This is a genomic window from Variovorax sp. PAMC 28711 (assembly GCF_001577265.1).
Classification (GTDB): domain Bacteria; phylum Pseudomonadota; class Gammaproteobacteria; order Burkholderiales; family Burkholderiaceae_C; genus Variovorax.
Genome location: NZ_CP014517.1, coordinates 3,937,754 through 3,993,613, shown reverse-complemented (window position 1 = coordinate 3,993,613; position 55,860 = coordinate 3,937,754). Strand labels below are relative to the sequence as shown.

Here is a 55,860-nt window from a genome sequence, read left to right as displayed (position 1 = left end):
CGAAGCCCCTGCAGCTATCATCGATCGTCAACCCAACAGAAGCCGACCCCTCACCGGGCGCGACAACGCACAACACGCCATGAGTTCGCTGAAAGAATTGCAGGACCTGATCCAGGAAAAGTACGGCCTCGAAGCCGCCTCGCTGGACCCGGACGTTTCGATGCGTGAAAAGGGCTTTGACTCCTTGTCCATCGCCGAATTCGTCTTCGCCATCGAAGACCATTTCCACATCGTGTTGCCCGACGACAACCCGAACATCGACACGCTCGGCGAACTCGCCGCGCTGGTCGACAAGGTGCGGGCCGCGAAGACAGCGTGAGCCCGGTCGCCGTCACCGGCCTCGGGGTGATGGCACCCCACGGCGATCAGGTCGAAGCGCTTTTCGAGCGCTTGATGGCAGCGGAGTCCGCCGTGTCGCCGGTGTTTCCCGATCTTCCGAAGCCAGCCGCCGCTGCCACGGTCGCGTTCGATCCGCTGCGCTGGTTCACCAAACTTCAGCTCGCGGGCGTCGACCGCGTCAGCCAGTTGGCGGTGGCTGCGGCCGATCTCGCCATGACGAACGCCCGCGCCGCCGGTACCGCCGACCCCGAGCGCATCGGCGTGTATGCCGGTTGCGGCATGGGCGGCGCCGCAGCGCTGGAAGCGGCCTACCGCGGCAACGGCCGCGTCCCGCCGCTGACGATTCCTGCCTTCATGCCCAACGCACCCGCATCACACGTCGCGATGCGCCAGGGCGTGCACGGGCCGGTGCTCACCTACTCGGTGGCGTGCGCCTCGTCGTCGCTGGCGATCGCCGAAGCGGCCAAGGCGGTGCAGCGCGGCGATGTGGACATCGCGATCGCGGGCGGCAGCGAATCCCTGATCGTGCCTGGCGTCATGCTGGCCTGGCAGGCCATGCAAACGCTCGCCGGCTTCGAGCCCGGCGAGGCCGCCCGCGCCGTGCGGCCGTTCGCCAGCGATCGCAGCGGTTTCGCGCTGGGTGAAGGCGCTGCCTTCCTGATCCTCGAATCCGCGGACCGCGCTCGCGCCCGTGGTGCCCGCGTCCACGCCCTGCTGTCCGGCTGGGGCAGCAGCTGCGACGCCACCCACCTGACCAAGCCCGATGTCGCAGGCCAGGTCCGCGCGCTGCGCCAGGCGCTGCGCCACGCGGGGTTGAGCCCGCGCGATGTGGGCTACTGCAACGCACACGGCACCGCAACGCGCATCGGCGATGTCGTCGAGCGCGATGCATTGGCCGACGTCTGGGGTGCCGACATCGATCGCCTGCGCGTGAGTTCGACCAAGGCGCTCCACGGTCATCTGCTGGGTGCCGCGGGCGCGCTCGAGGCGGTGATCACGGTCATGGCGCTGTCGCAACGCCGCCTGCCGCCGAACGCGAACTGCGTGTCGGTCGACCCGGCCTGCGCGTTGAACCTGGTGCTGCAAGCGGGCGAAACAGCGCCTCAGCTGGAAGCGGCGATCAGCAGCTCTTTTGCGTTCGGCGGGACGAACTCGGCGTTGCTTTTTCAACGACCCTGAGTCCGGTCTTCAGATCATTCCGCCGTTGATCGAAATCACTTGCCCGGTGATGTAGGCCGCTTCGGCGCTCGCGAGAAAGCCGGCGAGCGACGCCACTTCTTCAGGCGTTCCGGCCCGCTTGGCCGGGACCATCTGGTGGATCATGGCCGGATCGAACACCGCATCGGCCATCGGCGACGCGATGATTCCCGGCGCGATGGCGTTGACCGTCACGCCGCGCGCCGCCACTTCGAGCGACAGCGCCTTCGTCGCGCTGTTGAGCGCGCCCTTCGCAGCGGCATAGTTGACCTGGCCCTTGTTGCCTGTGAGCGAAGCGACCGACGAAATGTTCAGGATGCGGCCCCAGCGGGTGCGCAGCATCGGGAGCAGCAGCGGCTGCGTCACCCGGAAAAAACCGTTGAGCGAAATGTCGATCACCTTGTGCCATTGCTCGGGGCGCATGCCCGGCAGCACGGCGTCGTCGTGCACGCCGGCGTTGTTCACGATGACCTGCACCGGGCCGGCTTCGAGCATGCGCGCGCACGCCGCGGCAGAAGCCTCGTCGCTGCGCAGATCGAACAGCACACACTCGGCGCGACCGCCCGCGGCGACGATCTCGGCGGCCAGCGCTTCGACCGACTCGGGCCGCGAATTCGCATGGAGCAGGACCGTCGCGCCGTCGCGCGCCAGCCGTCGGGCGATGGCGGCGCCCAGCGATCCGCTGGCGCCGGTGATCAATGCGCGTTTGCCTTCGAGCGTGGTCATGCGACAGGTTCCAGGGTCAAGGGGGTGTTGAGCACGACCACCGCGCGGCCTTCGGCCACCGGCTGGTCGCGCGCGTCGCGGAGCGCGAATTCGTAGAGGACCTGCGTGGCATCGCCCGACAAACGCCGCGCATGCACCTGCAGCGCGCCGTCGATGTCGTCGAGCCGCGCCACCGACAGGCGGACGTTGCGCGCGCTGGCCAGAAAGCCGGCCGATGGCGTGCTGCCCTCCGCCGCCAGCATGCCGCCGTGCAGCGCCATCGCCTGCGCCGCGTATTCGATGGCGTTCGGCGCGAGCAAGCCACCGGCGGTGCGCAGCGGGTTGTCCGGGTGGGTGTGCGTGCGGGTCGTGCAATGGATCGCGTCGGCGTCCCAGCTTTCGAGGCGGTCGAGCAGACACATGCTGCCGGTATGCGGAATGCGCCGCTCGATGCCGGCACGATCGAGGGTCTGCGGCGTCATGCGGCAGCGCCGAGATCGGCCACGAGCAGCACGTTGGCGAACGGCGTGCCTTCGCTCATCGGAATGCTTTCGACGCGAAACCCCATGCCTTGCAGCGTGGTGGTCCATTCGGCCAGCGTGCGCCCCCAGGTCGGCGACACTTTGTGGCCGCGGATGCGCGTCACGGTGCGGTCGACCCACTGGCTGATCGCGAAACCGCGCCGGCTCGATGCGTCGCCGACGCGCAACAGCAGCCGACCGTCGGGCTGCAGCGCATTGCGCACGCGGCGCAGCACGCCGTCTTGCGCCGCGATGTCGACGTAGTGCAGCACGTCGAGGATGACGACCAGGTCGCAAGGCGGCAACGCGGCGCTGCACATGTCGCCGCACACCATCTTCGGCGCGGGTTTCAGGTGGCCGATCGACGCCTCGGCGCGGGCGATGTCCTTGGGCATCAGTTCGATGCCGGTGTATTCGGCTGCCGTCGGCGTGGCACGCCATGCAGCGGGCCAGCGCCCGCCCTTCTGCATTGCGCTCATCGATGCGAGCAGGCTCGCGAAGAGACCCTGGCCGCAACCGATGTCGACCACACGGCAGTGCTGCGGGCCGATCAACCCGCGCTCGATGAGACCGCGAAAGACCGGGTCGCGCCCGAGCTTGCCCCGCGCGAAATGCCAGGCGAAGCTGCCGGCCTGCTTGTACGGCAGCGTGGCCGCATCGTGCAGTTCGCGCCAGGCAGCGTCGGGGGTCGTGAGAACGGCGCTCATGTCTCTTTCATTCCTTCGGGCAGGGTGACCGCGCGCAGCGTGTCGGCGCGCAGACGTTGAAGCAACAGCGGAAGCACCTCGACGATGACCGGCCGGCCGCTGGCGGTGCGTGCCGCGTGGCCGTCGTGCAGCAGGAGAATGTCGCGCGCCGCCAGGCCTTGCGTGAGCCGCGCCAGCACCTTGGCCGGATCGTTCTCGCGCGTGTCGAAACCGCGCCGCGTCCAGGTCACCAGCGACAGGCCAAGACGGCGCAGCACCGGTTCGAGGAACGGGTTGCGCAGGCCCGCGGGCGCACGGAAACAGGTCGGCCGCTCGCCGGTGATGTCGGTCAGCACCTCCTGCGCCTGCGAAATCTCGCGCAGGAACCCGCGCGGGCCGAGCAGGGAAAAGTTGTGCCGATGCCGCGCCGTGTGGTTCTGCACGCTGTGGCCGCGCGCCACGATCTCGCGCGCCAGCGCCGGATGCGCCCTCACCCGGTCGGCGATGCAGAAGAAGGTGGCGCGCTGGCCATGCGCATCGAGCACATCGAGCACCTGCGGCGTGACCTCCGGATCGGGGCCGTCGTCGATGGTGATGGCGATCTCGCGGCGGGCCGCGGCCGCGAGCGGCAGCCGCGTCATGTTGGGGCCGAGAACGCTGCTGCGTGGCGTCAGGCCGGCAGCGGCGATGGCGGCATGGTTCAGCACCACGGCGCCGATCGCCCAGGGCACCGCGCCAGGAATGAGCAGCCCCGCGCCGACCGCCGCGACATGCAGGCCGATGCTGGCTTGCACGACCGGCCACGGACGCGATTCGGTGTTCAGAACGGCAGAAGACATCCGCTGGATTTTCCCATCAGGTCCGTGTCGGCGGCGTGCCTTGCACACCCGAGGCGCCGCGCGCGAAGGCAGCGGCCAGAAGCATTGCGAGCAACGCGCCCGGTGCCACCACGCGGCCGATGGCCGAGAGCGCCGGGATGTCGGAAATCGCGATCAATCCGAACGACACCACGGTCGTCAGGTTGGCCAGCATGAGCGACGCCAGCGTGTCTTCGTCGGCACGCCCGGTCTCCTGCAACTGGTCGAAGAAGAGCGCGTAGTTGGAACCGACCGCCACCACCAGCAGCAGGCCGACCAGGTGCAGGATGCCCAGCGCGGCCTGCAGCAGCGCAAGACCGCCGAGCGTCAGCACGACGGCGAACACGAGCGGCTGGCACACGGCCAGCAAGCGACGGCCCGAGCGCAGGTAGATGGCGAGCAACACCACCACCGCGAGCGCGCCGAGCATTGCCTGCAAAAAGGCTTGTTGCAGATAGCGGTCGTAGAGCGATCCGAGTTCGCGGCCCACATCGACCACCTGCACATCGGGCACGCCGGCCATCGCAGCCTCGAGCTTCGCCGCGTCGAACGTTGCGCCGGGATGCAAGGCGATCAGCGCACCCCACCCGCCGCCGCTGCGCTGGTACATGAGCGCATTGATGACCGGCCCGAGCGGCCCGGCCGAGAGCTCGGCATGCCGCACGATGGGCTGGCTGCGCGCCTTGTCGACGTCGGCGATGAAAGGCTCGAGCCGGCTCGCCGGCAAGGGCGTGCCCGCCGTGGCTTCGGCCAGCCGGGCGCGCAGTGTCGCAGTGTCGGGCAGGCTCGCGAGACGCGCCTTCTGCGCGGCCTCGCTCGGCAGGAAGCGGGTGACCGTCTCGAACCCGGTGAGGTCGCCGCTGTCGACCAGCTTCTCGAGCCGCGCGCCGGCGGCTTCGGTGTTGCGCAGCACCGTCTCGATGTCGGGGCCCTGCACCACGACCAGCGTGCTCGCGTCGCTGGCACCGATGTCGGCGCGCAGTTGCTCGTCCATCAATTGCGCCGACTTCGGCACCGGGCTCATGGCGCTCAGGTTGGCGCGCCACAGGTGGGCGCCTTGCCATAGCACCAGGGCCAGCGCCGCCACGCCGAGCGCGAGCAGCGGCAGCCGCAGTCGCGGCAAGCCTCGCACGATGGCACCGGCGGCGCGCGCCATGTGGCGGCGCATGCCCGTCCCGGTGGCGCCATCGGGTGCCAGCACCGGCAACACGTAACGCGTGGCGAAGGCCGCCGACACCAGTCCGGCGATGGAGAACACGCCGAGCTGCGCCAGGCCCGGGAAGCCGGAGAACAGCAGCGCCGCGAAGCCGCAGACGGAGGTCAGCAGGCCGAGGCGAACCGTCGGCCAGTTGAGGTCGCGCCAGCGTTTCCAGCCCGTGCCGGGCACGGCGGCGCCGCGCGCCTGGATGAGGTAATAAATGGCGTAGTCGACCGTCTCGCCGATCAGCGTGCTGCCGAATCCGAGCGTGAGGCCGTGCACGCTGCCGAACGCCAGGCTGACGGCGGCCGTACCGCCCACCACGCCGGTCGCGACCGGCAGGAACGCCAGCACGAGGGCGCGCGGCGAGGCGAAGGCGAGCAGCAGCAAGCCGCCCATCACGAGGCCGCCGACGGCGGCGAGGTGCGTCGCCTCGCGCTTGATCTGGTCGCGGCTCTGCACCGAAAACACCGGCGAGCCGCTCATCAGCAATTTCGGTGCGCCGGCGCCCATGTCCCTGGTTGCCGTGTCGTATGCGCTCTGGATTCGAGCAATCGCAGAAGCCAGCGTGTCGAGGTCGCTGCCGGCCGACTTCGTGGTGGCGAGCAGCATGGCGCGCGGCGCGGTGCGCGACGCCCAGACGCCCTCTTCCGTGCGAGGCGCACTGGCCGGGATGAGCCCTTCGGCGATGTGCTGCGTCTCGCCGGTCGGATCGCGATCCAGCAAGGGCTTGACCAGATTGCCGGCCGGCGTGCCGAGCAGCGACAGCGTGTCGACGATGGCGTCGCGCAAGCCGTCGACGGTGAAGCGGTCGGGCCCGACGGCGGACGACAAGCCGTAGCGGTGCTCGAAGATCCAGGTGCCGGCGGCGGTCCAGTCGGCGGCATCGCCGTTCTGCACCTGCTCGAACATGCCGCTGCTGCGCATGGCGCCGGCCACGGCACGCGAGACGGTCGCGCGCTGCGCCGCATCCGCGCCGCCTTCGATGCCGATCAGGATGGTGCGCGACGCGACGCCGCTTTGCAGCTGGTCGATCAGCACGCGCTGGCGTGCGTCGGGGCTTTGCGGCAGAAAGGCCGACAGGTCGGCGCTGAATGGCGAGCGTGCGATCCACGCGATGCCGGCCGCCATCGCCAGCAGCCAGACCAGCATCACGACGAGGCGGCGCGAGCGGCCCAAGCCGGGGGCAGCGGGCGCGGCGGGCCGCATGCTCACGGCGCGGCCCGCGCCGGCGCGGCCGGCATGATTGTCATGACGGACCGGTCGCCGCCGATGAATTCCATCTCGATGCCGAGCACGTCGCTGGCGCGCCCGGTCATGCGCACGCTGCGCAGTTGCGCGGCGAGGCGGTCGTCGATCGGCAGCAGGTCGAGCGTCCACCGATCGGGCGTGCCCGACACGGTGCTGCGGAAATAGCGCTTGAGCGTGGCGGTGTCGCCGCTCAGCGTGCTGCGCATCGCTTCGACCAGGCCCACGAGCTCGGGCATGCTGTCGAGAGTGAGCGTGCGGGTCCGGCTGCCGCGGGTGAGCGTGAGGTTGTTGCCGTCGACGACCATGCTTTCGGGGCGCGGCGTGAGCGTGCGGCGGGTCAACTTGTCGGGGGCCGCGAAGCTCAGCGTGCCGCTCGAATCGAGTGGCCCTTCGAGGCCGCGCACGAAGCGCTGTTCGTTGAAGCGCGCCTCGCCGCTCTTTTGTTTGGCGAGCTGCGCCATCAGCTCGGGCAGGTCGAACGCCCAGGCGGACGAGGCCGTGCAGGCCAGTGCCACCAACAGCGCACGGCACCAGCGGTCAATGCGGATCTTCGAGCCAGAAATCATGAAAATTGAACCAGTTGTAGGGGAACTCGCGGCACAGCGCTTCGAGGCGCAGCACATAGGCTTCGACCGCGGCGCGGATGCGGCGTTCCCGCTCGGCCGGATCGGCAACCCGCTCGCTGAAATCGGCCAGCGGCTCGAAGCGGACATCGTAGCGAGCCCCTCCTTCGTAAAGCCCGGCCATGAAATAGACCTTGCGGCGCAGCAGCGAGGCCAGCCGGAAAGGCCCGTCGTTGAAGCGCGCAGGCTGGCCGAGAAACGGCAGGTCGATGTTGTTGCCGCGCTGTTGCGCAGGCTGCTCGTCGCTGCCCGGCAGCGTGCGGTCGGCCAGCAAACCGGCCACGCCGCCGTTGTCGAGCCAGTCGCGCAGCTCGAGCATCGAATGCGGCCGGCCCAGCGCGATCACGTGCGGGCGCGCTTCCGGCACGGCGATCGCGTTGAGGATCTCCGTGATGCGTTGCGCGTTGTCCGGGTACATGAGCATTGCCAGCCGCAGGTTGTGGCGGTCGGGACTCCGGTGCTTGCAGGCGCCGAGCACCTCGAAGCTCCCCAGATGGGCTCCCAGCAACAACGCACCACGTCCTTCGAACGCTTCGGTTTCGACCTGCGCATACCCTCGCACTTTCACGTCGAACAGGTCGAGCCGGCCGCGCATGAAATAGAGGCGGTCGAGCACCGTAGACGAAAAGGCATGCAGCAGTTTGTAGCCGTCGCCCCAACCGGCCCGGGGACCGACAGCACGTTCGAGGTAGCGGCGAATGTGGCGCCGCGGCGTCGGCGAAAACAGCAGGAAATACAGGCTGATCGGATGCAGCACCAGCCGCGCCACCGGCCGCCCGCAGGTCAGTGCGATCCAGCTGATGATGCGCAGCGCCAGCATGTTGCTGCGTTCCGGCGCCTTCGCCCAGTTGCCATGGCGCGCGGCGGCACGGTCGACGGCGCTGGTGTCCGCGTTGGTGTGCTTCATCGCCTGTTGTTTGCCGTCAGGCCGGCGTCCAGCGGCCGCTCACTGCCACGGTTTGTGCGCAGCAGACTTCAAAGCGTACGCCGCGAGCGGCGCCGGCTTCGGGCTCGAGCTTGATCGTCAACACATCGCCGGGGCGCACCGGCGCCAGGAACTTGGCCGCCGCCAGGGTCGGTTGCACGCCGAGTCGGGCCACGAACGCCGGTACACCCAGCACGGCTTCGAGCACCTCCGCGAGCAGCAGCGCCCCCGGCAGCAGCGGCTGCCCTGGAAAGTGCCCTGCGAAGGCCGGATGGTCGGGCGGCACCTCGTGCGTGAAGTGCAGCGCGGTCAGGTCGGTTGCCAGCTGTGCCAGCGCGAATTCGCGGAGCGCGCGCGTTGTCAGCTTGCCTGTGGCTTCGCGCGGCAGCGCCTTCACATGCACCACGCGGCGTGGCACGAACACCGGCTCGAGCCGCTGCCGCAGACCGGCGATCACTTCGGTCGCGTCAAGCGCCGGCGCCACGACGAAGACCATGGGGCGCACCACGCCGTCGCTCACCTCGTCGGGCAGCCAGAACGCACCGTCTTCGATGCCGGCCATGCTGTTCAAGTGGTAGTTGAGATGCCCGAGCGAACTGCGCCGGCCCGCCACGTGGACGAGGTCGTTGGCGCGGCCCAGCAGGCGAAAGTGCTTCGCGTCGAGCAGTTCGAGAATGTCGGCCATCGGCGTCGGCTCAGGAACGTAGTCGCCCTCGAACACGAAGCGCTCGGCACCATCGGGGGCGGCTTCGGCACGCACGCGAATCTCGCCGAAGGTCTCCCAGACCTCGGTTTGCGTCGGGCGGCGCGAGGCCACCTGGCCGGATTCGGTGCTGCCGTAGATTTCAAGCATCACGCCGCCCATCGCCTGTTCGGCCTGCGCGGCCAGTTGCGGCGACAACGGCGCCGTGGCCGACAGGATGAGGTCGACGGGCGGCAATGCGATGCCGGCAGCCAGCAGGTTCTTCAGGTGAAACGGGGTGGTGACGAGCGCACGCGGACGCGGCACCGAGGCCAGCGACCGAACCACGTCCGCCGGGAAAAACGGCCGGCTGCTGTCGAAGGCCGCACCGCCCAGCATCGCCAGCAGCACGGACGACTCCAGCCCGTAGCTGTGTTGGGGCGGCACCGTGGCCACCAGCGTCAGCCCGGCCAGCGACGGCCGGCCGATGGCTTCGGACAGGCGCGCGATGACCACCGCGATATCGCCGACCAGCGTCTGCCATTGCTTGGCGTGCGGCTGCGGCGCGCCGGTCGAGCCTGAGGTCAGCAGGCTGACCGCGTGCAGCGTCGCGTCGATCTGCGGGACGGCTTCGGCGCGCGTCGACGCCACGGACGCGGCCGGCAGGTCGACCACCACGCGCCGCATGCCGGCGGTGGGCAAATCAGGCACGTCGGCCATCGCGAAGGTATGGCCGCCGGTGCCGATGAGGCGCTCGAGCGTGTCGGGCCGTGCGTCCGGCGGCAGCAGGCTGGGCTGCCCGCGCACGAGGGCGGCACCGACCGCCACCGCGAAGGCGTAGCGGTCGTGGCAGAGGTTCACCGCGGGGCCTTCGGCCGGCAGTTGCGCCGCCTGGTGCATCACATCGGCCAGGAACGCATGGCCGCTGACCGGCTCGCCATGGCGCCAGGCCAAAGGCGCGTCGAGGTCGCGATCGCTCAGCAGCGGCAGGGTCGTCATCGTTCAACGGTCCGGTCGACCGGCGGGCTCGAAAACGCCCGCACCGCATCGACGATGCGCACGCGCTCGAACTCGGGATGCAGGCGATAGCGCACCACGTGTTCGCCGATGAAAAGGGCACCGACGGAGATCGGCCCGACCAGGTTCGACAGGAACGACCAGGTGGCGAAGGGCAGCGTGAGGTACACCGTCAGCGAGCCGATCGCCATGACCGCGAAGTAAGCCGTCCACACCGCCGTGACCTGCGCCGTGTAGACCCGCATGTCTGGCGTGAGTGCGTGGATGCGCTGCGCGACCTGCCCGATCAGCGAAAGTCCGTCGCCTCGCAGCGTCAGGCCGAACCAGCCGCACAACACGGCGTTGATGCCCACGTGCTGCATCACATAGAGACGGTCGGGGTCGCCCGCGTCACCGCGCAGGATGACGACGAAGAACGCGATGCCTGCGGCGGCGGTGGCCGCGAATCCCCACGCGCCGAAACGGCTGCTCCCCATGCCCAGGGCGGTGAGCCACAACGGCCCCAGCAACACCGCGATCGCCCAGGGCGCCGTCGCGTGGTACAGCATCATCCAGTGGGACAGCACCGCATAGCCGACCCCTGCGATCAACAGGAGCGCCAGGCGCGAACGAGACATGCGTCAGGCGGCGCTGCGGTGCTCTGCGACGTGGGCCGCAAGACTGCGCAACGATTCGAAGATTTGCTGGTTGCGCTCGTCGTCGGAGCGCAGCTGGAAACCGTACTTGCGCGACACCTCGAGGGCCACTTCGAGGATGTCGATGGAATCGAGGCCGAGGCCGTCGCCGTACAGCGGTGCCGCAGGAACGATGTCGGCGGGCGCCACTTCGAGGTTGAGCGATTCGACCAGCAACACGGCCAACTCGGCTTCGAGCGGCGTCTGCTCCGGGGCATCGCCAAGGGCGGGATTGGATGGTTGGACAGTCGAGGACACAAGAACTCCGGAACGATTCGGGAACACACGGGAAGGGGCGAATTATAGAAGGGCGGGTTCGCTAGACTGTGGCATCGACACGACCCGGAGTGCCCATGGCCGACCCGCTTCTGATTGCCCGCCACGACACCGTCGAGTGCGCCCTCCTCCCCGCGCTGGCCAACCGCCACGGCCTCATCACCGGGGCCACCGGCACCGGCAAGACCGTGACGTTGCAGACCATGGCCGAGAAGCTTTCGAGCATCGGCGTGCCGGTGTTCATGGCCGACGTGAAGGGCGACCTCACCGGCATCAGCCAGCCCGGCCACATCGGCGACAAGATGGCCGCCACGCTCGAGGAACGCGGCATCGAGGCGCCGACGCCGATGGCCTGCCCGGTCACGCTGTGGGACGTGTTCGGCGAACAGGGCCATCCGGTGCGCGCGACCGTTTCCGACATGGGCCCGCTGCTACTCGGCCGCATGCTCGACCTGAACGAAACGCAGGCCGGCGTGCTGAACATCGTGTTCAAGATCGCCGACGACAACGGCCTCCTGCTGCTCGACCTCAAAGACCTGCGCGCGATGCTGCAGCACGTCGGCGAGAACGCCAGCCAGTTCACCACCGAATACGGCAACATCAGCGCCGCCAGCGTGGGCGCGATCCAGCGCGGGCTGCTGCAGATCGAAACGCAGGGCGGCGACAAGTTCTTCGGCGAGCCGATGCTCAACATCGCCGACTTCATGCAGACCGTGGGCGGCAAGGGCGTGGTCAACATCCTGACCGCCGACAAGCTGATGAATTCGCCGCGGCTCTACGCGACCTTCCTGCTGTGGATGCTGTCGGAGTTGTTCGAGCAGCTCCCCGAAATCGGCGACCCCGACCAGCCGAAGCTGGCGTTCTTCTTCGACGAGGCGCACCTGCTGTTCAACGAAGCGCCCAAGGCGCTGGTCGAACGCATCGAACTCGTGGTGCGGCTCGTGCGCTCGAAGGGCGTCGGCGTTTATTTCGTGACGCAGAACCCGCTCGACATTCCCGATTCGGTGCTGGCCCAGCTCGGCAACCGCGTGCAGCACGCGCTGCGCGCCTTCACGCCGCGCGACCAGAAAGCCGTCAAGGCGACCGCGACCACGATGCGTCCGAAGCCGGGTCTGGACATCGAAGCCGCCATCACCGAACTCGCGGTCGGCGAGGCGCTGGTGAGCCTGCTCGATTCGAAAGGCCGGCCCAGCGTGACCGAACGCGTCTTCGTGCTGCCGCCCGCCAGCCAGCTCGGCCCGATCACGCCCGCCCAGCGGCAGGCGCTGCTCGCCAATTCGCTGGTGGCCGGCGTCTACGAAAAGACGGTCGATCGCGAATCCGCTTATGAAAAACTGAAAGGCCGCGCCGCCACCGCGCCCGATGCGCCACCTGCTATCGCCGGCAAGCCTGGCGCCGCAGCGCCCGCCGATGCCGGTGGTGGGCTGATGGGCGGACTGAACGATCTGCTGTTCGGCAGCACCGGCCCGCGCGGCGGCAAGCGCGACGGCCTGGCGCAGACCATGGCGCGCTCTGCCGTGCGCACGATGGGCACGAGCGTCGGCAAGGAAATCTTGCGCGGGGTGCTGGGCGGGATCTTCGGCGCGAAGAAGCGCTAGAGGCAACGTCGCGTGGATTCGCTGACCCAGATCGTTCTCGGCGGCGCCGTGGCGGCGGCCGTCGTGCCCGCAGCGCACCGGCGTCGGGCCCTGGTGGCCGGCGCGGTGCTCGGCACCCTGCCCGACCTGGACGGCATTCCGTTGGCGCTGCTCGGCGCGGATGCGGTGACCTCCGTCACCTGGCACCGCGGCCCTTCGCATTCGCTTCTGGTCCTGACCCTGGTCGCCTGGGTGCTGTGGTGGATGCTGCGACGCTGGTGGGCGCCCGTGCGCGAATCGCCCCGGCCCTGGCTTCTGGCGATCTGGCTGGCCCTGGTCACGCACCCGTTGCTCGACGCCTTCACTGTTTACGGCACCCAACTGCTGTGGCCCTGGCCGTCGAATCCGGTGATGTGGTCCAGCGTTTTCATCATCGACCCCGGGTACACGCTGCCGTTGCTCATCGCCTTCGTCGTGGCGCTGTGGGTAGGCGCCCGACCCATCGGGCGCCACTTCGTGCTGGGTGGGTTGATGCTGAGCAGCCTTTACCTGGGCTGGTCGCTCGTCGCCAAGACGCTGGTGAATCGCGCGGCGGAATCCGCGCTGGCCGCGCAAGGCCTCGCCGATGCACCGCGCTTTTCGGTGCCGATGCCGCTGAACACCCTGCTCTGGCGTGTGGTGGTGTTGACGCCCGATGGCTTCATGGAGGGCTACCGATCGCTCGTGGCCGACAAGGGCCCGATGACCTTCGTGCCGAATCGCAGCGACATCGTTGCGCTCGATGCACTGCGCGGTACGCCGGAGGTGGCGCGCTTGCTGTGGTTTACCAGCGGCTTCATGAAAGCCCAAGCCGATGGCGACCGCCTGGTGCTCTCCGATCTGCGCATGGGTGCGGAGCCCGACTACACGTTCCGCTACCAGGTGGCGGTGCGCGACGGCGCCGGCTGGAAAGCGGCCCCGGTCACCATGATCTCGGGCCCGCGGAATGCGAAGCGCCAGTTGACGGAAACCTGGCAGCGGCTTTGGAATTCGCCCTGAGCTTTTTGCCCTGCGAGACAACCCGCGCACCTGAAAACCCTTGGCCTTCGTGCGCAGCTGACCCTCACCGTTTTTCACCTCCCAAACTCACAGGAACACCCCATGATCCCCTCCATGTACACCCACTCCGTCCCCGTCTTCAAGCAGATGCTGACGGCGATGAAAACCATCCTTGCCCAGGCCAGCGAGCACGCCACCAGCAAGTCGATCGAGCCCGACGCCCTGTTGCAGGCGCGGTTGGCGCCCGACATGTTTCCACTGCTCAAGCAGGTACAGATCGCCGCGGATTTTTCACGGGGCGTTTCGGCGCGTCTGGCCGGGGTGGAGGTGCCGACCTTTGCAGGCCAGGAGAAGAGCTTTGCCGATCTGGATGTGCTGTTGACCCAAACCCTGGCGTTTCTGGACAGCGTCGACGCGTCGCAGTTCGAAGGCAAGGAAAGCGCCGAGATCGTCTTGCGCCCTGGCACGCCGAAAGAGAAAAAGCTCAGTGGGCAGACCTACCTGGCGAACTATGGTCTGCCGCAGTTCTTCTTTCATGTGACGACGGCCTACGACATCCTGCGTCACAACGGTTTGCCCATTGGCAAGCGTGATTTCATGGGCGCTTACTGACCCTGGACGTTCGTTCGCGCTGTGCGACCTTTGGGTCGGCCATTCGAACGTTGTTCACCGCGAGGTGCGGCGCACGGTCACCAGCGCAGCAAGCGCGGCCCGATGACGGCACCGATCGCCACCGCCAGCGCGATCCCGCCCACGTACCAGACCGCCAGAAACGGCGCTGCCAATTCCATGCAGTGCAGCGCATAGACCATCGCGCCCGCCCCGCCCGCCAGCGCGCCGGCGGCTGCGCCGGCCAGCGCCGCGCGCGTCGGCGCCAGGCTGCGCAGGGCGACCATCGCCGCCACGAACACCGGCAGCCCGATCCAGCAGATGCTGAAAGCACAGCTCTTCCAGGTCGAGCCCATCAGCATCGGCATGCGCGCTTCGGGCGCGGCGTGCGACCAGGCAATGGTCGCGAGCGCCCAGACCAGCAGCACCGGGAGCGCAGCGCCGAGCCACGACTGCCGCACTTTCACGCCGGGTCGCGCCAGGCGGTTCAGCATGACGAACCCGGCCGCGGCGATGCTCGCCGGAAACAGCACTTTGACCCAGAACATCGGCCAGAACATGACCTGCACCAGGTCGCGCCGGACGCCGTAGTCGACGATGAGGATCAGCAACGACAGCGGCAGGCCGACGGCGACGGCCAGCGCCAGACGTCGGTTGGCCGCACCCCGTGGCGCCGGGGCGACGCCGGTCGCCAGCATCGAAACGAGGTCGTCGGTCTTCATGCCACCGCTGCCTTCATGCGCGCAGCCAGCGCCTTGAGGCCGCGGTGAATGCCGACCTTGACGGCCGATTCCGACATGCCGGTGAGCGAGGCGGTCTCGGCCACCGACATCCCTTCGATCTTCACGTGGACGATCGGCAGGCGCTGGCGCTCGGGCAGCGTCTTCAGCAGGCCGCCGAGGTCGCGGCGCGCATCGCTCGCGTCGGTGGCCGAATCGGCGAACACTTCGAGCTCGTCGTCGAGCGGATCGTGCAGCGCTTCACGGATCGACTTACTGCGCAGAAGATCAATCATCTTGTAGCGCGCAATGGCATGCACCCAGGCCGTCAACGGCTGGTCGAGCTGGTAGGTGTGGCGCTGGTTGTGCATCGCGATCAGGCATTCCTGGACAAGGTCTTCCACTTCATCGGGCCAGCCGAACAGGCGCTTGCCCAGAAACGCGCGAAGGTGCGCGCCAAGACGGCGCAGGAACGCGTGATACGCCGCACTGTCGCCATCGAGCCCTTTCAGAAAGAGCCCGCGCAGCGCCGTCTCGGCATCGCGCACGTGCTTCGGGCTCTCCATGGTTGTTCGTGGCATCGGGGCGAAGGGTTACAGCGTTGGCAACAAAGAACTGGCCCGATTGTGCGCATGAGGTCGGCACGCAAGCTGCTTGCCAGCCGATGGTGCCATCGCTACATTCTTTCTTTTGAGGGCCCGCAATGTCAGTTGACGCCGTTTCGACTTTTCCCGATCCATCGATTCCTTCTCCCGCCTCCGTTCCTCCCGCCCTTCCTCCGACCGCCGCACCGCGGCACATCCGGCTCACCTCGCACAGCGGCGGCTTCGGCGCCCTGCCGATCCACTGGAGCGCGGCCACGGCCGCCGAGCGCGGCCCGATCGTCGGCACCACCACCTCGCGCGCGCACCGCAACGTCATCGGCACGCACAGCGGGTCGTACAGCGTGTACCGCGCGCTGGCCGTGGCCGCCGGCGCGCTCAAGCGCGAGCACAAGGCCGACCTCACCAACACCTCGCCGACCGACGCGATCGGCCCGTATCCGCAGTGGAGTCAGCCGGGCCGCATCGTCTCGATGGACCCTTGGGGCGCCATCGTCGCCGACGTCTTCGCGACCGAGCTCGCCGCCGGCTACGACATCCGCCCGACCATCGCCGTGACCAAGGCGCACGTGATCCTTCCCGAGGTGATCGAAGCGCTGCAGAGCGGCCGGCTCAAGGCCGATGGCCATTTCCTCACCGAAGGCGGCGCCGCGATGGTGACCAAGGTCGCGGTCGAGCCGGCCTGGTACCTGCCCGAAGTCGCCAAGCGCTTCGGCTGTTCCGAGACCGACCTGCGGCGCACGCTGTTCGAAGAAACCGGTGGCATGTACCCCGAGCTGGTCACGCGCTCCGACCTCGAAGTGTTCCTGCCGCCCATCGGCGGGCAGACGCTCTACATCTTCGGCAACCCGCGCGACCTGGCGAACCCCGCGGTCGAACTCACCGCCCGCATCCACGACGAGTGCAACGGTTCCGACGTGTTCGGCTCCGACATCTGCACCTGCCGCCCCTACCTCACCCACGCGATCGAGGAATGCATCATGGGTGCGCAGCGCGGCGGCGTGGGCCTGGTGGCGTACTCCCGCAAGGAAGGCCGTGCGCTCGGCGAAGTGACCAAGTTCCTGGTCTACAACGCGCGCAAGCGCCAGGTCGGTGGCGACACGGCCGACCAGTATTTCGCGCGCACCGAATGCGTGGCCGGCGTGCAGGACATGCGCTTCCAGGAGCTGATGCCCGACGTCTTCCATTGGCTCGGCATCACCAAGATCCATCGCCTCGTGTCGATGAGCAACCTGAAGTACGACGCCATCACCGGCTCGGGCATCGAGATCGGCGAACGGGTGAACATTCCCGACGACCTCATCCCGGAAGACGCCAAGGTCGAGATGGACGCCAAGAAGGCAGCGGGCTATTTCACGCCCGGCCACGTGCCGGACGCGGAAGAGCTCAAGCTGGCCAAAGGTCGGGGGTTGAAGGAATGAGTGCCGATGCAACAAACGACAGCGCGCATCCGGCCGGCGCCGCCGCGCTGCTGCGCTCCACGGCGGCCGTGCGTGAACGCGCGGCGTTTCTGCTGGCGCGCGCGCGCCGCGGCGAATCGCAGTGGTTCTCCATCGGCGACGACGACAAGCTGGAAGACGCCGCGCGCGCCGTTGCCGAAACCACGCTGGAGCGCTATCCGTGGAACATCATTCCGTATCACAGCCGCTGGCGCCATTTCGAGGCGGGCGGTGTCGATCGGCTGACCGACCTCAACGCGCTGATCGGCGACGAGGCCACGCCGCGCGAACGCGCCCGCATCCACATCGACCTCGCGCTCGTGAGCGTGCTGCTCGACGCCGGCGCCGGTGCGGACTGGCACTACACCGAAACGTCGAGCGGCCAGCGCTTCACGCGCTCCGAAGGCCTCGGCGTCGCCAGCTTCCACGCCTTCACCAGCGGCCTGTTTTCTTCCGATCCCGAACGCCCGTTGCAGGCCGATGCGGCCGGGCTGCGCGCGCTCATTACCGACCGCCTCGCCGCCGCCTTCCAGGTGAGCGATTCGAACCCGCTGGTCGGCCTCGCGGGGCGCACCACGCTGTTGCGCCGCCTCGGCGAAGCGCTGCAGGAACAGCCCGAAGTGTTCGGCGAAGACGGCCGCCCCGGCAAGCTCTTCGACGCGCTGGTCGGCCCCTTCGGCCCGGCGGTGCCGCCGACGGCCGAGGTCACCGCGCACGAGATCCTGTCGCTCGTGCTGATATCGCTGTCGCGTATCTGGCCGGCCGCCAATTTTGTCGACAGCATCGCAGCCGATGGCAGCGACATGCCGGGCGGTATCGGCTCGGGCAACCCGGATTTCGCGTTGGGCGACTGCTGGCGCCACAGCGCGGTGCGCGGCCCCGGCCTCACAAACGGCTGGATGCCTTTTCACAAGCTCTCGCAGTGGCTCACCTATTCGCTGCTGGAGCCCTTCGATTGGGCCGGCGTCAAGGTGCGCAAGCTCGAGGCGCTGACCGCGCTGCCCGAGTACCGCAATGGCGGCTTGCTGATCGACAGCGGCGTGATCGTGCCGCTGAGCCCGGCATCGCTCACGCGCACCTGGAAGGTGGGCGACGAGTTCATCGTCGAGTGGCGCGCCCTCACCGTCGCGCTGCTCGACGAACTCGCGCCGCGCGTGCGCAAGATACTCGACCGCAGCGAAGACGAGATGCCGCTGGCCTGCGTGCTGGAGGGCGGCACCTGGGCGGCCGGCCGCGCGATGGCACAGCGCTTGCGTGGGGGTTCGCCTCCCCTTCTGATCGAGAGCGACGGCACGGTCTTCTAGACTTCTCTTTTCATTTCTCTCTTTTCGATCACAACATGAGCAACGTCCACCTCGTCGACCACCCCCTCGTTCAGCACAAGCTGTCCCTGATGCGCCGCAAGGACGCTTCCACCAACAGCTTTCGCCGCCTGCTCAACGAGCTCAGCATGCTGATGGCCTACGAAGTCACGCGCGACATGCCGATGCAGGAGATCGAGATCGAGACGCCGCTCGAGACCATGACGACCAAGGTCATCGATGGCAAGAAGCTGGTGCTGGTGTCGATCCTTCGCGCCGGCAACGGCATCCTCGAAGGCATGCTGACGGTGGTGCCGGGCGCACGCGTGGGGCACATCGGCCTCTACCGCGACCCCAAGACGCTGACCGCCGTCGAGTACTACTTCAAGATGCCGAGCGACATGGAGAGCCGCGACATCGTCGTGGTCGACCCGATGCTTGCGACCGGCAACTCCGCCATCGCCGCCGTCGAACGACTGAAGGAAATGAACCCGAAGTCGATCAAGTTCGTTTGCCTGCTCACTTGCCCCGAAGGCATCAAGGCACTGCAGACCGCCCACCCCGACGTACCGATCTACACCGCTGCAATCGATCGCGAGCTCGACAGCCACGGCTACATCCTGCCGGGCCTAGGCGACGCCGGCGACCGTATTTTTGGCACCAAGTAAAGCCGCGGGCACCAGATTTTTCCCAAGATTTTTCATTACCCAGGAGTCAACGTGTTTCAACGTCGTCGTCAACTCGTCATCCGTTCCGTCGCCATCGCGGCAGTACTCGCCGCCAGCGCACCCGGCATCGCCCTGGCACAGGCCAAGCTCAAGGTGGCCGCGGTCTACACCGTGCCTTTCGAGCAGCAATGGGTCGGGCGCATCCACAAGGCCCTGAAGGCCGCAGAAGCGCGCGGCGAGATCGAATACAAGGCGACCGAGAACGTCTCCAATGCCGATTACGAGCGCGTGATGCGCGAATACGCGACGGCGGGCAACCAGCTGATCTTCGGCGAGGCGTTCGCGGTCGAAGCGGCGGCGCGCAAGGTGGCCAAGGACTTCCCGAAGACGTCCTTCGTGCTCGGCTCGTCGGGCAAGCCGCAGGCGCCGAACTTCAGCGTGTTCGACAACTACATCCAGGAGCCGGCGTACCTCTCCGGCATGGTGGCCGGCGGCATGACCAAGAGCAACAAGATCGGCATGGTCGGCGGCTTCCCGATTCCGGAGGTCAACCGTCTCATGAACGCCTTCATGGCCGGCGCGAAGGAAACGAACCCGAAGGTGGAGTTCAGCGTGAGCTTCATCAACAGCTGGTTTGACCCGCCGAAAGCCAAGGAAGCCGCCTTCGCGATGATCGACAAGGGCGCAGACATCATGTACGCCGAGCGCTTCGGCGTGAGCGACGCGGCCAAGGAAAAGGGCAAGCTCGCGATCGGCAACGTGATCGACACGCAGGCGCAGTACCCCGACACGGTGGTCGCCTCGGCCCTCTGGAACTTCGATCCGTCGGCCGACCGCGCCATCAAGCTGGTGAAGGAAGGCAAGTTCACCGCCGAGGACTACGGCATCTACTCGACCATGAAGTACAAGGGCGCCGAACTCGCGCCGCTCGGCACGTTCGAGAAAAAGGTGCCGGCGGAGATCGTCGCCAAGGTCAAGGCCAAGCAGGCCGACATCCTGGCGGGAAAGACCACGGTCAAGGTCGACGACTCCCAACCCAAGTCCACTGCAAAGTAAGCCGCTGTGGAGAACGCGTCGCCGACCGTCCTGCGGCTCGACGGCATCACCAAGCGCTTCGGCACGCTGACGGCCAACGACGACATCTCGCTCACGCTGAAGGCGGGCGAGGTGCTCGCGTTGCTCGGCGAGAACGGCGCGGGCAAGTCGACGCTGATGTCGATCCTGTTCGGCCACTACGTGGCCGATGTGGGGCGCATCGAGGTCTTCGGCGAGCCGTTGCCGCCAGGCAATCCGAAGGCCGCACTCGCGGCCGGCGTCGGCATGGTGCACCAGCACTTCACGCTCGCCGACAACCTCAGCGTGCTCGACAACGTGTTGCTGGGCACCGAAGCGCTCTGGCGGCCGGTATCGCAACGCGCATCAGCGCGCGCGAAATTGCTGGAGGTCGCGCAACGCTTCGGCCTGCCGGTACAACCCGAGGCGACCGTCGGCAGCCTGTCGGTCGGCGAGCGCCAGCGCGTCGAAATCCTGAAAGCGCTGTACCGCGGCGCCCGCATCCTGATCCTCGACGAACCCACCGCCGTGCTCACGCCGCAGGAAAGCGAGGCGCTGTTCCAAACGCTCGCGCAGATGGTCGCGCAGGGGCTGTCGGTCATCTTCATCAGCCACAAACTGGGCGAGGTGCTGCGCGTGTCGCACCGCATCGCGGTGCTGCGCGGCGGCAGGCTCGTGGCCGAGGCCGCGGCGGGCGGCACCACGCAGGCGCAGCTCGCCCTGTGGATGGTCGGCCACGCGGTCGAGCAGCCGGCGCGGCGGCCGGCCCGGTCGGTCGGCGATGCCGTCTGCGTGCTCGATAACGTGAGCACCGCGGGCGGCGGCCACGACCGGCTCGACGACGTCACGCTGACCTTGCGCGCCGGCGAGATCACGGCCATCGCCGGTGTCTCGGGCAACGGACAGGTCGCGCTCGCCGAACTGCTGAGCGGAACGCGCCGCGCCACGGCGGGCGTCGTCACGCTGATGGGTCGCGCGCTGCCGCCCTCGCCTGCCCGGCTGGTGCAGCGCGGTGTCGCGCGCATTCCCGAAGACCGGCACGCCGTCGGCGTGATCGGCGATTTGCCGGTGTGGGAGAACGCGGTGTCGGAGCGGCTGCGCAGCCCCGCTTTCTCGCGCTGGTCATGGATCAAGCGGGCCGCGGCGCACCGGCATGCCGAGCGCATCGAGAAGGCCTTCGACGTGCGCGGCGCGGGGCTCATGACGCCGGCGCGCTCGCTCTCGGGCGGCAACATGCAAAAGCTGATCCTCGGTCGCGCGCTGATGGCGCCCGAGCAGGACGATGGCAAGACCAAACCGCCACGCCTCATCGTCGCGCACCAGCCGACCTGGGGGCTGGACATCGGCGCGGTCGCGTACGTGCAGCAGCAACTCATCGCGGCGCGCGACGCGGGCGCGGCGGTGCTCGTCATCTCCGACGACCTCGACGAAGTGCTGACACTCGGCGACCGCGTCGCGGTGATGCACGGCGGGCGCCTGAGCGAAACGCGGGCGGCCACCGGCTGGACGCGCGAGGCGATCGGACTGGCCATGGCGGGGGCTGCCGCATGAGACTCGAGCGCCGCCACGAAACCTCGCGCACCGCGCTCGCGCTGGCGCCCATCGGCGCCGTGCTGTTCACCATGGCGATCAGCGCGCTGCTGGTGCTGTGGGCCGGCGCACCGGTCAGCCGCACCTATGCGCTGCTGTTGCAGGGCGGCTTCGGCTCGGTGTTCGCGTGGAGCGAAACGCTGACGCGCGCGATCCCGCTGATCCTCACCGGGCTGGCCGCGACGGTCGCGTTCAAGGCGCGGCTTTTCAACATTGGCGCAGAAGGCCAGCTCTACGCGGGCGCGCTGGCCGCGATCGCGGTCGGCGGCCTGCATGGCGGGAGCGGTTTCGCGTTGTCGCCGTGGCTGCTGTTCCCGCTGATGATGCTGGCGGCCGCGCTCGCCGGCGCATTGCTGCTCCTCGGCCCGGCGCTCTTGAAGAACATGCTCGGCGTCGACGAGGTGGTGACCACGCTGCTCATCAACTTCATCGTGCTGCTTGGGGTGGGCGCGATGCTCGACGGCCCGATGAAAGATCCGACCGCCATGGGTTGGCCGCAGAGCGTCGGCCTGCAGCCGGACCTCGAACTTGCCAAGTTGGTGGCGCAGACCCGCGTGCACACCGGGCTGCTGTGGGCGGTGTCGCTGGCCGTCATCGTGTGGGCGCTCTTCAAGTACACGGTGCTCGGTTTCGACATCCGGGCGGTCGGCGCGAATGCACGTGGCGCGGGGTTCGCGGGCGTGCCGGTGACGCGCACGGTGGTGAGCGTGGCGCTGCTGTCCGGCGCGTTGGCCGGACTGGCCGGCGCCATCGAGGTGGCGGGCCGCACCGGCTACGTAACGCTCGACATGTCGCCGGGCTACGGCTACAGCGGCATCGTGATCGCGATGCTCGCGGGCCTGCATCCGCTGGGCGTGGTGGCGGCCGGCGTGTTCGTCGCGGGCGTGCTGGTCGGCGCCGACACGATGAGCCGCGCCGTCGGTGTGCCGACCTACATCGCCGACGTGATCGTGGCGGCCTCGCTCATCTCGGTGCTGGTCGCGACCCTGCTCACGCAGTACCGGGTGCGTCTGAAATGAGCGACCTGCTCGACATCCTCGCCAATCCGGCCTTCTGGGTCGCGGTGCTGCGCATCGCCACGCCGCTCATCTTCGGCACGCTGGGCGTGCTGCTGTGCGAGCGCGCCGGCGTGCTCAACCTCGGCATCGAAGGGATCATGGTAGCGGGCGCCTTCACCGGCTGGCTCGCGGTGTACGCAGGCGCGCCGCTGTGGATCGGGGTCGGCGTGGCGGCGCTCACGGGCGCGGTGTTCGGGCTGCTGCACGCGGGGCTCACGGTCGGGCTCGCGCTCTCGCAGCACGTGTCGGGCCTGGGCATCACATTGCTGGCGACGGCGCTGAGCTATTACGGTTATCGCGTGAGCTTCCCGAAGGTCAACACGCCGCCGACGGTGACGCCGTTCGCGCCGATGGAGTGGCTGCCGATTCCGATCCTGAACGCGCAAACCGCGCTCACTTTGCTGGCGCTGCTGCTCGTCCCGCTGATCGGCTGGGTGCTGCACCGCACGCCGCTCGGCCTGGCGGTGCGCATGGTCGGCGAGAACCCGCAGGCGGCCGAAGGCCAGGGCGTCTCTGTCGCGGCCACACGCACTGGCGCCATCGTCGCCGGCTCGGCGCTGATGGGCGTGGCGGGCGCGTTTCTCACGCTGTCGGCGTTCAATGCCTTCTTCTTCAACATGATCAACGGGCGCGGCTGGATCTGCGTCGCGCTGGTCGTGTTCGCGTCATGGCGGCCCGGCAAGGCGCTGTTGGGCGCAGTGCTCTTCGCGTTATTCGACGCCTTGCAACTGCGCCTGCAGCAGTCGGGCGATGCGGTGTTGCCGTATCAGCTCTATCTGATGCTGCCCTACCTGCTGTCGATCCTCGCGCTCGTGCTGGTGGCGCGCAAGGCCAGCTATCCGCAGGCACTGATGAAGCCGTACCGCAAGGGCGAACGTTGAGGGTGAAGATCACCGCCACGACGTTACTCGCCGCGCTGCTGACGCTGTGCGGGGGGAGCGTGCACGCGCTGGGCAGCAACTACAGCTACGAGACCTTCGAGACACCCGACTCGGTGACCTGGGTCCAGCTGTGCGGCGCATGGGGCAAGAATCGGCAAGGCGCGTTCCGCGTGGTGCATGCCGAACAGTACGCGCAGTCTTTCCTCTACGTGCAATGGATGACCCGCGACGCGAACGGCGGACTGCACGCCGAGCGCACCGTCGCCATCGCCGAGCTCGACAACGACCATTCGGAAGTCGCTCTTTCGGACCTGACCTGCCGCGCGACGCCGCGCGGCATCGTCGTGACGGCCAAGGCCGAATCGGGCCATGACGACAAGCTGCGGCGCGTGACGATCGAGGTGGGGCCGGCACCGGGGCAGTACCGCTACCAGCCCCAGCGCACCCGCTGAACAACGAACCACACCTCACCACGATGCTCGACCTCCTCATCACCCACGCCACCCTCCCCGACGGCCGCACCGACATGTCGATCGCGGTGCAGGACGGTCGGATCACCGAAGTCACCGCCGCTTTCGTTGCGCCGGCGCACGAGACGATCGACGCGCATGGCCTCCTCGTCGCGCCGCATTTCGTCGACCCGCATTTCCACATGGACGCAACGCTCAGCTACGGCCTGCCGCGCGTCAACCAGAGCGGCACGCTGCTCGAAGGCATCGCGCTGTGGGGTGAGCTCAAGCCGTTGTTGAAGGCCGAGGCGCTGATCGAACGGGCGCTCGCTTACTGCGACTGGGCGGTGGCACGCGGGCTGCTCGCCATCCGCACGCATGTCGACACGAGCGATCCGAGCCTGCTGGCGGTCGATGCGCTGCTGGAGGTCAAGCGCCTGGTCGCGCCGTACATCGACCTGCAGCTGGTCGCGTTTCCGCAGGACGGCGTGCTGCGCTCGCCCGGTGGCGTGGAAAACCTGAAGCGCGCGCTCGACAAGGGCGTCGACGTGGTCGGCGGTATTCCGCATTTCGAACGCACGATGGCCGATGGCGCCGCGAGCGTGAAGCTGCTGTGCGAGCTGGGCGCCGAGCGCGGGCAACTGGTCGACATGCACTGCGACGAGTCCGACGACCCGCTGTCGCGCCATATCGAAACGCTGGCCTTCGAATGCCAGCGCCTCGGCCTGCACGGCCGGGTGACCGGGTCGCACTGCACGTCGATGCACAGCATGGACAACTACTACGTGAGCAAACTGCTGCCGCTCATCGCCGAGAGCGGCGTTGCCGTGATTGCGAATCCGCTCATCAACATCACGCTGCAGGGCCGCCACGACAGCTACCCCAAGCGCCGCGGCATGACGCGCGTGCCCGAGCTCATGGCGGCCGGCGTCAACGTCGCTTTCGGGCACGACTGCGTGATGGACCCGTGGTACGGCATGGGCTCGGGCGACATGCTGGAAGTCGCGCACATGGGCCTGCACGTCGCGCAGATGACGAGCCAGGCCGGCATCCGCCAGTGCTTCGAAGCGGTGACGACCCACGCCGCGCGCGTGATGCACCTGGAAAACTACGGGCTCGCAGCGGGCTGCGATGCGAGCTTCGTGCTGCTGCAGGCGCGCGATCCGGTCGAGGCGATCCGTTTGCGCGCGACGCGGCTGAAGGTGTTTCGCAAGGGCAAGCTGCTTTCGCAGGCGCCGGCAGCCACCGCCGAGCTGAAGCTGCCGGGCCGCGCGGCCACGACGTCTTTCATGCCGCCGCGCTGACCCAGGGCGCGTCACAGTCGCGCGCTTGACTGCGCGCGACGCCAGCGGATGCTCCACTGCGCGGTGCCCGACTCCACCGAAGACAAGACATCCGATGCCCCTGAGCGACCCCCCCTGGACCTCCAACTACGCACCCGGCGCTCGCTGGGACGCGCCGCTGAGCGCGATGCCAGTGCAGCAGCTGCTCACCGACGCGGCCCGCCGCTGGCCCGACCAGCCCGCACTGCGCTTCGAGGGTCGCACCTTCAGCTACGCCGAATTCGATGCGCTGACCGACCGCATGGCGCAGGGCCTGCAGCGCCTGGGCGTGCGCCAGGGGACGCATGTCGGGCTCTATCTCCCGAACACGCCCCACTACTTCATCGCTTTCTTCGCGATCCTCAAGGCCGGCGCGGTGGTGGTGAACTATTCGCCGCTCGACGCCGGCGCGGTGCTGGAACACAAGATCGGCGACAGCCACACCGACGTGATCGTGACGCTCGACACGCCCGAACTCTTCTCGAAGATGAACGGCTACCTCGACAGCACGCGCCTGAAGACGCTGGTCGTCGGGTCGGCCGGCGAATTCGGCACGGGCGCAAAACCGGAAGACCGCGGCATCCCATGGGACGAGCGGCGCGTGCGCTTCGGCGACCTGCTCGCGCCGGGTGACGGGCGTTTCGTGCCGCCGGCCGCCGACGTGTCGGCCATCGCAGTGCTGCAGTACACCGGCGGCACCACCGGCCACCCCAAGGGCGCGATGCTGACGCACGCGAACCTCAGCATGACGGTGTCGCAATTGCAGGAAATGGTGATCAGCGCCGGCACCCTGCAGCCCGGCACGGAGCGCTTCCTCGTGGTGCTGCCGATGTTCCATGTCTACTCGATGGTGCTGAACATGATCTTCGGCTTCGCCATCGGCGCCGAACTCGTGCTGCACCAGCGCTTCGACCTGTCGGCGGCGCTGCGCGAAATCCAAGACAGCAAGATCAGCGTTTTCCTGGGCGTGCCGACCATGTATGTCGGCTTCACCGGCCACCCGGACATCGAGCGCACCGACCTGTCGTCGCTCAAGTGGTGCAACTCGGGCGGCGCGCCGATCGCCGGCGAGGTCTTCAGTAACTTCGTGCGCATGGCGCGCTGCCGCCTGCTCGAAGGCTGGGGCATGACAGAGATCTGCGGCGTCGGCACACTGACCACCGGCGTCGGCGACCCCGCGCCGGGCACCTGCGGCATTCCCGTGCCGGGCGCGGAAATCAAGGTGATCGACCTCGCGACGCTCGCCGACCTTCCACTGGGCGAGCGCGGCGAAATCTGCATCCGGGGCCCGCAGGTCATGAAGGGCTACTGGAACAACCCGGCGGCCACCGCCGAGGTGACGACCGCCGACGGGTTCCTGCGCACCGGCGATGTGGGCTACATGTCCCATGATGGCTTCGTCTACCTGGTCGACCGGACCAAGGACATGATCATCTGCAGCGGCTTCAACGTTTACCCGCGCAACATCGAGGAGGCGATCTACCGCCACCCGTCGGTCGAAGAAGTGAGCGTGATTGGCGTGCCGGACGCCTACCGCGGCGAATCGCCCAAGGCCTTCATCAAGTTCAAGCCGGGCGCGCAGCCGCTGACTCTCGATGCCCTGCGCGATTTCCTGAAGGACTACCTCGGCAAGCACGAGATGCCGCACGCAATGGAAGCGCGCGCCGAGTTGCCCAAGACGGCGGTCGGCAAGCTGTCCAAGAAGGAGCTGTACGCCGAAGTGGCGGCCGAGTCGCCGAAGTGATCGTTGCGCGCAGATCGCGTTGATCACACTCCCCCGCAACCAAAAAGGAGACAACCGCATGAAGAAAACAGTGACGGCTTTCGCGCTCGGCGCGCTGTTCGCCATCCCCGCTTTTGCCCAGAAGGGCGAGACCGTTCGCATCGCGTTCATCGATCCGCTGTCGGGCGCGTTCGCGAACGTCGGCGCCAATCAACTCAAGAGCTGGCAGTACGTCGCCGAGCAGATGAGCGGCGCGAAGAACGCGGCCGGCGTGAAGTTCGAGGTCACCGGCTTCGACAACAAGGGTTCGCCGCAAGAAAGCCTGAGCGCCTTGCGCGCCGCGATCGACCAGGGCTTTCGCTACGTGACGCAAGGCAACGGCTCGGGCGCCGCGCTCGCCATCAGCGAAGCCGTGGCCAAGCACAACGAGCGCAACCCGGGCAAGGAAGTCGTCTACCTGAGCTACTCGGCGAAAGACCCGTCGCTCACCAACGAGAAGTGCAACTACTGGCACTTCCGCCTCGACGCCGACACCACGGTGCGCATGGAAGCGGTCACCGCCTTCATGAAGGACCAGCCGAAGATCAAGAAAGTCTTTCTGATCAACCAGAACTACTCCCATGGCCAGCAGACCGTGCGCTTCTTCAAGGAAGGCATCGCGCGTCAGCGGCCCGACGTGCAGATCGTCGGCGAAGAGCTGATTCCGATCGGCACGGTGAAGGACTTCTCGCCGTACGTCGCGAAGATCAAGGCGACCGGCGCCGACACCATCGTCAGCAGCAACTGGGGCAGCGACCTCACGCTGCTGGTCAAGGCCATGAACGATGCGGGTCTCAAGGTCGGCATGTACACCAACGACGCCAACGTGTCGGGCACGCCCACCGCGCTGGCGGCCGGCGGCGACAGCGAGGTCTACATCATCTCGCCGAACCACAACAACCACACCGGCGAGCTCGGTGCGCTCTCGGCCGGCTTCAAGCAGAAGTTCAACGACGACTACTACATGTACACGTCGTACAACGGCATCGTGCTGCTCGGCGACGCCATGGCCAAGTCGAAGTCGATCGACCCCGCCAAGGTGGCCGCGGCAATGGAAGGCATGAGCATCAAGAGCTTCGCGGGCGAGGCGACGATGCGCAAGTCCGACCACCAGATGCAGCAGGCGATGTTCATCTCCAAGTGGCAGAAGGTCGACAAGACCAACCCCTACAGCGTGGAGAACACCGGCTACACCTTCGCGCCGGTCAAGCGCCTGGAGCCGTACGTGGCGAGCACGCCGACCAGCTGCGTGATGAAGCGGCCTTCCTAAACCGCGAAGTCGACCGGGTCGGGCGGGATCAGCCGGCCATCGGCGTGCAGTGGCAAGCGAACCGAAAACTCGCTGCCCTGCCCCTTGCCCGGCGATCGCACCTCGACGAAGCCGCCGTGCGCACCGACGAGGTCTTTCACCAACGAGAGCCCGACGCCGAATCCGCCGCCGGCCTGGTGCGGATTCTCCTGCGTGAAGAGCTCGAAGATCACCGGCAGCAATGACGCGGGCACGCCGATGCCCGTGTCTTCCACCTTGATGACGGCCTGGTCGATCTCGACTGTGCACTGCAGCCAGATCCGGCCACCCTGCGGCGTGTACTTGCTCGCGTTGTGCAAGAGGTTGAAGACGATCTGGTGCACCCGCTCACGATCGGCGTGGAGTATCACCGGCGCCTGCGGCACCAGCACTTCGAGCCGCTGCAGCTTCTGGTCGCATTCGGCGCGCACGGTTTCGGCGATCTCTTTCAAGTCGGCCCCGAGCTCGAAGGACTGCTTCTCCAGGCGCAGCTTGCCGGCGCCGAAACGCACGACTTCCGCCAGGTCGTCCATCATCCGCGCCATCTGGCCGACCTGTCGTTTCACGATGCTGATCGGCATCTGCAGGTCGCCAGTGGCCAGGCCCTTGCGCTCGATCAGTTGCGTGACGCTGCGAATCGGTCCGAGCGCGTTGCGCACTTCGTGCGTCAGGCGCCCGAAGAAGATGTCGCGGCCACGCAGCGCATCGTGCGCATGGGCCAGCCGGTTCTCGGTGGTGTCGAGTTGCGCGCGCAGGTTGGTGCGGTCGCACATGACCTTGGCGAAGCCGACGTGCACGCCGTCTTCGCGCAGGGCCACCAGGCTGCCGGCCACCCAGATCTTCATGCCGTCCTTGCGCAGGTGCCAGCGATCGTCCTCCGACCGGTCGGTCGCCACCGCCACCTGCTTTTCGAGGATGTGCAGCCCGAGCGCGCGGTCCTGCTCGGTGAAGATGAGTTCCAGCGGCTGACCGAGCACCTCGGCCTCGGTATAGCCGAACATCGCTTCGGATGCACCGCGCCAACCGATGATGGTGCCGCCCGCGTCGAGCAGCACGAAGGCGAAATCCGGGGCCTGCTGCCACAGCAGGCCAAGCGCATGTTCAGGCGTGAGGGTGTTGTTCGACATCGCGAGTTCCTCCAGAAAAACAGCGCGCGGCCAAGTCCGCGAGCGCCTCGCCTACGGGCTTTTCGATCTTCAATGTCAGCAGCGCGTCGGCCCGCGTGCGCCCGAGGTTCACAGCGGCGATCGGCTTGCCCGCGGCCGCGGCGGCCTGAACGAATCGATAGCCCGAATAGACCATCAGCGACGATCCCGCGACCAGCACGGCGTCGGCTTCGTCGAGCGCCGCGAACGCGGCGGCCACCCGGTCGCGCGGCACGCTCTCGCCGAAGAAGACGACGTCGGGCTTCAGCATGCCGCCGCACTTCGGGCAGGTGGGCACGTCGAACGCGGCAAAATCCTGTCCTTCGAGATCGGCGTCGCCGTCGGGCGCGGCGCGCGCTTCGAGTTCGGCCCAACGCGGATTGCGGCGCCGCAGCTCGACCTGGAATTCGGCGCGCGGCGTGCGCGTTTCGCAGGCCAGGCAGCGCACCGTGTCGATGCGACCGTGCAGGTCGATCGTGCGGCGGCTGCCGGCTGCATCGTGTAGACCATCGACGTTCTGAGTGAGGAGAAGGCCGATGCGGCCGGCCTTTTCGAGATCGGCCAGCGCACGGTGGGCAGCGCCGGGCCGCGCGAAGGCCATCGTCGGCCAACCGACGAGGCTGCGTGCCCAGTAGCGGCGGCGCGTCGCGTCGTCGCCGGTGAAGGCCTGGAAAGTGACCGGCGACGGTCTTTTCCAGTCGCCGTTGGCATCGCGATAGTCCGGAATGCCGGAGTCCGTGCTGCAGCCGGCGCCGGTCAGCACGAAGAGTCTGGGGTGGCGGTTGGCAAACTCCGCGAGCTTGTCCGACGCATCTGAGAAGGCATCCATCCGACGAGCATAAATGCCTGTGCGAATCGGTGCAGTGCTCAGCGCTCCGGCGTGATCGCCTCGGCGTATTCGTAGAGCGCGCCGAGCAGTTCCTCGCCGCGCTCGTCCGCGGTCTCGGACAAGGCGTCGATCTCGCTGAACAGCACGTCGACATTGCGCGCGCCGCCCTCGCCTTCGAGCAGCCGCCCTGCGCGATGCGCTTCCCAGCGCTCGGCTTCTTCGGGGTTCAGCGACTCGGGCCAGTTGCGGGCGCGGTAGCGGAACAGCAGCTCGCCGAGCCGCGCATCATCGAAGCCGGTGCGGTCGCGCGCGAGTTCGGTCGCACCGAGACCACGCAGCTGCTCGAGGCGCCGCCGGTCGGCATTGCCGACGAAGCCACCGTAGAGGTCTTCGTCGACATCGGGCGTGGCGTCCTTCGGTCGCGCATACACCTGCGGCCAGATCGCGCTCATGTCGGGCAGGTCGCGCGCGATCGCGGCGTGGCGCATGGCGGTTTCCAGGTCGACGTTCCAGCGCGTGGCCAGGGTGTCGCTCAGCGTGCGCAGGTTGCCCACGACCATCGGCGACTTGTTCAGGTGGATGCCCTTGACCGGCAGGCGCGTGATGCCTTCGGGCAGGTCAGCACTGCGCGTGAAGAGGCGCAGGCGCAGGGTGTCGACATCCAGGTCGCGCAGTTCGCTCGGGTCGTGCGCGAGGTCCCAGGCGATCAGTTCGTTCTTGTTGGTGGGATGACTCGCAAGGGGCCACATGACGCCGAGGCAGCCGCGCTCGGCCGGGAACATGCCGGACACGTGCAGGAACGGCTTGGCCGTTTCGCGCGTCGACGGCAATCCGAGCTCGCGCGCGACCCGGTCTTTCTTGTGCAGGCCGAACGCGAACTCGAAGAGCTTGGGCTGCTTGTCGCGGATGAGGCGCGCCAGCGCGATGGTGGCGCGCACGTCCGACAACGCGTCGTGCGCCGCCTCGTGCAGCAGGCCGTTGGCGCGCGCCAGGTCTTCGAGCCTGAAGCTCTGGCTGCCGTCTGCCTTCTTCGGCCACTCGATGCCTTCGGGCCGCAGCGCGTAGGTGAGGCGCACGACATCGAGCAAATCCCACCGGCCGCAGTCGTTTTGCCACTCGCGCGCATACGGATCGATCAGGTTGCGCCAGAACAGGAAGCGCGTGACTTCGTCGTCGAAGCGGATCGTGTTGTAGCCCACGCCGATGGTGCCGGGCTGCGAGAAAGCACCTTCGATCACCGCGGCGAATTCGTGCTCGGCGACGCCGCGCTCCAGGCACAGCTGCGGCGTGATGCCGGTGATGAGGCAAGCCGCCGGGCTGGGCAGGTAATCCGGTGCCGGCTTGCAATAGAGCATGAGCGGCTCGCCCACTTCGTTGAGCGCTGCGTCGGTGCGGATCGCAGCGAACTGCGAGGGCCGGTCGCGTCGCGGCACCACGCCGAAGGTTTCGTAGTCGTGCCAGAGAAAGGTGTGAGACATGGGTCAGAGCAAGGGGGAAAAGAGTCGCGCGATCGCGTCGAACAGTCGGCGCCAGAAAGGTTGGGGTCGATGGCGGCGCACCGCGGCGGCGCTGTGCAGATCGGTCTCGAACTGGGCCGCCAGCGGCTTGGCGAGCTCGGGGCCGTAAACCACCGCCATCACCTCGAAATTGAGGCGGAAACTGCGGTTGTCGAAGTTGGCGGTGCCGATCATCGCGCAGTTGTCGTCGACCACCAGCGTCTTCGAATGCAGCATGCGCGCCTTGAACTCCCATACCTTCACGCCCGCGGCGATCAGCTCGTCGTAGTACGAACGTGCGGCGGCGCTCACGATCAGGCTGTCGCTGCGGCGCGGCACCAGCAGACGCACATCGACGCCGCGAAGTGCGGCGCTGGTGAGCGCCATCAGGGCGGGCTCGCCTGGCACGAAGTACGGCGTGGTGAGCCAGGCGCGGTGATTGGCCGAATTGATCGCCGAGACGTGCACGCGGTGGATCGCCTCGAGCGGGCTGTCGGGTCCGCTGGTGACGATCTGCACCGGGATGTCGCCGGCCGCGACGCGGGGCAGCAGGTTCGGCAAGGTGCCGTCCATGTCGCGCGGGTTCTCGCCGCTCGCATAGGTCCAGTCTTCGAGGAAGGTCGTTTGCAGCCAGCGCACGGCGCTGCCCTCGATGCGCAGGTGCACGTCGTGGTACGCGTCTGCGCGCGTGCGCTTGTCTTCCTCGTCGGTGATGTTGACGCCGCCGGTGAAGCCGGTATGGCCGTCGCACACCACGATCTTTCGGTGAGTGCGGTAGTTGGTCACGGGCCGCAGGCGCCGGCCGATGCGCGTGTCGTGGAACAGCGCCACCTTGACGCCGGCCGCGAGCATCGGGGCCATGAACTTGCGCCCGATGCGCTTGGAGCCGAGCGCGTCGAGCAGCAGGCGCACCGTGACGCCCTCGCCGGCTTTTTGCACGAGCAGGTCGCGCAGCGCGGTACCGATCCGGTCGGGCTCGAAGATGTAGTACTCGAGGTGGACGTGATCACGCGCGGCGCGAATCGCCTCGAAGATCGCATCGAAGGTGCGCGCGCCGCCGGAGAGCAGTTCCACGTCGGTCGCACTCGACACCGGCAGCCCGCAGGCTGCTGTGGCCAGGCTCGCCATCTGGCGCAGCGCCGGCGGTGCTGCCGTGCCGGCTTCCCGCAGCAATGCGATGTCGGCCGATGCGTTGGCGCCGGCCCGACTGCGCAGCCGCTTCAAACGCTGCTTCTGCAGGCGCTGCGGACCGAGAAAGTAGTAGACGACGAAGCCGGCGAACGGCAGCAGCGCGAGCGACAGGATCCAGCTCATCGTCGACACCGGTGCGCGCTTCTGCATCACGATCCAGACCGACAGCACCGCGATGTAGCCGCTCCATGCCAGGGAGAGGCCGGTTTTCCATTCGTGGCTGAGTTCGGGGAGGATCAAGGTGCGCGGTCAGTGAAGAGGCCGACAACGTGATCTATGCGCCGACCAGGTGAACAACCAATGCGCCGGCCATCGCAAGCGCCACGGCCACGATGGCAAAGGCGGCGCCAAACCACCGGGGTGGCTGGGGTGACGCCCGACCCCACCATAGCAGCGCAGCGCATGCGGGCGTCACGAAAGGCCAGAGCAACAGCCCAGGCAACACCATGCTCCGGTGCGCCGGTGCCACAGCGCCATGGAGCAGCCAGACACCGGCACCAAACCCGAAGCACCCGACCATCACCGCGCTTCGGGAACGGCCCAGCAAAGCAGCCACCGAGAAGATGCCCAGCAACATCGGCACCAGTGCCAGCGAGGAGATCAACGCGCCCCCGTGGCGACGCAAGAAAGCAAAAAGGCCGGTCGCCGCAGCCACCGACCTTCAACGAACGAAATTCGTTCGAACCTCAACCTGCCGCCGCTTCCTCGGCTTCGGGCTTGGAGCGCCCTTCTTTCTTGGGCAGTGGCTGGATGTCCAGCTGCACCTCGCCCTTGTCGTCGACGTCGACCGACAGGCGGCCCCCGTCGATCAGGCGTCCGAAGAGCAACTCGTCGGCCAGTGCACGACGGATCGTGTCCTGGATCAGGCGCTGCATCGGCCGCGCGCCCATCAACGGATCGAAGCCCGTCTTGGCCAGGTGCTTGCGCAGCGCGTCGCTGAACGTGACGTCGACCTTCTTCTCGGTCAATTGCTGTTCGAGCTGCAGCAGGAACTTGTCGACCACGCGCAGGATGACCACTTCGTCGAGCGCCTTGAAGCTCACCGTCGCGTCCAGGCGGTTACGGAATTCCGGCGTGAACAGGCGCTTGATGTCGGCCATCTCGTCGCCCGCCTGGCGCGGGTTGGTGAAACCGATGGTCGCCTTGTTCATGGTCTCGGCGCCCGCATTGGTCGTCATCACGAGGATGACGTTGCGGAAGTCGGCCTTGCGTCCGTTGTTGTCGGTCAGGGTGCCGTGGTCCATCACCTGCAGCAGCACGTTGAAGATGTCCGGATGCGCCTTCTCGATTTCGTCGAGCAGCAACACCGCATGAGGCTTCTTCGTGACGGCTTCGGTCAGCAGGCCACCCTGGTCGAAACCGACGTAGCCCGGAGGCGCGCCGATCAGGCGGCTCACCGCATGACGCTCCATGTACTCCGACATGTCGAAGCGGATCAGCTCGATGCCCATGATGTAGGCCAGTTGCTTCGCCGCTTCGGTCTTGCCGACGCCGGTCGGGCCGCTGAACAGGAACGAGCCGATCGGCTTGTCGGCACGACCCAGGCCCGAGCGCGCCATCTTGACCGCGGAGGCCAGCACTTCGAGGGCCTTGTCCTGGCCGAACACGACGCTCTTCAGGTCGCGCTCGATGGTCTGCAGCTTGCCGCGGTCGTCGTTGCTGACGTTGGCCGGGGGAATGCGCGCGATCTTCGCGACGATGTCCTCGACTTCGGTCTTGGTGATCGTCTTCTTGCGCTTGCTCGGCGGCAGGATGCGCTGGGCAGCGCCGGCTTCGTCGATCACGTCGATCGCCTTGTCGGGCAAGTGACGGTCGTTGATGTACTTGGCGCTCAGCTCGGCGGCAGCCTGCAATGCGGCCACCGCGTACTTCACGCCATGGTGCTCTTCGAAGCGCGACTTCAGCCCCTTGAGGATGTCGACCGTTTCCTGCACGGTCGGCTCGACCACATCGACCTTCTGGAAGCGACGTGACAGCGCCGCATCCTTCTCGAAGATGCCCCGGTATTCGGTGAACGTGGTGGCACCGATGCACTTGAGCTGGCCGCTGGAGAGCGCCGGCTTCAGCAGGTTCGATGCGTCCAGCGTGCCGCCCGACGCCGCACCCGCACCGATGAGGGTGTGGATCTCGTCGATGAAGAGCACCGCGTTCGGCTTGTCCTTGAGCGACTTGAGCACGCCCTTGAGGCGCTGCTCGAAATCCCCACGGTACTTGGTGCCCGCGAGCAACGCGCCCATGTCGAGCGAGTAGACCTGCGCTTCGGCGAGGATCTCCGGCACGTCGCCCTGCGTGATGCGCCAGGCCAGGCCCTCGGCGATGGCGGTCTTGCCGACGCCGGCTTCGCCCACCAGCAGCGGATTGTTTTTGCGCCGGCGGCACAGGATCTGGATCACGCGCTCAACCTCGTACTCGCGCCCGATCAGCGGATCGATCTTGCCGTCCTTGGCCATCTGATTGAGGTTTTGCGTGAACTGCTCGAGCGGAGAGGCCTTCTCGTTCTTTTCGCCGCCGCCTTCCTCGCCCTCGTTGGACGAGGCGTCGTTGCCCCCCTTGGCCGCTTCGGGCGGATCGCTCTTCTTGATGCCGTGCGCGATGAAATTCACCACGTCGAGGCGGGTCACACCCTGCTGGTGCAAATAGTAGACAGCATGCGAATCCTTCTCACCGAAGATGGCGACAAGCACGTTGGCGCCGGTTACTTCCTTCTTGCCATTGCCGGTGGACTGCACATGCATGATGGCGCGCTGAATCACGCGCTGGAAACCCAGCGTGGGCTGGGTGTCCACATCGTCGGACCCCGCTACCTGCGGCGTGTTGTCCTTGATGAAGTTGGTGAGCGACGCCCGAAGGTCGTCGACATTCGCCGAGCAGGCGCGCAGAACCTCTGCGGCGCTCGGGTTGTCCAGCAGAGCGAGCAACAGGTGCTCCACCGTGATGAACTCGTGGCGCTGCTGCCTGGCCTCGACGAAGGCCATGTGCAAGCTGACTTCCAGTTCCTGGGCAATCATGTCTTTTCCTTTTGCCTTGCTGTAAATAAGTTCTCAGATGGGTTGGAGCGGACCGAAATCAACAGGTTCATTCGATGGGCTCGCTCACGCACTGCAATGGATGCCCGGCCTGATGCGCCGCCTCCATAACCTGATTGACCTTGGTGGCCGCCATGTCGCGGGAATAGACCCCACAGATGCCGCGCCCGTCGAGGTGAATCTTGAGCATGATCTGTGTCGCGGTTTCCCGGTCCTTGCTGAAGAACTCCTGGATCACGACGATGACGAATTCCATCGGCGTGAAGTCGTCGTTCAACATCACGACCTGGTACATCTGCGGTGGCGCGGTTTTGAGCGGTCGCCGCTCGAGAACGACCGAGTCGCCGTCGTCCCGCCCCGGCTTTTGTGCCGGTGGTGTTTTGGGCGTCGTGGGAATTCTGGTTGCCATGGAAAATGATTCTATAGAGCGTGCAAGCGTCGTGCCGACGTGAGAGGAATTGGTGGCGGCCTCTCTATAAATCAAGGTCACATGTGTTCGATCAGGACCGCGCCGAAGCCGGAGCAGCTCACCTGCGTCGCACCTTCCATCAGCCGGGCGAAGTCATAAGTGACTTTCTTGCTGGCGATCGCCTGTTCCATGGCGCTGATGATGAGGTCGGCGGCGTCCGTCCAGCCGATGTGTCGCAGCATCATCTCGGCCGACAGGATTTCCGAACCCGGATTGACGTAGTCCTTGTCCGCGTACTTGGGCGCCGTGCCGTGAGTGGCTTCGAACATCGCGACGGTGTCGCTCAGGTTGCCGCCCGGCGCGATGCCGATGCCGCCGACCTGCGCGGCCAGCGCGTCGGACACGTAGTCGCCGTTCAGGTTGAGTGTGGCGATGACGCTGTATTCCACCGGACGCAGCAGGATCTGCTGGAGGAAGGCATCGGCGATGCTGTCTTTCACAGTGATGTCTTTCCCCGTCCGCGGGTTCCTGACGCTCATCCACGGACCGCCATCGATCAGCTGGCCACCAAATTCCTTTGCCGCCAAGCCGTAGGCCCAGTCCCTGAAACTGCCTTCGGTGAACTTCATGATGTTGCCCTTGTGGACGATCGTGACGCTCGGCTTGTCGTGGTCGATGGCGTACTGGATCGCCTTGCGCACCAGCCGCTCGGTGCCTTCGCGCGACACCGGTTTGATGCCGATGCCCGAAGTGTCCGGAAAACGGATGTTTTTCACGCCCATTTCTTCCTGCAGGAATTTGATGAGCTTTTTGGCCTGGTCGCCTTCGGCTTCGAACTCGATCCCGGCGTAAATGTCTTCGGAGTTCTCGCGGAAGATCACCATGTTGGTCTTTTCCGGCGCCTTCACCGGACTCGGGACACCCTGAAAGTAGCGAATCGGCCGCAAGCACACATACAGATCGAGCGCCTGCCGCAACGCCACGTTGAGCGAACGCATGCCGCCGCCGACCGGCGTGGTCAGCGGCCCCTTGATCGAGATGACGCAATCGCGAACGGCGCGCAGCGTTTCGTCGGGGAGCCAGACGTCCGGGCCATACACCCTGGTCGCTTTTTCGCCGGCAAAGACTTCCATCCAGTGAATTTTCTTCTGGCCGCCGTAGGCCTTGAGGACCGCGGCATCCACGACTTTGAGCATCACCGGGGTGATGTCGCGCCCGGTACCGTCGCCTTCGATGAATGGAATGATCGGCTGGTCGGGCACATTCAACGCGTTGTCGGGATGGACCGTGATCTTCTGGCCATCGGTCGGGACTTTGATGTGCTGGTAGCTGGACATGGGAGGCGGGGGGTTCCGAAAAGGAGGGAGTTGTGGCAAGGAGACAGTCCGTTTTCGGCCGGCTGAATAGCCTTAGAATTTTAGATGCAACCGTAGAAGGTGATGGATCTGTCAACCGCAGACGCCGTGCCTTCGTTGTTGGCAGACCTTCTGCTGGCCGGGAGGCGTTTTTATCCATCCACAGAGGAATATTCAAATGAACAAAGTTCTCGCAGTCTTGATCGCCGGTCTGTTCGCAGCTGGTGCCTATGCCCAAACGAAGCCGAGCGAACTGGACCCGACCGCACAGGGCAAGCCTGCTGCAGCAGCTGAAGCCAAGGTCAACGCACGTCCCGCCGGCCAGGTCCAGCCTATGGGTGGCGACATGGCCAAGACCCCTGAAGGCAGTGGTGGTGTCACTACCGGCAAGGCCGCTGTGGCTGCTGAAAAGCGCGAAGCGACGCGCGATGCACGTCGCCGCAACAAGGACGGCAGCGTGAAGCGCAAGAGCATGCAAGGCGGCACCCCGAAGTAATCTCGGTTCGCCTTCTTCAAAAAAAGCGCCCCTCGGGCGCTTTTTTTTCGCCGCTGTACTGCTAACGCTGTCAACCACCGCAGCCGCCCGCCGTTGAAAGCTGACCTTTCCATCGGGGGGAGGTTCCATATCAACAAACACAAGGGATTCTCATGAACAAACTGTTCGCTGCTCTCGTTGCCGGCCTCTTCGCGGCAGGTGCTTACGCCCAGGCGCCCGCTTCGACCGTGATGGTGCCATCGGCATCGGCTCACACCGTTGCGCATGCCAAGCACCACGCGGTCAAGAAGCATCACAAGGCGGTGCGCCACGCGCGCCATCGCAAGGTCGCTCATCGCATGTAAGCCTGAAGGCGCGCTGACCCTGCCCGCTTTTGCGGGCATTTTTATTTGCGCCGAAAATTCGCGCAGCACCGCCTAAAGTCCGACCCTATGTTCAAGTCCCAGCGCCTCTTCGCCTTCGTCGCCGTCTCGGCCCTTTCGGCTTGCTTCGCGATGCCCGCCGTGGCCCAACAAGCCCAAATGGACCTGCAGCGCACGTCGTTGTCGATCGGCATGTACCGCATCGACACCCAACTCGCCGTCACGCCGCAGCAGCGACAAATCGGGCTCATGTTCCGCAAGGAGATGCCGCAAGCCGAAGGCATGTTGTTCATTTTCGAGCAGCCCGAAAAGCAGTGCTTCTGGATGAAGAACACGATCCTGCCGCTGACCGCCGCTTTCGTGGCGGACGATGGCCGCATCGTCAATCTCGCCGACATGAAGCCGCAGACCGAAGAGCCCCACTGTTCCGATGAGCCGGTGCGCTACGTGCTCGAAATGAACCAGGGATGGTTTGCCAAGAAGAACTTCCGAAAGGGCACGAAGATTTCAGGCGCCCCGTTCGATACCGCCCGTTGATTGCAGAAACGCCAACGTGAAAAAGCCGACCCGAAGGTCGGCTTTTTCCATTTGGTGCACAGCGATGGGGTCAGCCGAAGTTCTTTGCTGCGAAGTCCCAGTTGGCCAACTTGGCAAGAAAGGTCTCGACGAACTTCGGACGCAGGTTGCGGTAATCGATGTAATACGCGTGTTCCCAGACGTCGACCGTCAGGAGCGCGACGTCTGCGGTGGTCAGTGGCGTGCCGGCGGCACCGGTGTTCACGATGTCGACGGAGCCGTCAGCCTTCTTGACCAGCCAAGTCCAGCCCGAACCGAAATTGCCCACGGCCGACTTCACGAACGCTTCCTTGAAGACTGCGAAGCTGCCCCACTTGGCATCGATGGCCTTGGCCAACGCGCCGGTCGGCTCGCCGCCGCCCTGTGGCTTCATGCAGTTCCAGAAGAACGTGTGGTTCCAGATCTGGGCCGAATTGTTGTAGATGCCGCCGCTCGACTTCTTGATGATGTCCTCGAGCGTCATGGACTCGAACTCGGTGCCTTTTTGCAGATTGTTCAGGTTCACGACGTAGGCGTTGTGGTGCTTGCCATAGTGGTACTCGAGCGTTTCCTTCGAATACTCGGGCGCCAATGCGTCCATCGGGTACGGCAGGGGTGGCAGAACGTGTTCCATGTTTTTCTCTCTCGTGGGTTGTGGGGAGTCGTCCATTCTAGGAAGGAATCAGTCGCGGGGCGTCGGACGCGTTCCTGTTGTCCCGGCCGATGTCACGGTCAGTTCGGCGCTGCCATCGGCGAGGCGCGCCACCACGCTGTCGCCCGCCGTGAGCTGCGTCGCGCGCACCACCGCACGGCCTTTGGCATCGGTGAGCCATGCATACCCACGCTGCAGAACCAACGCCGGATCGAGAAGCCGCAGTCGCGCGGCCACACGCTCCAGACGTTCCCGCCGCTGCACCAGGGCACGTTCGAGCTTCTGAGGAAAATCAACCTCGCGTGCTCGCTGTGTCTGGTCAAGGCGCTCTGTGCGAGAGCGCACTGCATAGTGCAGGCGCTGCGCGTGGTGGGCCAGCCGCAGTTGCTGTCGCGCCACCGCGCCAGAAGGCCGGCCCAGCCGGCTCGCGGCGAGATCGAGTTGCTGGCCGAGCACGTCGAGCCGCGTGCCGAGCGCATCGTCGAGGCGCGCTTCCATGAGGTCCAGCGCGCCGAGCCAGAGTTCCTGTGTCGCGGCCACCAGTTCGGCTGCGGCGGTCGGCGTGGGCGCGCGCAGATCGGCGCAAAAGTCGGCGATCGTGAAGTCGGTCTCGTGGCCGACGCCGCTGATCACCGGAACCGGGCTTTGCACGATCGTTCTTGCGAGCGTCTCGTCGTTGAACGCCCACAGGTCTTCGATGGAGCCGCCGCCGCGCACCAGAAGGATGACATCGACGCGCGGCTCCAGGACGTAGAGCGACCGCAGCGCGCCCACGAGTTCGGCCGGCGCGTTGGCGCCCTGTACCGACGCCGGCGCAAGAACGACCGGAATGTGGGGCACGCGGCGCCGCAACGCGGTCACGACATCGTGCAGCGCTGCCGCGCCAAGCGACGTCACCAGGCCGATGGCACGCGGGAACGTGGGCAGCTGACGCTTGCGCGCGGCGTCGAACAGCCCTTCGGCCTCCAGCTTCGCCTTGCGCTGCAGGAACTGTTCGAACAGCGCGCCCTGCCCCGCGCGCCGCATGCTTTCGACCACAAGCTGCAGGTCGCCACGCGGTTCATAGACGGCCAGTCGACCGCGCACTTCGACCTGATCGCCATCCCTCGGCACGAAGTTCAGCAAGCTGGCCGCACGCCTGAACATCGCACAGCGCAGCTGCCCGGAATCGTCCTTGAGCGAAAAGTAACAATGGCCACTGCTTGCGCGCGAGAAGCCTGAGATTTCGCCGCGCACCGTGACGGGATTGAAGCGCGCCTCCAGCGCATCGGCAACCGCGTGGCACAGCGCACCGACCGCCCAAATGCGGCCTGCAGGCGCCGAAAAATCGCTGGCGTCGCTCATCGCCGCGAGCGCTGGTTTCGCCCAACTCTTCCACAACTGCGATCAAAGGTCATCAGACCCTTGCTTAGGTTGCCCGAGCCGCACGGTTTCATGTGCAAGTGCTTGATTAGATTGGAAAAACGGGTGCTCAAAATTCAGTCGATCTGATGGAAGCCACGGCTGGCGGGCGTTTGCGCGACTTGCGCCATGGCTTAGTCACAAAGTTATCCACAGAATCTGTGCGCCGTCACCTACAGCAAACTTCGTGCTGCCCGGGCGCAACCGCGGTGGATAATCGCCGCGAATACGCAATCCACGGGCCGGAGGGTTTTTTTGTTTTCGATCATAGTTGCTGCGGGCTGGCCGATCTGGCCGCTGCTCGCTTGTTCCGTGCTGGCGCTCGCGCTGGTCATCGAACGATTCACCAGCCTCAAAACTGCCCGCATCCTCCCGCCGAAGTTGCTGGATGAAGCCATCACGGTGTCGCAGACGTCTATTCCCGGGCCCGACGTCGTCACCAAACTCGAGAACAATTCGTCGCTGGGCCAGGTGCTCGCTGCCGGCTTTCGTGCACTGAACGCAAATCCGCGCTGCACCGAAGACGATCTTCGCGCCGCCATGGAAGCCGCAGGCCGCACGGTTGCGCACCGGCTCGAGCGCTGGCTGCCGGCGCTCGCGACCATCGCCTCTGCTGCGCCGCTGCTGGGCCTGCTCGGCACGGTGATCGGCATGATCGAAATCTTCGGTTCGCAGTCGCCGGCCGGCGGCGCGGTCGGCGCGGGCAACCCGGCGCAACTGGCGCACGGCATTTCGATCGCGCTCTACAACACAGCATTCGGCTTGATCGTAGCGATCCCGACGCTGATCTTCTGGCGCTACTTCCGAACGCGGGTCGACGACTACCTGCTCAACCTCGAACTGGCCGGCGAACGCTTCGCTCGCCACCTGAACGCGCTGCGCAAGTGAGCCGCGAATGAAACCCGGCCGCATGCAGTTTCGCCACGGCGCGCGCGACGAGCCGGAAATCAACCTGATCCCGTTCATCGATGTGCTGCTGGTGGTACTGATCTTTCTGATGCTGTCCACGACCTACAGCAAGTTCACCGAGATGCAACTCCGGTTGCCGGTGGCCGATGCGGACGCGCAACGCGACTACCCGAAGGAAATCATCGTCGCGGTGTCGTCGGACGGGCGTTACGCGATCAACAAGAACCTGTTGCCCGATCGCAGCGTGGAAACGGTCGCCGCCGCGCTCGCAGCCGCCGGCAGTGGCGCCAAGGACAACGTGGTCATCATCAGCGCCGACGCGATGTCGCCGCATCAGGCGGTGATCACCGTGATGGAGGCGGCGCGCCGCGCCGGGCTCATGCAGATCACCTTCGCCACCCAGTCGGCCGCGCAGGCGGGGCGATAGCTTTGCGAACCGGGTCGCGGTTGCAGCAGGCCTGGCTGCAGCGCGGCGCCCTGGCGTGGCTGCTGTGGCCGCTGTCGTGGCTCTACGGGGCCATCGCTTCGGTTCGACGCGCGCTCTTTCGATTCGGCGTGTTGTCCACCGAAACCGTCGACGTCCCGGTCATCGTGGTCGGCAATGTGGTGGCGGGCGGCGCGGGCAAGACGCCGGTCGTCATCGCGGTCGTGCAGCACCTGCAATCGCGAGGCTTGCAGGTCGGCGTGGTGTCGCGCGGCTATGGCCGAGTCACCACGGGTTGTCGCGAGGTGGTGGACGACAGCCTTGCACGCGAGGTCGGCGACGAGCCTGCACTGATCCGCCGGCTCACGGGCGCCCCCGTATTTGTCGCGGCGCGACGGGTGGAAGCCGCCCGAGCATTGATCGCGTCGCACCCGCGCACACAGGTGATCGTGAGCGACGACGGCTTGCAGCATCTGGCGTTGGCCCGTGACATCGAAATCTGCGTGTTCGACGACCGCGGGACTGGCAATGGTTGGCTGCTGCCCGCCGGCCCGCTTCGGGAGCGGTGGCCGCGCCCGTGCGACCTCGTGCTGCACACCGGCGACCGACCGGCGTTCGGCGGATTCACCGCGCAACGTGCGCTCGCGGACGATGTCGTGCACAGCGACGGGGCGCGCAGCCCGCTGGCGGCACTGGCCGGCCTCAAGGTGATCGCGATGGCCGGCATCGCCAGGCCCGAATCGTTTTTCACGATGCTGCGCGCGCGCGGTGTCGTGCCCATCGAGACGATCGCGCTGCCCGACCACCATGATTTTGCGCATTGGAGCCGGCCACCGGGTCAGGGCTACAGGCTCGTCTGCACTGAAAAAGACGCTGTGAAGCTGTGGCATTCGGCACCCGACGCGCTCGCGGTGCCGCTGCGCTTCACGCCCGAGCCGGCGTTCTTCGACGCGCTGGACGCGAGGCTGGCAAAGTTATCATCGACCGATGGACACCAAGCTGCTTGAACTGCTCGTCTGCCCCGTGACCAAGGGCCCGCTGACGTGGAATGCCGAGAGGCAAGAACTTTCTTCGCGCAGTGCGCGGCTGGCCTACCCGGTGCGCGACGGCATCCCGGTGCTGCTCGAAACCGAAGCGCGCACGCTGACCGACGAAGAGCTCGGACTTTGACGCAGGCGCCGCGTTCGGGCGACCCCGGGCCGGACTACACGGTCCTGATCCCCGCGCGTCTCGCGTCAACGCGTCTTCCCGACAAGCCGCTCGCCGACATCGCCGGCATTCCGATGGTCGTGCGCGTCGCACAACGCGCCCTCGCCTCGCGCGCCAGCCGTGTGGTGGTCGCGGCGGACCACCTCCGAATCGTCGCCGCGTGCGAGGCGCACGGCATCCAGGCGCTGCTCACGCGCACCGACCATGCGAGCGGCAGCGATCGGCTTGCAGAAGCCTGCGAACTGCTCGCGCTGGAAGACGAAGCCATCGTGGTGAACGTGCAGGGCGACGAGCCCTTGATCGACCCCGCGTTGATCGACGCCGTGGCCGACCTGCTGGCCGCGCACCCCGACACGCCGATGAGTACCGCCGCGCATGCCATCCACACGCTGCAGGATTTCGTGAACCCGAACGTGGTGAAAGCCGTGCTCGACGCGAGCAGTCACGCGATGTACTTCAGCCGCGCGCCGATCCCGTGGTGGCGCGATGGTTCCGGCCAGAACGGCCCAACCGCCCTGCCGACGCCCGCACCGCTGCGGCACATCGGCATCTACGGCTATCGCGCGGGATTCGTGCGGCGCTTTCCGACACTGCCGTCGGCGGCGGTCGAAGGCATCGAAGCGCTCGAGCAGCTGCGCGTTCTGTGGCACGGCCATCGCATCGCCGTGCATGTTTCGCCTCAGGAACCGGGACCCGGAATCGACACGCCCGAAGACCTGGCGCGGGTGCGCGCGATGTTCGCCAAGCGCTGATTCAACGCGTCCCGAAGGCGGCATTTCTTCACGGAGCTGCGTGCTATCCTCGACGCAACTCCGCCCCGTGCAGCCCTGGTCGTATGCGGCGCGACAGAAATCGAAGAATCTTCCGAGGACACCATGAGACTGATTTTGTTGGGCGCCCCCGGGGCGGGCAAAGGCACGCAAGCTGCCTTCATTTGCCAGAAGTTCGGCATTCCGCAAATCTCGACCGGCGACATGCTGCGTGCCGCTGTCAAGGCGGGCACACCGCTCGGTCTGCAGGCCAAGGCCGTGATGGAATCCGGTGCGTTGGTGAGCGACGATCTGATCATCAACCTGGTGAAGGAACGCATTGCGCTGGCCGACTGCGCCCAGGGCTTCCTGTTCGACGGATTCCCGCGCACGCTGCCGCAGGCCGATGCGATGAAGGCCGCGGGTGTCAAGCTCGACTACGTGCTCGAAATCGACGTGCCCTTCAGCGACATCATCGAGCGCATGAGCGGCCGTCGCTCGCACCCGGCCTCGGGCCGCATCTATCACGTCAAGTTCAATCCGCCGAAAGTGGAAGGCAAGGACGACCTGACCGGCGAAGAGCTGGTGCAGCGCAAGGACGACGAAGAAGAAACCGTGCGCACCCGCCTCGACGTGTACAGCCAGCAGACGCGCCCGCTGGTCGACTACTACTCGCAGTGGGCCACCAACGAGCCGGCAGCGGCGCCGAAGTACCGTGCCATCAGCGGTGTGGGCACCGTCGACGAAATCACCCGGCGCGCGCTCGCTGCGTTGGGCAGCTGAGCGCCGCGGCGCTCGCTGCTAAAGGTCGCCGTGGCGACCTTTTTTCATGGGCGCTCAGGCGGGGCTCGAGCGCAAGCCGTAGGCCTTGCCGTCCACGTACAGATATTCAACGCGCATCACCGCCTCGCCCTTCTCTTCCTTGAAGACGAAGCCCAGCACCGAGACCGCAGCGCCTGGCGCGATCTCGGCCACCTTCCAAGCCTCCATGCGCGTGAGAGGTGCCAGTTCCAGTTCCCAGCGCCGGTCCTTGCGCGTCGGAACCACCGCCTTGGCCAGCAGCGCCTTGCCGTCGACCGGCCCGCTCTGTGCCGGGACGGGCCGCTGCGCAATGTCCGCGGGCACCCGAAGGTTCGAAGGCACTTCGATGACCAGCTCGGCATGCGGATTGCGCCATGTCGACTTGACGACCTGGCCTTCGAGCCAGACGGGACGGTCGGTGTCGAAGCTGCTCCAGCCGTGGTGCGCCCATGCAGGGGACGCCAGCGCGGGCACCGAAGCGGCAGCCAGCACGAGATGACGACGTTTCATGGGCGATGCTCCTTTCAATAGGCAATCCAGCGGCCGCAAAACACGACCGCCAGCCAGATCGCAGTGGACAACAACATTTGTACCCGCGCCATCGCGTCAAGTTTGTCGAGCGATCGGCGGCCGTGGAACCAGGCCGCATTGCAGGCGGCCGCGAGCAGCAGCGTCATCTTCACGACGAAGAACCGATTGGCGATGAGTTCCTCGGGGCGTGTCGCGAACATCAGCAAACCGGTGGCCGCTGCCAGCGTGAACCCGGTGAGCGCGATCGACAGCGACAGACGCGCCAGCGCCTGCACCGGCAACGCGTCGCCCCGACCGAACACGCGCAGTTCGAGCGACACCAGGTTGCCCAGGAGCAGCGCGATGCCGACGATGTGCAAGGACTCCAGCGCCGGATAAGCCCAGGCATGCGACTGAAGGCCTGCAAGCATCGTCAGCGCTCCGCCCGCGGCAACCCGAGGAGTTCGAGCATCAGCGCGATGCGCGCTTTCACCGGGGTGAGTGCACCCGCGTCGCGCAAGGACTCTCCCGGTCGCGCCAGGATGCGACCTTCGACGCAACGTGTCGCGCGGACCACCGCGACGCCCGCCGCCTGCGCTCGCAGCGCTGCAGCCTCGAGCACGTGGTGAACGGTGCCGTTGCCTGTCGCGGCAATCACCAGACCCCGCAACGGACCCGTCTTTTCGTGGGCCGTCGGTGACGCCATCAACGCATCCACCATGGCGCCGCCGGCACCCGCGTGACTCACCACGATCTCAATACGGGGGACCGCCGTGACAGCGGCGATTTTGTCGACCGCTGCCTGCGAACCTGCAGCCCGCGCTTCGGGCCAGCTTCGCACCGGACGGACCGCCCCTTCTTCGACGTAACCGATCGGGCCGGCATCGCCCGACGCGAACGCATCGAGGCGGTAGGTGTGGACTTTTTTAACATCGAGCGCGCTATGAACCGTCCCCGCGCAGACGGCGCACACGCCCCGCGCACCCGGTGTCGCGGCAACCACGATGCCATCGCGAACATTCTGTGGGCCGTCGGGCGACAACGCCGTCGCCGGGCGCATGGCGCAGGTGAGCACCACGGGCTTGTCGGGCGACAGCACGGCCTGCAGGAAATACGCAGTTTCTTCGAGCGTGTCGGTTCCGTGCGTGATCACGATGCCCACAACGTCGGGCTGGGCGAGCCAGTGCGCGCAGCGCGACACGAGCGCCTGCCACACCGCGAAGTCCATGTCCTTGCTGTCGACTTGCGCAACCTGCTCGGCGACCAGGGCGATGCCGGCCGGCGCTTCGATGCCAACCAGCAAATCCGCCACACCGACCTCGCCTGCGGTGTAGCCAATGTTGTCGTCCGCCGATGCCGCGCGGCCGGAAATCGTGCCACCGGTGCCGAGAATGACCACGTGCCGCGCACCGGCCCTTGTTGTGTTGTTCATGCTTGCCAACTTCAGAAAACTGGTTAAAAATACAGTTACTGGATATTCAGCCAGTTCATTAGGTCGATGTGCAAGGAGTTCCCATGCAGTTCGCAGTCAAGCTTACCGCCCGCCAGCAGCAAATCCTGGACCTGATCCAGAGCGCGATCGCGCGCACCGGCGCACCGCCCACCCGTGCCGAAATCGCCAACGAGCTCGGCTTCAAGTCGGCCAATGCGGCCGAGGAGCATTTGCAGGCTCTGGCGCGTAAGGGCGTGATCGAACTGGTGAGTGGCACTTCGCGCGGCATCCGGCTGCGCCCCGATGTCCTGCGCTCGCTCAACGAATCGCGCAACAACCAGTTTTCGTTGTCGTTGCCCGGCATGGCGCAACTCGCACTTCCCCTCATCGGTCGCGTGGCGGCTGGTGCGCCCATCCTGGCGCAAGAACACGTCGATCAGACCTACTACGTCGAAAGCACGCTGTTCCAGCGCCAGCCCGACTACCTGCTGAAGGTCAAAGGCATGTCGATGCGCGACGCCGGCATCATGGACGGCGATCTGCTCGCTGTGCAATCCACCAAGGAAGCGCGCAACGGCCAGATCATCGTGGCGCGTTTGGGCGAAGAGGTGACCGTCAAGCGCCTCAAGCGCACCAAGGACCTCATCGAACTGCATGCCGAGAACCCGGATTACCCCACGATCGTGGTGCAGCCAGGTGAGCCTTTCGAGATCGAAGGCCTTGCCGTCGGTCTCATCCGCAACACCATGCTCATGTAGCGCGTGACTGCTGCATTCTGAAAAACCGGCTGCAACAGGTGGCGGGCGTATGGCGAAGAGCCATCACCCTGTCGCAGTCGTTCCAAGCAATCCTGCCTGTGTTCAACCCCTGACATCCTGGAGTTCACATGGGAATCGCCCTTCTTACCCTCGCCGACCTGTTCACGCCGCTGCAAACGCTGGCCAACCGATGGATGCCTGCGCGTCGTGTGCACCGCAACGCGCTGCGTTACGTTGCGGTGCGGCCTGTTTGTACCGCACGCGCGGCTGCTGCATCGGCGGTGTCGCCTGCCATCCGGCCATTGCGCGTGGTTCGCGTCGTCGATCCTCAGCGCGCCGGTCGCGCCTCCGGGCGCGTGGTGATTTCGGGGCGCATGGCCGATGTCTGCGCCGAACTCGATCGGTTGGCCGCCCTCGAGGCCGCAGACGAGTTGCATCGCCTGATGCACTGACCAGCGCTTTCGCACGCGCTACGGCTCGGAGCCGGGGAGTGCAAGGCACAATCATGTGCCATGAACATTGTGATTCTCGACGACTACCAGGACGCCGTGCGCAAGCTGCGCTGTGCCGCCAAGCTCGATGCCTACGCGGCCAAGGTGTACACCAACACGGTCAAAGGCATCGGCCAGCTCTCCGTCCGGCTCAAAGACGCAGACGTGATCGTGCTGGTCCGGGAGCGCACCCAAATTTCCCGCCAGCTCATCGAAAAGCTGCCCAAGCTCAAGCTGATTTCTCAGACCGGTCGCATCGGTGGACACATCGACGTGAATGCGTGCAGCGAGCAAGGTGTGGCGGTGGCCGAAGGCTCCGGTTCGCCGCTGGCGCCCGCCGAGCTGACGTGGGCGCTCATCATGTCGGCGATGCGCAGGTTGCCGCAGTACATCAGCAACCTCAAGCATGGCGCATGGCAGCAGTCGGGGCTCAAGTCGGCATCGATGCCAGCGAACTTCGGCCTCGGCTCGGTGCTCAAGGGCAAGACGCTCGGCATCTGGGGTTACGGCCGCATCGGCCAGCTCGTGGCGCGATACGGCCAGGCGTTCGGCATGCAGGTCGTCATCTGGGGCCGCGAGGCGAGTTGTGCAAAGGCGCGTTCGGACGGCTTCCAGGTCGCACCGACCCGTGAGGCGTTTTTCATGGCGGCGGATGTGCTCTCGGTGCATCTGCGGCTGAACGACGAGACGCGCGGCATCGTGACGCTTGAAGACCTGTCGCGCATGAAGCCGACCGCCCTCTTCGTCAACACCTCGCGCGCCGAGCTGGTCGAACCCGATGCACTGCTGGCGGCGCTCAATCGGGGGCGGCCCGGCATGGCCGCGATCGACGTTTTCGAAAGCGAACCGCCTTTGCAGGGACACGCGCTGCTGCGCCTGGAAAACTGCATCTGCACGCCACACATCGGTTACGTGGAGCAGGACAGCTACGAGATGTATTTCGGTCAGGCGTTCGACAACGTCGTGAGCTTCATCAAGGGCAACCCGACAAACATCGTCAACCCAGGCGCACTGCAAGTCCGACGCTGAGCCGGACCCAGCGTACTCAGCGCTTGATCGGCGGCCGTTTCGGCGCGATTTCCGCTTCGGTTTCGTCGTCGAAAAGATCGAAGTCGATCAGGTTCGTGTCTTTGGCCGGCGCATCGGGCGCGATCGCGTCGATTTCTGCAGGCATCGTCTCGAACGCCGTTTTGTCGAACTCGGCAAGGTCGAGGTCCATGCGTGCCTGCGGTGGCACCACGCCCGGACGGACCGCCGCCAATGCGGGGCCGTTCGCAAAAGCCTGCGAAGACCCAAGCACCGTGTCGTGTTGCATTCCTTCGTCGATCGCGCCGTAGAGCGACGGTGGCAGCATCGGCGCGGTGTCGAGCGCATGCGCCGGCACCTGGGGTTCAATCGGCGACGGCACGGTCGGCTCCTGACCATGGCCAAAAGTATCGACGAAGGACAGTGGCGTGACGGGAGCAGGCGGCGCGCTGTCGGGGTCGATCACTTCTTTCGCAACCGAATAAAGGAGTAGCAATTCCTGGTACGCCGCAAGATCGAAAACCTCGTCTTCGTGCGCACCCGGCTTGCGGAACACCAGTTCCTCGATGAGGGCCAGGGTGCCCGGCTCCGGCCACTGCGATTCGATGCGGGCCAGCGTGCTGCGGTAGTGCTCGAGGCCGCGGCCGACTTCGGTGAACTTGTCGAACTCCGGCACATCGGCGTTGAAGGCCCGCTCGAAGTCCTGCCGCAGGCCGGCGTATTCGTCGCGGCGACCAAGCGCATGAAAGATGCGCAGCAAATCGAGGTACGCCAGCGCACTCGTGCCGGGGTTGTCGGCGATGTGTTCGCTCAATACGGCAATGGCCTGGTCGTGCTGGCCGAGCGACAGGAAGAAGTCGGACTGCTGCTGCACATCGAACAGTTCTTCGGTGTTCACCGGTCGCACCGGGGCGCCGTCCGGCGTGCGTGCGATGGTACTGTCGGTCGCCGCTTCGAGGTCATCGAACTGCGATGTCGAAAACACGGCTGGCGATTGCCAGCTGCCGCTGGGCGCCAACGCGCGTTGCGCGCCCTTGCCCTGCGACGGGCCGTGAGGATCACCGTCCGGGCCGTGGAAATTGGCTTGCGGGCCGGGCTGTTCGCCCCACCATGCCGGCGCCGATGCGCGCTTGGCCAGACGCCAGAGCAGCAGCATGCCGATGAGGGCCAGCAGCAGCATCGCGATCAACGTATACACCAGCGGGTTGCGATAGCGACTCTGGCGCGCGTCGGCCAGCTCACTGCGCATTTCGAGCAAGGTGCGCTGGTTTTGTGCAGTCTGGTCGCGCAACGCGGCGAGTGTGGCTTCGAGCGACTGCATGCGCTGGGCGTCGCGCTGGGCATCTTCGGCGGGGGTGCCGACCGCACGCCACAACGCCGCGGCTTCGGCCCTTTTGGCCGGATCGTCTGCCGCCGGCATCGCGAGCGAAGGCGAGGTCTGCAAGCCGGCGTCGCGAACGGGCGCGGGCTCCAACGCGTCGAGCTGGAGGCGCGGGCCAGCGGGTGCAGCGCTCTTCGCGGTAGCGTCCGCCGGCGCGGGCGCGGGCTTCACGGCACGAGGCGTGGTCGCAGCGGGCGCCGGATTGGCCTGCGCAACGACAGCACGCCGGGGAGCGGCCGGCGCCCGCGCCACTGGCCGCGGCCGTGGGGCAGGTGCCGCGGACGCATCGTCGGCCGAACGCTCGGAAGCGCGGGCGTTGCCGTTGTTGCTGCTGCTGCGTCGTGTGGACCGCGGCGACGATGCATCGCCGCTGCCGTCGAACGACCGGAGCCCGTTACCCGAAACGCCTTGTGTCGTCGCGCCGGCGCTGAACGAAAGCGTCTCCGGCAAGGGCCGCGGACCGGACGTGGTCACGCCGGGTATGGCGATATCGGCCGGTACATCGGCGAGCAGCGTGAACCGCCGCGTGGACTTGGTGATGCAGCCCGCACTGACCATGACGGTCACCACCGGTTCGTCCACCGCCATGGTCGAACGCACGTGCATCCGAGGTGTTGCGGCGCTCGGCCCGGATTCGAGAGATACAGTTACGCGCCGGTCATCGATCCGCGTGTCGCCCTGGACCACTTCGGCTTCGAGGCAAAGCGAATCGCCTGCTTCGCCCTCATCCAGCGACAGCGGAATCAACAGATCGACGGGCTTGCCGATCCACGTCGACCCTTGGGGACGACCGATGGTCAAGGCGATCGATGGGAGCGCAAACCCGATCAGGACAAGGGCTGCTGCAATGCGGCGGAGTTGCAAAATGATTTGAAAAGCAGTCGAAAGTTGACACATTCTGACACGCTCGTCTGACACCAAACTTCAAATGGAGACATTTATCAAATGACTGTGAACTATTCCAAGGTCGGAATCATCGGCGCTGGGGCGATGGGACGAGGGATCGCGCAGATCGCGGCTCAAGCCGGCAGCGACGTGTTGTTGCTGGACAGCTTTGAGGGCGCTGCAGAGCGCGGCCGCGACGCGCTGCTGGCGCAATGGCAGAAGCTGCACGAGAAAGGCAGGCTGGACGAAGCGACGTGCGACGCCCTGGGCGCACGCATTCGGCCCGTGACTTCGATGCAAGATCTCGCGCAGTGCGATCTCGTGATCGAAGCGGTGGTGGAAAACCTCGAGGTCAAGCGTGAGCTCTTCAAAGCGCTCGAGGCCATCGTCGCGCCGACCGCGACGTTGGCGACGAACACCTCTTCACTGTCCGTCACGGCCATTGCAGCCGTCATGGCAAATCCGCGGCGCATGGCCGGCTTCCATTTCTTCAATCCGGTTCCGCTCATGAAGGTGGTCGAAGTCATCGCCGGCTTCAAGACGGATCCTGGGGTGTGCGAGCGGCTCGCCGACTACGCGCGCCAGATGGGCCACAGCGCCGTGCAGGCGAACGACACGCCGGGCTTCATCGTCAACCACGCCGGTCGCGGCTTCGGCACAGAGGCGCTGCGCATCGTCGGCGAGGGCGTGACCGACTTCGCCACGATCGACCGCATCCTCAAGGACCAAGCCGGCTTCCGGCTCGGACCGTTCGAGCTGATGGACCTCACGGCGCTCGATGTTTCGCATCCGGTCATGGAATCGATCTACCGGCAGTACTACGACGAGCCGCGTTTTCGCCCGAGCGTGATCACCGCCCAGCGACTTGCCGCCGGCGCATTAGGCCGCAAGACCGGCGAAGGTTTCTATCGCTACGTCGACGGAGCGATGCAGGTGCCGCCCGAGCCACCGGTGCCGACGATCGACCTCTTGCCGCCCGTGTGGGTGTCGCCGCGCGCCGCGCGTCGCGCCGAATTGCTGCGCATCGTGCATGCGCTCGGCGCGCAGATCGAGACCGGCGCGGCGCCCTCCCCGGCCGCGCTCACCGTGGTGGCGCCGCTCGGCTTCGACGTGACCACCGTGGCCGCAGTCGAACGGCTCGACGCGACGCGCACCGTCGGCATCGACATGATGATCGACGACGCCGCCACCAAGCGCCGCGTCGTCGCGACCAACCCGGCCACGCGTCGCGACATGCGCGATGCGGCGCACGCACTCTTCGCGCGCGACGGCAAGGCGGTGAGCGTGATCCGCGACAGCGGCGGCTTCGTGACGCAGCGCGTCGTCGGCACGATCGTCAACATCGCGGCCGACATGTGCCAGCAGCGCGTGTGTTCGCCCGCAGACCTCGAAACCGCCGTGAAGCTCGGCCTCGGCTACCCTCAGGGCCCGCTCGCCATGGGCAACCTGTACGGCCCGACCAACATGCTCGAAGTGTTGTTCAACCTGCAGACCGTCTACGGCGACCCGCGCTATCGGCCGAGTCCGTGGCTGCGCCGCCGCGGCGCCCTCGGCCTCAGCCTCCTTCACGAAGAAGAATGATCACGACGCGATGACAGCCCAACTCAAGAGCACCAGCGAGGGCCGCACGATGGTGCTGACTCTCGCCAACCCGTCGCAACGCAATGCGCTCGGCCCCGAAATCTATGCCGCGGGCGTCGAAGCGCTGAACGGCGCCGAGAGCAGCGATGAAGTGCGCAGCGTCGTGATCGTCGGTGACGGCGCGTGGTTCAGTGCCGGCGGCTCGTTGCAGCGGCTGGTGCAGAACCGCGCGCTCGACCCTGCCGTGCAGGCTGAAAGCATCGAGGGGCTGCACAACTGGATCGATTCGATCCGCACCTTTCCGAAGCCGGTGATCGCAGCGGTCGAGGGTGCCGCGGCCGGTGCCGGCTTTTCGCTCGCACTGGCCTGCGATTTCGTGATCGCTGCACGCGATGCCGTGTTCGCCGCGTCGTACAGCAACGTGGCGCTGTCGCCCGACGGCGGCCTCAGCTGGCACCTGGCGCAATCGCTGCCACGCCAGATCGCGAGCGAGTGGCTGATGAACGGCGAGCGCATCGCAGCCGAGCGACTGCATGCCCTCGGGCTGGTCAACCAGCTCACCGATTCCGGGCAGGCACTGGCCGGCGCACTCGCGCTGGCTGCCACGCTCAATGCGCGCGCATCCAACTCGCTCGCCAGCATCAAGGAGCTGCTGAGCGATGCGCGCGGCGCGAGTTTGTCGGCGCATCTGTCGGCGGAGCGCGATCACTTCGTGCGCAACCTGCATCATGCGAACGCCGGCATCGGCATTGCCGCGTTCCTTGCCAAAAAGCCACCGCAGTACGGGTAGACGACCCCCCAGGTCTCGCCCGTGACAACCCTCATCTTTTCAGTCGCCGACAGGACAGAACAATGGACGACCCCATTCTTACCATCGAAGAACGTGAAGCGATCAACAGTGGTCGCTGGTTTTCTTCTCTCTCACCATCGCTTCGGCACGACATTCTTCGATGTGCTTTCGTCAAACGCTACAAGGACGGCGAGCTGCTCGCAGCCCGCGGCGATCCACCGGAAACGTGGATTGCCTGTGCCAAGGGCGCGGTGCGCGTGAGTTCGACGGCCGTGTCGGGCAAGCAGGTCACGCTGACCTACGTGGAGCCGGGCATCTGGTTCGGCGACGTGGCGATGTTCGACGGGGACCGTCGCACGCACGATGCCTACGCGCATGGCGACACCACCACGCTGAACGTGGCGCGGGCCGACTTCCAGAAAATCCTCAACGCGCACGTCGAGTTGTACGAAGCCCTGATGCGTTTGCAGGCGCGCCGCATCCGCACCTTGTTCGGACTGGTGGAAGACTTGAACACACTGCCCTTGCGGGCGCGGCTCGCCAAGCAGCTGGTGCACCTGGTGCGCAGCTACGGCGTGCCGAGCCTCGCGGATGGCAGCCAGATGCGCATCGGGCTGCATCTGGCGCAGGAAGAGTTGGCGCAGCTGCTCGGCGCATCGCGCCAGCGTGTCAATCAGGAACTCAAGGCGATGGAGCGCGAGGACACCATCCGCATCGAACCGGGCGGCCTCGTGGTGCTGGACCGTGCCGCGCTGATGCGCATCTCCGAAGCCGACGTTTGACCGCGACATGACCCAACCTCAAGACTTCAGCAATTTCATCGGCACCCGCGCGGTGTCGCAGCAGCACAGCTTCGACAACGAGGTGCTGTCGGCATGGCTCGAAAAAAACCTCGCAGGCTTCCAGGGCCCGCTGACGCTCGAGATGTTCAAGGGTGGGCAGTCCAACCCGACCTACAAACTGATCACCCCGTCCAAGGCGTACGTGATGCGTGCCAAGCCGGGTCCGGTCGCCAAACTGCTGCCGTCGGCGCATGCAGTCGAGCGCGAGTACAAGGTCATGAAGGGCCTCGCCGGGACCGATGTGCCGGTGCCGAAGATGCTTTGCCTGTGCGAAGACGAGTCGGTCATCGGCCGCGCGTTCTACGTCATGGAGTGCATGGAGGGCCGCGTGCTGTGGGACCAGTCGCTGCCAGGCTTCAGCAACGCCGAGCGCGGTGCGTACTACGACGAGATGAACCGCGTGATCGCAGCGCTGCACACCGTGGATTTCGCCGCACGCGGTCTGGCCGACTACGGCAAGCCCGGCAATTATTTCGATCGCCAGATCGGCCGCTGGAGCAAGCAGTACAAGGCATCGGCCGATGGCGCGGGCGAACTCTCGCAGCCCATCGACGCCATGGAGCGCCTCATCGACTGGCTGCCGACCCACATGCCGGCGAGCGCCCGCGACGAGTCCAAGGTGTCGATCGTGCATGGCGACTACCGCCTCGACAACGTGATGTTCCACGCCACGGAGCCGCGCATCATCGCGGTGCTCGACTGGGAGCTCTCCACGCTGGGTCACCCGCTCGCGGACTTCAGCTACCACTGCATGTCGTGGCACATGCCGCCCACCACCGGACGTGGCATCGGTGGTGTCGACGTGGCGGCACTCGGCATTCCGACCGAGCGCGAATACATCGCCCGTT

Annotated in this window: 59 protein-coding genes (2 of these 59 only partly in view); 33 read left to right on the top strand and 26 right to left on the bottom strand. The window is 66.5% G+C overall.

Annotated elements, in window-relative coordinates:
- The 3 genes in view from AX767_RS19255 to AX767_RS19245 are tightly spaced (each overlapping or abutting the next) and all read left to right on the top strand, a layout consistent with a single transcriptional unit that may run on beyond the window.
- Positions 1-83: the end of a phosphatase PAP2 family protein gene (locus AX767_RS19255; protein ID WP_068632790.1), read on the top strand. The gene continues 652 nt to the left of window position 1, outside the view; 83 of the gene's 735 nt are visible here — the last part of the coding sequence; the start codon falls outside the window, past its left edge; its stop codon occupies positions 81-83.
- Positions 80-319: an acyl carrier protein gene (locus tag AX767_RS19250; RefSeq protein WP_068632789.1), complete on the top strand. Its 240-nt coding sequence runs from the start codon at positions 80-82 to the stop codon at positions 317-319. The genes AX767_RS19255 and AX767_RS19250 overlap by 4 nt, the downstream gene beginning before the upstream one ends.
- On the top strand, positions 316-1,518 hold the full coding sequence (locus AX767_RS19245) for a beta-ketoacyl-[acyl-carrier-protein] synthase family protein (RefSeq protein WP_237288496.1): 1,203 nt from the start codon (positions 316-318) through the stop codon (positions 1,516-1,518). The genes AX767_RS19250 and AX767_RS19245 overlap by 4 nt, the downstream gene beginning before the upstream one ends.
- Positions 1,519-1,527: 9 nt before the next feature.
- Here AX767_RS19245 and fabG read toward each other — a convergent pair whose 3' ends face one another.
- From fabG to AX767_RS19195, 10 genes are read right to left on the bottom strand one after another with little or no spacing between them, the layout of a single operon-like run.
- Positions 1,528-2,262 carry a 3-oxoacyl-ACP reductase FabG gene (gene fabG, locus AX767_RS19240; protein WP_068632788.1) on the bottom strand — a complete coding sequence of 245 codons (735 nt, stop codon included), beginning with the start codon at positions 2,260-2,262 and terminating at the stop codon, positions 1,528-1,530.
- The gene (locus tag AX767_RS19235) at positions 2,259-2,723 is read right to left on the bottom strand and encodes a hydroxymyristoyl-ACP dehydratase (protein WP_068632787.1); all 465 of its coding nucleotides are present in this window, start codon (positions 2,721-2,723) and stop codon (positions 2,259-2,261) included. The genes fabG and AX767_RS19235 overlap by 4 nt, the downstream gene beginning before the upstream one ends.
- Positions 2,720-3,469 (bottom strand): class I SAM-dependent methyltransferase, encoded by a 750-nt coding sequence (locus tag AX767_RS19230; RefSeq protein ID WP_068632786.1) that lies wholly within the window; start codon positions 3,467-3,469, stop codon positions 2,720-2,722. The genes AX767_RS19235 and AX767_RS19230 overlap by 4 nt, the downstream gene beginning before the upstream one ends.
- A complete protein-coding gene (locus AX767_RS19225; RefSeq protein ID WP_068632785.1) occupies positions 3,466-4,287 on the bottom strand; it encodes a polysaccharide deacetylase family protein in 822 nt (273 codons plus the stop codon). The genes AX767_RS19230 and AX767_RS19225 overlap by 4 nt, the downstream gene beginning before the upstream one ends.
- 16 nt (positions 4,288-4,303) lie before the next feature.
- Positions 4,304-6,712, bottom strand: coding sequence for an MMPL family transporter (locus tag AX767_RS19220; protein WP_068632784.1), 2,409 nt, complete (start codon positions 6,710-6,712; stop codon positions 4,304-4,306).
- Positions 6,713-6,714: 2 nt separating this feature from the next.
- Positions 6,715-7,320 (bottom strand): LolA-related protein, encoded by a 606-nt coding sequence (locus tag AX767_RS19215; RefSeq protein ID WP_068632783.1) that lies wholly within the window; start codon positions 7,318-7,320, stop codon positions 6,715-6,717.
- Positions 7,292-8,284: an acyl-CoA synthetase gene (locus AX767_RS19210; protein WP_068632782.1), complete on the bottom strand. Its 993-nt coding sequence runs from the start codon at positions 8,282-8,284 to the stop codon at positions 7,292-7,294. Before AX767_RS19210 ends, AX767_RS19215 begins: the two co-directional genes overlap by 29 nt.
- 16 nt (positions 8,285-8,300) lie before the next feature.
- Positions 8,301-9,983 carry an AMP-binding protein gene (locus AX767_RS19205; RefSeq protein ID WP_068632781.1) on the bottom strand — a complete coding sequence of 561 codons (1,683 nt, stop codon included), beginning with the start codon at positions 9,981-9,983 and terminating at the stop codon, positions 8,301-8,303.
- Entirely contained in the window at positions 9,980-10,618 is a 639-nt protein-coding gene (locus tag AX767_RS19200) for a hypothetical protein (protein WP_068632780.1), read from the bottom strand. Before AX767_RS19200 ends, AX767_RS19205 begins: the two co-directional genes overlap by 4 nt.
- Before the next feature lie 3 nt (positions 10,619-10,621).
- On the bottom strand, positions 10,622-10,933 hold the full coding sequence (locus AX767_RS19195; RefSeq protein ID WP_068632779.1) for a phosphopantetheine-binding protein: 312 nt from the start codon (positions 10,931-10,933) through the stop codon (positions 10,622-10,624).
- A gap of 95 nt (positions 10,934-11,028) precedes the next feature.
- On the opposite strand from AX767_RS19195, the gene AX767_RS19190 reads away from it, so the two are divergent.
- The 3 genes from AX767_RS19190 (at position 11,029) to AX767_RS19180 (ending at position 14,178) form a co-directional block, all read left to right on the top strand.
- On the top strand, positions 11,029-12,549 hold the full coding sequence (locus AX767_RS19190; RefSeq protein WP_068632778.1) for a helicase HerA-like domain-containing protein: 1,521 nt from the start codon (positions 11,029-11,031) through the stop codon (positions 12,547-12,549).
- A 12-nt stretch (positions 12,550-12,561) separates the two neighbouring features.
- Entirely contained in the window at positions 12,562-13,566 is a 1,005-nt protein-coding gene (locus AX767_RS19185) for a metal-dependent hydrolase (RefSeq protein WP_068632777.1), read from the top strand.
- A 102-nt stretch (positions 13,567-13,668) separates the two neighbouring features.
- A complete protein-coding gene (locus AX767_RS19180) occupies positions 13,669-14,178 on the top strand; it encodes a DUF1993 domain-containing protein (RefSeq protein ID WP_068632776.1) in 510 nt (169 codons plus the stop codon).
- A gap of 77 nt (positions 14,179-14,255) precedes the next feature.
- Here the strand turns inward: AX767_RS19180 and AX767_RS19175 are convergent, their stop codons facing one another.
- Positions 14,256-14,897, bottom strand: a complete 642-nt coding sequence (locus AX767_RS19175; RefSeq protein ID WP_068632775.1) for a DUF1109 domain-containing protein — start codon at positions 14,895-14,897, stop codon at positions 14,256-14,258.
- A complete protein-coding gene (locus AX767_RS19170) occupies positions 14,894-15,475 on the bottom strand; it encodes a sigma-70 family RNA polymerase sigma factor (RefSeq protein WP_168164841.1) in 582 nt (193 codons plus the stop codon). Before AX767_RS19170 ends, AX767_RS19175 begins: the two co-directional genes overlap by 4 nt.
- 122 nt (positions 15,476-15,597) lie before the next feature.
- Between AX767_RS19170 and AX767_RS19165 the strand changes: the two genes are divergently transcribed.
- The 11 genes from AX767_RS19165 to AX767_RS19115 all read left to right on the top strand — a co-directional run bounded on the left by AX767_RS19165 (position 15,598) and on the right by AX767_RS19115 (position 28,289).
- On the top strand, positions 15,598-16,917 hold the full coding sequence (locus AX767_RS19165; protein WP_068632773.1) for a GTP cyclohydrolase II: 1,320 nt from the start codon (positions 15,598-15,600) through the stop codon (positions 16,915-16,917).
- Entirely contained in the window at positions 16,914-18,239 is a 1,326-nt protein-coding gene (locus tag AX767_RS19160) for a URC4/urg3 family protein (RefSeq protein WP_068632772.1), read from the top strand. Before AX767_RS19165 ends, AX767_RS19160 begins: the two co-directional genes overlap by 4 nt.
- Positions 18,240-18,274: 35 nt before the next feature.
- Complete coding sequence (gene upp, locus AX767_RS19155; RefSeq protein ID WP_068632771.1) at positions 18,275-18,904, top strand: uracil phosphoribosyltransferase; 630 nt, start codon at positions 18,275-18,277, stop codon at positions 18,902-18,904.
- 78 nt (positions 18,905-18,982) lie between these two features.
- Positions 18,983-19,960, top strand: coding sequence for a BMP family protein (locus tag AX767_RS19150; RefSeq protein ID WP_443082787.1), 978 nt, complete (start codon positions 18,983-18,985; stop codon positions 19,958-19,960).
- Between the two features lie 6 nt (positions 19,961-19,966).
- The gene (locus tag AX767_RS19145) at positions 19,967-21,508 is read left to right on the top strand and encodes an ABC transporter ATP-binding protein (protein ID WP_068632769.1); all 1,542 of its coding nucleotides are present in this window, start codon (positions 19,967-19,969) and stop codon (positions 21,506-21,508) included.
- Positions 21,505-22,566 (top strand): ABC transporter permease, encoded by a 1,062-nt coding sequence (locus AX767_RS19140; protein ID WP_068632768.1) that lies wholly within the window; start codon positions 21,505-21,507, stop codon positions 22,564-22,566. Before AX767_RS19145 ends, AX767_RS19140 begins: the two co-directional genes overlap by 4 nt.
- Entirely contained in the window at positions 22,563-23,486 is a 924-nt protein-coding gene (locus tag AX767_RS19135; protein ID WP_068632767.1) for an ABC transporter permease, read from the top strand. The genes AX767_RS19140 and AX767_RS19135 overlap by 4 nt, the downstream gene beginning before the upstream one ends.
- Before the next feature lie 2 nt (positions 23,487-23,488).
- Positions 23,489-23,938 carry a hypothetical protein gene (locus AX767_RS19130; RefSeq protein WP_068632766.1) on the top strand — a complete coding sequence of 150 codons (450 nt, stop codon included), beginning with the start codon at positions 23,489-23,491 and terminating at the stop codon, positions 23,936-23,938.
- A gap of 23 nt (positions 23,939-23,961) precedes the next feature.
- Positions 23,962-25,239, top strand: a complete 1,278-nt coding sequence (locus AX767_RS19125; RefSeq protein ID WP_068632765.1) for an amidohydrolase family protein — start codon at positions 23,962-23,964, stop codon at positions 25,237-25,239.
- A 94-nt stretch (positions 25,240-25,333) separates the two neighbouring features.
- The gene (locus tag AX767_RS19120; RefSeq protein WP_068632764.1) at positions 25,334-27,001 is read left to right on the top strand and encodes a long-chain-fatty-acid--CoA ligase; all 1,668 of its coding nucleotides are present in this window, start codon (positions 25,334-25,336) and stop codon (positions 26,999-27,001) included.
- 58 nt (positions 27,002-27,059) lie between these two features.
- Complete coding sequence (locus AX767_RS19115) at positions 27,060-28,289, top strand: branched-chain amino acid ABC transporter substrate-binding protein (RefSeq protein ID WP_068632763.1); 1,230 nt, start codon at positions 27,060-27,062, stop codon at positions 28,287-28,289.
- Here the strand turns inward: AX767_RS19115 and AX767_RS19110 are convergent.
- From AX767_RS19110 to icd, 8 genes are all read right to left on the bottom strand, one after another.
- Complete coding sequence (locus AX767_RS19110; protein ID WP_068632762.1) at positions 28,286-29,434, bottom strand: PAS domain-containing sensor histidine kinase; 1,149 nt, start codon at positions 29,432-29,434, stop codon at positions 28,286-28,288. The two genes, AX767_RS19115 and AX767_RS19110, sit on opposite strands and share 4 nt — an antisense overlap.
- Positions 29,409-30,281, bottom strand: a complete 873-nt coding sequence (locus AX767_RS19105) for an NAD-dependent protein deacetylase (protein ID WP_068632761.1) — start codon at positions 30,279-30,281, stop codon at positions 29,409-29,411. Before AX767_RS19105 ends, AX767_RS19110 begins: the two co-directional genes overlap by 26 nt.
- Positions 30,282-30,319: 38 nt before the next feature.
- On the bottom strand, positions 30,320-31,759 hold the full coding sequence (gene sbcB / locus AX767_RS19100; RefSeq protein WP_068632760.1) for an exodeoxyribonuclease I: 1,440 nt from the start codon (positions 31,757-31,759) through the stop codon (positions 30,320-30,322).
- Between the two features lie 3 nt (positions 31,760-31,762).
- A complete protein-coding gene (cls, locus tag AX767_RS19095; RefSeq protein ID WP_068632759.1) occupies positions 31,763-33,208 on the bottom strand; it encodes a cardiolipin synthase in 1,446 nt (481 codons plus the stop codon).
- Positions 33,209-33,242: 34 nt separating this feature from the next.
- Positions 33,243-33,572, bottom strand: coding sequence for a hypothetical protein (locus tag AX767_RS19090; RefSeq protein ID WP_156481090.1), 330 nt, complete (start codon positions 33,570-33,572; stop codon positions 33,243-33,245).
- An 82-nt stretch (positions 33,573-33,654) separates the two neighbouring features.
- Positions 33,655-35,976, bottom strand: coding sequence for an ATP-dependent Clp protease ATP-binding subunit ClpA (gene clpA / locus AX767_RS19085; RefSeq protein ID WP_068632757.1), 2,322 nt, complete (start codon positions 35,974-35,976; stop codon positions 33,655-33,657).
- Positions 35,977-36,043: 67 nt separating this feature from the next.
- On the bottom strand, positions 36,044-36,403 hold the full coding sequence (gene clpS, locus AX767_RS19080; protein WP_068632756.1) for an ATP-dependent Clp protease adapter ClpS: 360 nt from the start codon (positions 36,401-36,403) through the stop codon (positions 36,044-36,046).
- A gap of 77 nt (positions 36,404-36,480) precedes the next feature.
- Positions 36,481-37,740: an NADP-dependent isocitrate dehydrogenase gene (icd, locus tag AX767_RS19075; RefSeq protein ID WP_068632755.1), complete on the bottom strand. Its 1,260-nt coding sequence runs from the start codon at positions 37,738-37,740 to the stop codon at positions 36,481-36,483.
- 196 nt (positions 37,741-37,936) lie between these two features.
- Between icd and AX767_RS19070 the strand changes: the two genes are divergently transcribed.
- The 3 genes from AX767_RS19070 (at position 37,937) to AX767_RS19060 (ending at position 39,153) form a co-directional block, all read left to right on the top strand.
- Complete coding sequence (locus AX767_RS19070) at positions 37,937-38,254, top strand: cell envelope biogenesis protein TolA (protein ID WP_068632754.1); 318 nt, start codon at positions 37,937-37,939, stop codon at positions 38,252-38,254.
- 152 nt (positions 38,255-38,406) lie between these two features.
- Positions 38,407-38,598 (top strand): hypothetical protein, encoded by a 192-nt coding sequence (locus AX767_RS19065; RefSeq protein ID WP_068632753.1) that lies wholly within the window; start codon positions 38,407-38,409, stop codon positions 38,596-38,598.
- A gap of 87 nt (positions 38,599-38,685) precedes the next feature.
- Positions 38,686-39,153: a DUF192 domain-containing protein gene (locus AX767_RS19060; RefSeq protein WP_068632752.1), complete on the top strand. Its 468-nt coding sequence runs from the start codon at positions 38,686-38,688 to the stop codon at positions 39,151-39,153.
- Between the two features lie 70 nt (positions 39,154-39,223).
- On the opposite strand, the gene AX767_RS19055 is transcribed toward AX767_RS19060, so the two are convergent.
- Positions 39,224-39,805 (bottom strand): superoxide dismutase, encoded by a 582-nt coding sequence (locus AX767_RS19055; protein WP_068632751.1) that lies wholly within the window; start codon positions 39,803-39,805, stop codon positions 39,224-39,226.
- 48 nt (positions 39,806-39,853) lie between these two features.
- A complete protein-coding gene (xseA, locus tag AX767_RS19050; RefSeq protein WP_068632750.1) occupies positions 39,854-41,167 on the bottom strand; it encodes an exodeoxyribonuclease VII large subunit in 1,314 nt (437 codons plus the stop codon).
- Between the two features lie 312 nt (positions 41,168-41,479).
- On the opposite strand from xseA, the gene AX767_RS19045 reads away from it, so the two are divergent.
- The 6 genes from AX767_RS19045 to adk all read left to right on the top strand — a co-directional run bounded on the left by AX767_RS19045 (position 41,480) and on the right by adk (position 45,298).
- Positions 41,480-42,112: a MotA/TolQ/ExbB proton channel family protein gene (locus AX767_RS19045; RefSeq protein ID WP_068632749.1), complete on the top strand. Its 633-nt coding sequence runs from the start codon at positions 41,480-41,482 to the stop codon at positions 42,110-42,112.
- A 22-nt stretch (positions 42,113-42,134) separates the two neighbouring features.
- Positions 42,135-42,560: an ExbD/TolR family protein gene (locus AX767_RS19040; RefSeq protein WP_068633908.1), complete on the top strand. Its 426-nt coding sequence runs from the start codon at positions 42,135-42,137 to the stop codon at positions 42,558-42,560.
- Entirely contained in the window at positions 42,557-43,564 is a 1,008-nt protein-coding gene (lpxK, locus tag AX767_RS19035; protein ID WP_082755081.1) for a tetraacyldisaccharide 4'-kinase, read from the top strand. The genes AX767_RS19040 and lpxK overlap by 4 nt, the downstream gene beginning before the upstream one ends.
- Positions 43,545-43,727: a Trm112 family protein gene (locus AX767_RS19030; RefSeq protein ID WP_068632747.1), complete on the top strand. Its 183-nt coding sequence runs from the start codon at positions 43,545-43,547 to the stop codon at positions 43,725-43,727. The genes lpxK and AX767_RS19030 overlap by 20 nt, the downstream gene beginning before the upstream one ends.
- Entirely contained in the window at positions 43,724-44,518 is a 795-nt protein-coding gene (gene kdsB, locus AX767_RS19025; RefSeq protein WP_068632746.1) for a 3-deoxy-manno-octulosonate cytidylyltransferase, read from the top strand. The genes AX767_RS19030 and kdsB overlap by 4 nt, the downstream gene beginning before the upstream one ends.
- 123 nt (positions 44,519-44,641) lie before the next feature.
- Positions 44,642-45,298, top strand: coding sequence for an adenylate kinase (gene adk / locus AX767_RS19020; RefSeq protein ID WP_068632745.1), 657 nt, complete (start codon positions 44,642-44,644; stop codon positions 45,296-45,298).
- Between the two features lie 54 nt (positions 45,299-45,352).
- On the opposite strand, the gene AX767_RS19015 is transcribed toward adk, so the two are convergent.
- The 3 genes from AX767_RS19015 to AX767_RS19005 are packed head-to-tail and all read right to left on the bottom strand — an operon-like array spanning position 45,353 to position 47,258.
- On the bottom strand, positions 45,353-45,826 hold the full coding sequence (locus AX767_RS19015; RefSeq protein ID WP_068632744.1) for a DUF6152 family protein: 474 nt from the start codon (positions 45,824-45,826) through the stop codon (positions 45,353-45,355).
- 14 nt (positions 45,827-45,840) lie between these two features.
- Positions 45,841-46,257 carry a hypothetical protein gene (locus AX767_RS19010; RefSeq protein ID WP_068632743.1) on the bottom strand — a complete coding sequence of 139 codons (417 nt, stop codon included), beginning with the start codon at positions 46,255-46,257 and terminating at the stop codon, positions 45,841-45,843.
- Between the two features lie 2 nt (positions 46,258-46,259).
- The gene (locus tag AX767_RS19005) at positions 46,260-47,258 is read right to left on the bottom strand and encodes an asparaginase (protein WP_068632742.1); all 999 of its coding nucleotides are present in this window, start codon (positions 47,256-47,258) and stop codon (positions 46,260-46,262) included.
- Positions 47,259-47,341: 83 nt separating this feature from the next.
- Here AX767_RS19005 and lexA point away from each other — a divergent pair, with 83 nt between their 5' ends.
- The 3 genes from lexA to AX767_RS18990 all read left to right on the top strand — a co-directional run bounded on the left by lexA (position 47,342) and on the right by AX767_RS18990 (position 49,536).
- A complete protein-coding gene (gene lexA, locus AX767_RS19000) occupies positions 47,342-48,016 on the top strand; it encodes a transcriptional repressor LexA (RefSeq protein WP_068632741.1) in 675 nt (224 codons plus the stop codon).
- 128 nt (positions 48,017-48,144) lie between these two features.
- The gene (locus AX767_RS18995; RefSeq protein ID WP_068632740.1) at positions 48,145-48,468 is read left to right on the top strand and encodes a hypothetical protein; all 324 of its coding nucleotides are present in this window, start codon (positions 48,145-48,147) and stop codon (positions 48,466-48,468) included.
- Positions 48,469-48,528: 60 nt separating this feature from the next.
- The gene (locus AX767_RS18990; RefSeq protein ID WP_068632739.1) at positions 48,529-49,536 is read left to right on the top strand and encodes a D-2-hydroxyacid dehydrogenase family protein; all 1,008 of its coding nucleotides are present in this window, start codon (positions 48,529-48,531) and stop codon (positions 49,534-49,536) included.
- A 16-nt stretch (positions 49,537-49,552) separates the two neighbouring features.
- Here AX767_RS18990 and AX767_RS18985 read toward each other — a convergent pair whose 3' ends face one another.
- The gene (locus AX767_RS18985) at positions 49,553-51,715 is read right to left on the bottom strand and encodes a hypothetical protein (RefSeq protein WP_156481088.1); all 2,163 of its coding nucleotides are present in this window, start codon (positions 51,713-51,715) and stop codon (positions 49,553-49,555) included.
- A gap of 144 nt (positions 51,716-51,859) precedes the next feature.
- On the opposite strand from AX767_RS18985, the gene AX767_RS18980 reads away from it, so the two are divergent.
- From AX767_RS18980 to AX767_RS18965, 4 genes are all read left to right on the top strand, one after another.
- Positions 51,860-53,380, top strand: a complete 1,521-nt coding sequence (locus tag AX767_RS18980; protein ID WP_068632737.1) for a 3-hydroxyacyl-CoA dehydrogenase — start codon at positions 51,860-51,862, stop codon at positions 53,378-53,380.
- Between the two features lie 10 nt (positions 53,381-53,390).
- Positions 53,391-54,170, top strand: a complete 780-nt coding sequence (locus AX767_RS18975) for an oxepin-CoA hydrolase, alternative type (protein ID WP_068632736.1) — start codon at positions 53,391-53,393, stop codon at positions 54,168-54,170.
- A gap of 62 nt (positions 54,171-54,232) precedes the next feature.
- Positions 54,233-54,952 (top strand): Crp/Fnr family transcriptional regulator, encoded by a 720-nt coding sequence (locus AX767_RS18970; RefSeq protein ID WP_068632735.1) that lies wholly within the window; start codon positions 54,233-54,235, stop codon positions 54,950-54,952.
- Positions 54,953-54,959: 7 nt separating this feature from the next.
- Positions 54,960-55,860, top strand: partial view of a phosphotransferase gene (locus AX767_RS18965; protein ID WP_068632734.1) — the 5' portion only. Its footprint extends 212 nt past the window's final position; only the first 901 of its 1,113 coding nucleotides appear in the window; its start codon is at positions 54,960-54,962; its stop codon lies beyond the right edge, outside the window.

Coding starts and splice junctions, on each gene's coding strand:
- AX767_RS19250 (WP_068632789.1), top strand. CDS start 80: ATGAGTTCGCTGAAAGAATTGCAGGACCTGATCCAGGAAAAGTACGGC.
- fabG (WP_068632788.1), bottom strand. CDS start 2,262: ATGACCACGCTCGAAGGCAAACGCGCATTGATCACCGGCGCCAGCGGA.
- AX767_RS19235 (WP_068632787.1), bottom strand. CDS start 2,723: ATGACGCCGCAGACCCTCGATCGTGCCGGCATCGAGCGGCGCATTCCG.
- AX767_RS19230 (WP_068632786.1), bottom strand. CDS start 3,469: ATGAGCGCCGTTCTCACGACCCCCGACGCTGCCTGGCGCGAACTGCAC.
- AX767_RS19225 (WP_068632785.1), bottom strand. CDS start 4,287: ATGTCTTCTGCCGTTCTGAACACCGAATCGCGTCCGTGGCCGGTCGTG.
- AX767_RS19220 (WP_068632784.1), bottom strand. CDS start 6,712: ATGCGGCCCGCCGCGCCCGCTGCCCCCGGCTTGGGCCGCTCGCGCCGC.
- AX767_RS19215 (WP_068632783.1), bottom strand. CDS start 7,320: ATGATTTCTGGCTCGAAGATCCGCATTGACCGCTGGTGCCGTGCGCTG.
- AX767_RS19210 (WP_068632782.1), bottom strand. CDS start 8,284: ATGAAGCACACCAACGCGGACACCAGCGCCGTCGACCGTGCCGCCGCG.
- AX767_RS19205 (WP_068632781.1), bottom strand. CDS start 9,983: ATGACGACCCTGCCGCTGCTGAGCGATCGCGACCTCGACGCGCCTTTG.
- AX767_RS19200 (WP_068632780.1), bottom strand. CDS start 10,618: ATGTCTCGTTCGCGCCTGGCGCTCCTGTTGATCGCAGGGGTCGGCTAT.
- AX767_RS19190 (WP_068632778.1), top strand. CDS start 11,029: ATGGCCGACCCGCTTCTGATTGCCCGCCACGACACCGTCGAGTGCGCC.
- AX767_RS19180 (WP_068632776.1), top strand. CDS start 13,669: ATGATCCCCTCCATGTACACCCACTCCGTCCCCGTCTTCAAGCAGATG.
- AX767_RS19175 (WP_068632775.1), bottom strand. CDS start 14,897: ATGAAGACCGACGACCTCGTTTCGATGCTGGCGACCGGCGTCGCCCCG.
- AX767_RS19170 (WP_168164841.1), bottom strand. CDS start 15,475: ATGCCACGAACAACCATGGAGAGCCCGAAGCACGTGCGCGATGCCGAG.
- AX767_RS19165 (WP_068632773.1), top strand. CDS start 15,598: ATGTCAGTTGACGCCGTTTCGACTTTTCCCGATCCATCGATTCCTTCT.
- AX767_RS19160 (WP_068632772.1), top strand. CDS start 16,914: ATGAGTGCCGATGCAACAAACGACAGCGCGCATCCGGCCGGCGCCGCC.
- upp (WP_068632771.1), top strand. CDS start 18,275: ATGAGCAACGTCCACCTCGTCGACCACCCCCTCGTTCAGCACAAGCTG.
- AX767_RS19140 (WP_068632768.1), top strand. CDS start 21,505: ATGAGACTCGAGCGCCGCCACGAAACCTCGCGCACCGCGCTCGCGCTG.
- AX767_RS19135 (WP_068632767.1), top strand. CDS start 22,563: ATGAGCGACCTGCTCGACATCCTCGCCAATCCGGCCTTCTGGGTCGCG.
- AX767_RS19125 (WP_068632765.1), top strand. CDS start 23,962: ATGCTCGACCTCCTCATCACCCACGCCACCCTCCCCGACGGCCGCACC.
- AX767_RS19120 (WP_068632764.1), top strand. CDS start 25,334: ATGCCCCTGAGCGACCCCCCCTGGACCTCCAACTACGCACCCGGCGCT.
- AX767_RS19115 (WP_068632763.1), top strand. CDS start 27,060: ATGAAGAAAACAGTGACGGCTTTCGCGCTCGGCGCGCTGTTCGCCATC.
- AX767_RS19110 (WP_068632762.1), bottom strand. CDS start 29,434: ATGTCGAACAACACCCTCACGCCTGAACATGCGCTTGGCCTGCTGTGG.
- AX767_RS19105 (WP_068632761.1), bottom strand. CDS start 30,281: ATGGATGCCTTCTCAGATGCGTCGGACAAGCTCGCGGAGTTTGCCAAC.
- sbcB (WP_068632760.1), bottom strand. CDS start 31,759: ATGTCTCACACCTTTCTCTGGCACGACTACGAAACCTTCGGCGTGGTG.
- clpA (WP_068632757.1), bottom strand. CDS start 35,976: ATGATTGCCCAGGAACTGGAAGTCAGCTTGCACATGGCCTTCGTCGAG.
- clpS (WP_068632756.1), bottom strand. CDS start 36,403: ATGGCAACCAGAATTCCCACGACGCCCAAAACACCACCGGCACAAAAG.
- icd (WP_068632755.1), bottom strand. CDS start 37,740: ATGTCCAGCTACCAGCACATCAAAGTCCCGACCGATGGCCAGAAGATC.
- AX767_RS19070 (WP_068632754.1), top strand. CDS start 37,937: ATGAACAAAGTTCTCGCAGTCTTGATCGCCGGTCTGTTCGCAGCTGGT.
- AX767_RS19065 (WP_068632753.1), top strand. CDS start 38,407: ATGAACAAACTGTTCGCTGCTCTCGTTGCCGGCCTCTTCGCGGCAGGT.
- AX767_RS19060 (WP_068632752.1), top strand. CDS start 38,686: ATGTTCAAGTCCCAGCGCCTCTTCGCCTTCGTCGCCGTCTCGGCCCTT.
- AX767_RS19055 (WP_068632751.1), bottom strand. CDS start 39,805: ATGGAACACGTTCTGCCACCCCTGCCGTACCCGATGGACGCATTGGCG.
- xseA (WP_068632750.1), bottom strand. CDS start 41,167: ATGAGCGACGCCAGCGATTTTTCGGCGCCTGCAGGCCGCATTTGGGCG.
- AX767_RS19040 (WP_068633908.1), top strand. CDS start 42,135: ATGCAGTTTCGCCACGGCGCGCGCGACGAGCCGGAAATCAACCTGATC.
- AX767_RS19030 (WP_068632747.1), top strand. CDS start 43,545: ATGGACACCAAGCTGCTTGAACTGCTCGTCTGCCCCGTGACCAAGGGC.
- adk (WP_068632745.1), top strand. CDS start 44,642: ATGAGACTGATTTTGTTGGGCGCCCCCGGGGCGGGCAAAGGCACGCAA.
- AX767_RS19015 (WP_068632744.1), bottom strand. CDS start 45,826: ATGAAACGTCGTCATCTCGTGCTGGCTGCCGCTTCGGTGCCCGCGCTG.
- AX767_RS19010 (WP_068632743.1), bottom strand. CDS start 46,257: ATGCTTGCAGGCCTTCAGTCGCATGCCTGGGCTTATCCGGCGCTGGAG.
- AX767_RS19005 (WP_068632742.1), bottom strand. CDS start 47,258: ATGAACAACACAACAAGGGCCGGTGCGCGGCACGTGGTCATTCTCGGC.
- lexA (WP_068632741.1), top strand. CDS start 47,342: ATGCAGTTCGCAGTCAAGCTTACCGCCCGCCAGCAGCAAATCCTGGAC.
- AX767_RS18995 (WP_068632740.1), top strand. CDS start 48,145: ATGGGAATCGCCCTTCTTACCCTCGCCGACCTGTTCACGCCGCTGCAA.
- AX767_RS18990 (WP_068632739.1), top strand. CDS start 48,529: ATGAACATTGTGATTCTCGACGACTACCAGGACGCCGTGCGCAAGCTG.
- AX767_RS18980 (WP_068632737.1), top strand. CDS start 51,860: ATGACTGTGAACTATTCCAAGGTCGGAATCATCGGCGCTGGGGCGATG.
- AX767_RS18975 (WP_068632736.1), top strand. CDS start 53,391: ATGACAGCCCAACTCAAGAGCACCAGCGAGGGCCGCACGATGGTGCTG.
- AX767_RS18970 (WP_068632735.1), top strand. CDS start 54,233: ATGGACGACCCCATTCTTACCATCGAAGAACGTGAAGCGATCAACAGT.